General features: G+C 30.9%; 55 protein-coding genes and 3 pseudogenes (1 of these 58 running past the window's edge). 46 read left to right on the forward strand and 12 right to left on the reverse strand.

The window, feature by feature from the left end; all coding sequences use genetic code 11:
- The 4 genes in view from rfbG to rfbC are tightly spaced (at most 29 nt apart) and all read left to right on the forward strand, a layout consistent with a single transcriptional unit that may run on beyond the window.
- Positions 1-354, forward strand: partial view of a CDP-glucose 4,6-dehydratase gene (rfbG, locus tag G9F72_RS08655; protein ID WP_164957929.1) — the 3' end only. It extends 714 nt beyond the left edge of the window; only the last 354 of its 1068 coding nucleotides appear in the window; its start codon lies off the left edge, out of view; it ends in the stop codon at positions 352-354.
- Positions 355-1689, forward strand: coding sequence for a lipopolysaccharide biosynthesis protein RfbH (gene rfbH / locus G9F72_RS08660; protein WP_164957930.1), 1335 nt, complete (start codon positions 355-357; stop codon positions 1687-1689).
- Positions 1690-2610 (forward strand): NAD-dependent epimerase/dehydratase family protein, encoded by a 921-nt coding sequence (locus G9F72_RS08665; RefSeq protein ID WP_164957931.1) that lies wholly within the window; start codon positions 1690-1692, stop codon positions 2608-2610.
- Between the two features lie 29 nt (positions 2611-2639).
- Positions 2640-3206, forward strand: a complete 567-nt coding sequence (gene rfbC, locus G9F72_RS08670; protein ID WP_164957932.1) for a dTDP-4-dehydrorhamnose 3,5-epimerase — start codon at positions 2640-2642, stop codon at positions 3204-3206.
- Between the two features lie 82 nt (positions 3207-3288).
- Here the strand turns inward: rfbC and G9F72_RS08675 are convergent, their stop codons facing one another.
- A complete protein-coding gene (locus G9F72_RS08675) occupies positions 3289-5073 on the reverse strand; it encodes a glycosyltransferase (protein ID WP_164957933.1) in 1785 nt (594 codons plus the stop codon).
- 327 nt (positions 5074-5400) lie between these two features.
- Between G9F72_RS08675 and G9F72_RS08680 the strand changes: the two genes are divergently transcribed.
- The 14 genes from G9F72_RS08680 to G9F72_RS08745 all read left to right on the forward strand — a co-directional run bounded on the left by G9F72_RS08680 (position 5401) and on the right by G9F72_RS08745 (position 20751).
- Positions 5401-5715: a hypothetical protein gene (locus G9F72_RS08680; RefSeq protein ID WP_224676040.1), complete on the forward strand. Its 315-nt coding sequence runs from the start codon at positions 5401-5403 to the stop codon at positions 5713-5715.
- Positions 5716-5798: 83 nt separating this feature from the next.
- Positions 5799-6119: a hypothetical protein gene (locus tag G9F72_RS08685; protein WP_164957935.1), complete on the forward strand. Its 321-nt coding sequence runs from the start codon at positions 5799-5801 to the stop codon at positions 6117-6119.
- A gap of 143 nt (positions 6120-6262) precedes the next feature.
- On the forward strand, positions 6263-8284 hold the full coding sequence (locus G9F72_RS08690) for a glycosyltransferase (RefSeq protein WP_224676041.1): 2022 nt from the start codon (positions 6263-6265) through the stop codon (positions 8282-8284).
- A 2-nt stretch (positions 8285-8286) separates the two neighbouring features.
- Entirely contained in the window at positions 8287-9363 is a 1077-nt protein-coding gene (wecB, locus tag G9F72_RS08695) for a non-hydrolyzing UDP-N-acetylglucosamine 2-epimerase (protein WP_164957937.1), read from the forward strand.
- A gap of 12 nt (positions 9364-9375) precedes the next feature.
- Entirely contained in the window at positions 9376-10236 is an 861-nt protein-coding gene (locus G9F72_RS08700; protein WP_202054865.1) for a dTDP-4-dehydrorhamnose reductase family protein, read from the forward strand.
- Positions 10237-10258: 22 nt separating this feature from the next.
- Entirely contained in the window at positions 10259-11272 is a 1014-nt protein-coding gene (locus G9F72_RS08705) for an SDR family NAD(P)-dependent oxidoreductase (protein WP_164957938.1), read from the forward strand.
- A 31-nt stretch (positions 11273-11303) separates the two neighbouring features.
- Positions 11304-11909, forward strand: a complete 606-nt coding sequence (locus G9F72_RS08710) for a sugar O-acetyltransferase (RefSeq protein ID WP_164957939.1) — start codon at positions 11304-11306, stop codon at positions 11907-11909.
- 226 nt (positions 11910-12135) lie between these two features.
- A complete protein-coding gene (locus G9F72_RS08715) occupies positions 12136-12981 on the forward strand; it encodes an N-acetylmuramoyl-L-alanine amidase (RefSeq protein WP_164957940.1) in 846 nt (281 codons plus the stop codon).
- A gap of 289 nt (positions 12982-13270) precedes the next feature.
- On the forward strand, positions 13271-13714 hold the full coding sequence (locus G9F72_RS08720) for a tellurite resistance TerB family protein (protein WP_164957941.1): 444 nt from the start codon (positions 13271-13273) through the stop codon (positions 13712-13714).
- A 256-nt stretch (positions 13715-13970) separates the two neighbouring features.
- Entirely contained in the window at positions 13971-15236 is a 1266-nt protein-coding gene (locus G9F72_RS08725) for a TerD family protein (protein WP_164957942.1), read from the forward strand.
- Entirely contained in the window at positions 15215-16108 is an 894-nt protein-coding gene (locus G9F72_RS08730) for an ABC transporter permease (protein ID WP_164957943.1), read from the forward strand. Before G9F72_RS08725 ends, G9F72_RS08730 begins: the two co-directional genes overlap by 22 nt.
- Positions 16109-16117: 9 nt before the next feature.
- Entirely contained in the window at positions 16118-16999 is an 882-nt protein-coding gene (locus G9F72_RS08735; RefSeq protein WP_164957944.1) for a carbohydrate ABC transporter permease, read from the forward strand.
- Between the two features lie 80 nt (positions 17000-17079).
- On the forward strand, positions 17080-18537 hold the full coding sequence (locus tag G9F72_RS08740; protein WP_164957945.1) for an extracellular solute-binding protein: 1458 nt from the start codon (positions 17080-17082) through the stop codon (positions 18535-18537).
- A 111-nt stretch (positions 18538-18648) separates the two neighbouring features.
- On the forward strand, positions 18649-20751 hold the full coding sequence (locus tag G9F72_RS08745) for an ADP-ribosylglycohydrolase family protein (protein ID WP_187356072.1): 2103 nt from the start codon (positions 18649-18651) through the stop codon (positions 20749-20751).
- A gap of 164 nt (positions 20752-20915) precedes the next feature.
- Here the strand turns inward: G9F72_RS08745 and G9F72_RS08750 are convergent, their stop codons facing one another.
- The gene (locus tag G9F72_RS08750) at positions 20916-23000 is read right to left on the reverse strand and encodes a PocR ligand-binding domain-containing protein (RefSeq protein ID WP_164957946.1); all 2085 of its coding nucleotides are present in this window, start codon (positions 22998-23000) and stop codon (positions 20916-20918) included.
- A gap of 469 nt (positions 23001-23469) precedes the next feature.
- On the opposite strand from G9F72_RS08750, the gene G9F72_RS08755 reads away from it, so the two are divergent.
- From G9F72_RS08755 to G9F72_RS08790, 8 genes and pseudogenes are all read left to right on the forward strand, one after another.
- Entirely contained in the window at positions 23470-24675 is a 1206-nt protein-coding gene (locus tag G9F72_RS08755; protein ID WP_164957947.1) for an MFS transporter, read from the forward strand.
- Between the two features lie 859 nt (positions 24676-25534).
- On the forward strand, positions 25535-26104 hold the full coding sequence (locus G9F72_RS08760; RefSeq protein ID WP_224676042.1) for an AAA family ATPase: 570 nt from the start codon (positions 25535-25537) through the stop codon (positions 26102-26104).
- 238 nt (positions 26105-26342) lie between these two features.
- Positions 26343-26570 (forward strand): annotated as a pseudogene (locus G9F72_RS08765) (VOC family protein); the annotation flags it as partial.
- A 356-nt stretch (positions 26571-26926) separates the two neighbouring features.
- The gene (locus G9F72_RS08770) at positions 26927-27700 is read left to right on the forward strand and encodes a metallophosphoesterase family protein (RefSeq protein ID WP_164957948.1); all 774 of its coding nucleotides are present in this window, start codon (positions 26927-26929) and stop codon (positions 27698-27700) included.
- A gap of 69 nt (positions 27701-27769) precedes the next feature.
- Positions 27770-28408, forward strand: a complete 639-nt coding sequence (locus tag G9F72_RS08775; RefSeq protein WP_164957949.1) for a Vat family streptogramin A O-acetyltransferase — start codon at positions 27770-27772, stop codon at positions 28406-28408.
- A 187-nt stretch (positions 28409-28595) separates the two neighbouring features.
- A complete protein-coding gene (locus tag G9F72_RS08780; RefSeq protein WP_164957950.1) occupies positions 28596-28997 on the forward strand; it encodes an iron chaperone in 402 nt (133 codons plus the stop codon).
- 394 nt (positions 28998-29391) lie between these two features.
- A complete protein-coding gene (serS, locus tag G9F72_RS08785; RefSeq protein ID WP_164957951.1) occupies positions 29392-30666 on the forward strand; it encodes a serine--tRNA ligase in 1275 nt (424 codons plus the stop codon).
- 125 nt (positions 30667-30791) lie between these two features.
- Positions 30792-31757 carry a substrate-binding domain-containing protein gene (locus G9F72_RS08790; RefSeq protein WP_164957952.1) on the forward strand — a complete coding sequence of 322 codons (966 nt, stop codon included), beginning with the start codon at positions 30792-30794 and terminating at the stop codon, positions 31755-31757.
- Positions 31758-32034: 277 nt separating this feature from the next.
- On the opposite strand, the gene G9F72_RS08795 is transcribed toward G9F72_RS08790, so the two are convergent.
- On the reverse strand, positions 32035-32688 hold the full coding sequence (locus G9F72_RS08795; RefSeq protein WP_164957953.1) for a CPBP family intramembrane glutamic endopeptidase: 654 nt from the start codon (positions 32686-32688) through the stop codon (positions 32035-32037).
- 474 nt (positions 32689-33162) lie between these two features.
- Here G9F72_RS08795 and G9F72_RS08800 point away from each other — a divergent pair, with 474 nt between their 5' ends.
- The 5 genes from G9F72_RS08800 (at position 33163) to G9F72_RS08820 (ending at position 36916) form a co-directional block, all read left to right on the forward strand.
- Complete coding sequence (locus G9F72_RS08800; protein WP_224676044.1) at positions 33163-33381, forward strand: hypothetical protein; 219 nt, start codon at positions 33163-33165, stop codon at positions 33379-33381.
- Between the two features lie 91 nt (positions 33382-33472).
- Complete coding sequence (locus tag G9F72_RS08805) at positions 33473-33703, forward strand: hypothetical protein (protein WP_164957954.1); 231 nt, start codon at positions 33473-33475, stop codon at positions 33701-33703.
- Positions 33704-34332: 629 nt separating this feature from the next.
- Positions 34333-35139 carry a molybdate ABC transporter substrate-binding protein gene (modA, locus tag G9F72_RS08810; protein WP_164957955.1) on the forward strand — a complete coding sequence of 269 codons (807 nt, stop codon included), beginning with the start codon at positions 34333-34335 and terminating at the stop codon, positions 35137-35139.
- A gap of 17 nt (positions 35140-35156) precedes the next feature.
- The gene (gene modB, locus G9F72_RS08815) at positions 35157-35840 is read left to right on the forward strand and encodes a molybdate ABC transporter permease subunit (RefSeq protein ID WP_164957956.1); all 684 of its coding nucleotides are present in this window, start codon (positions 35157-35159) and stop codon (positions 35838-35840) included.
- A gap of 2 nt (positions 35841-35842) precedes the next feature.
- Complete coding sequence (locus G9F72_RS08820) at positions 35843-36916, forward strand: sulfate/molybdate ABC transporter ATP-binding protein (RefSeq protein ID WP_164957957.1); 1074 nt, start codon at positions 35843-35845, stop codon at positions 36914-36916.
- 225 nt (positions 36917-37141) lie between these two features.
- Here the strand turns inward: G9F72_RS08820 and G9F72_RS26995 are convergent, their stop codons facing one another.
- Positions 37142-37270 (reverse strand): hypothetical protein, encoded by a 129-nt coding sequence (locus tag G9F72_RS26995; RefSeq protein WP_263486832.1) that lies wholly within the window; start codon positions 37268-37270, stop codon positions 37142-37144.
- Positions 37271-37467: 197 nt separating this feature from the next.
- On the opposite strand from G9F72_RS26995, the gene G9F72_RS08825 reads away from it, so the two are divergent.
- From G9F72_RS08825 to G9F72_RS08840, 4 genes and pseudogenes are all read left to right on the forward strand, one after another.
- Positions 37468-38385 (forward strand): metal ABC transporter substrate-binding protein, encoded by a 918-nt coding sequence (locus G9F72_RS08825; RefSeq protein ID WP_164957958.1) that lies wholly within the window; start codon positions 37468-37470, stop codon positions 38383-38385.
- A 32-nt stretch (positions 38386-38417) separates the two neighbouring features.
- A complete protein-coding gene (locus G9F72_RS08830; protein WP_164957989.1) occupies positions 38418-39242 on the forward strand; it encodes a metal ABC transporter ATP-binding protein in 825 nt (274 codons plus the stop codon).
- Positions 39242-40084, forward strand: a complete 843-nt coding sequence (locus tag G9F72_RS08835; RefSeq protein WP_164957959.1) for a metal ABC transporter permease — start codon at positions 39242-39244, stop codon at positions 40082-40084. Before G9F72_RS08830 ends, G9F72_RS08835 begins: the two co-directional genes overlap by 1 nt.
- Before the next feature lie 220 nt (positions 40085-40304).
- Positions 40305-40451 (forward strand): annotated as a pseudogene (locus G9F72_RS08840) (helix-turn-helix transcriptional regulator); the annotation flags it as partial.
- Between the two features lie 37 nt (positions 40452-40488).
- Here G9F72_RS08840 and G9F72_RS08845 read toward each other — a convergent pair.
- From G9F72_RS08845 to G9F72_RS08860, 4 genes are read right to left on the reverse strand one after another with little or no spacing between them, the layout of a single operon-like run.
- Positions 40489-41109, reverse strand: a complete 621-nt coding sequence (locus G9F72_RS08845) for a hypothetical protein (protein WP_164957961.1) — start codon at positions 41107-41109, stop codon at positions 40489-40491.
- A gap of 1 nt (position 41110) precedes the next feature.
- Positions 41111-41899, reverse strand: a complete 789-nt coding sequence (locus G9F72_RS08850) for a hypothetical protein (RefSeq protein WP_164957962.1) — start codon at positions 41897-41899, stop codon at positions 41111-41113.
- Entirely contained in the window at positions 41883-42752 is an 870-nt protein-coding gene (locus G9F72_RS08855; RefSeq protein WP_164957963.1) for an ABC transporter ATP-binding protein, read from the reverse strand. Before G9F72_RS08855 ends, G9F72_RS08850 begins: the two co-directional genes overlap by 17 nt.
- Positions 42753-42754: 2 nt before the next feature.
- Positions 42755-43129, reverse strand: a complete 375-nt coding sequence (locus G9F72_RS08860; protein WP_164957964.1) for a GntR family transcriptional regulator — start codon at positions 43127-43129, stop codon at positions 42755-42757.
- 155 nt (positions 43130-43284) lie between these two features.
- Between G9F72_RS08860 and G9F72_RS08865 the strand changes: the two genes are divergently transcribed.
- Positions 43285-43875: a GDSL-type esterase/lipase family protein gene (locus G9F72_RS08865; RefSeq protein ID WP_164957965.1), complete on the forward strand. Its 591-nt coding sequence runs from the start codon at positions 43285-43287 to the stop codon at positions 43873-43875.
- A gap of 90 nt (positions 43876-43965) precedes the next feature.
- Here the strand turns inward: G9F72_RS08865 and G9F72_RS08870 are convergent, their stop codons facing one another.
- On the reverse strand, positions 43966-44811 hold the full coding sequence (locus G9F72_RS08870) for a DUF2785 domain-containing protein (protein WP_164957966.1): 846 nt from the start codon (positions 44809-44811) through the stop codon (positions 43966-43968).
- 344 nt (positions 44812-45155) lie between these two features.
- Here G9F72_RS08870 and G9F72_RS08875 point away from each other — a divergent pair, with 344 nt between their 5' ends.
- From G9F72_RS08875 to G9F72_RS08900, 6 genes are all read left to right on the forward strand, one after another.
- Positions 45156-45497: a hypothetical protein gene (locus tag G9F72_RS08875; RefSeq protein ID WP_164957967.1), complete on the forward strand. Its 342-nt coding sequence runs from the start codon at positions 45156-45158 to the stop codon at positions 45495-45497.
- A 54-nt stretch (positions 45498-45551) separates the two neighbouring features.
- The gene (locus G9F72_RS08880) at positions 45552-46145 is read left to right on the forward strand and encodes an ATP-binding cassette domain-containing protein (protein ID WP_164957968.1); all 594 of its coding nucleotides are present in this window, start codon (positions 45552-45554) and stop codon (positions 46143-46145) included.
- A gap of 170 nt (positions 46146-46315) precedes the next feature.
- Positions 46316-47002 carry an ABC transporter ATP-binding protein gene (locus G9F72_RS08885; protein WP_164957969.1) on the forward strand — a complete coding sequence of 229 codons (687 nt, stop codon included), beginning with the start codon at positions 46316-46318 and terminating at the stop codon, positions 47000-47002.
- Between the two features lie 16 nt (positions 47003-47018).
- Complete coding sequence (locus G9F72_RS08890; RefSeq protein WP_187356073.1) at positions 47019-49529, forward strand: ABC transporter permease; 2511 nt, start codon at positions 47019-47021, stop codon at positions 49527-49529.
- A gap of 112 nt (positions 49530-49641) precedes the next feature.
- A complete protein-coding gene (locus G9F72_RS08895; protein WP_164957970.1) occupies positions 49642-50352 on the forward strand; it encodes a response regulator transcription factor in 711 nt (236 codons plus the stop codon).
- Between the two features lie 26 nt (positions 50353-50378).
- On the forward strand, positions 50379-51617 hold the full coding sequence (locus tag G9F72_RS08900) for a sensor histidine kinase (RefSeq protein ID WP_164957971.1): 1239 nt from the start codon (positions 50379-50381) through the stop codon (positions 51615-51617).
- Positions 51618-51679: 62 nt separating this feature from the next.
- On the opposite strand, the gene G9F72_RS08905 is transcribed toward G9F72_RS08900, so the two are convergent.
- The gene (locus G9F72_RS08905; RefSeq protein WP_164957972.1) at positions 51680-51985 is read right to left on the reverse strand and encodes a hypothetical protein; all 306 of its coding nucleotides are present in this window, start codon (positions 51983-51985) and stop codon (positions 51680-51682) included.
- A gap of 67 nt (positions 51986-52052) precedes the next feature.
- Here G9F72_RS08905 and G9F72_RS08910 point away from each other — a divergent pair, with 67 nt between their 5' ends.
- Positions 52053-52217, forward strand: coding sequence for a hypothetical protein (locus G9F72_RS08910; protein WP_224676045.1), 165 nt, complete (start codon positions 52053-52055; stop codon positions 52215-52217).
- Positions 52218-52304: 87 nt separating this feature from the next.
- Here the strand turns inward: G9F72_RS08910 and G9F72_RS08915 are convergent, their stop codons facing one another.
- Together G9F72_RS08915 and G9F72_RS08920 are read right to left on the reverse strand one after the other, a co-directional pair.
- A complete protein-coding gene (locus tag G9F72_RS08915; protein WP_164957973.1) occupies positions 52305-53780 on the reverse strand; it encodes a 4Fe-4S dicluster domain-containing protein in 1476 nt (491 codons plus the stop codon).
- A 405-nt stretch (positions 53781-54185) separates the two neighbouring features.
- Positions 54186-54890 carry an FTR1 family protein gene (locus tag G9F72_RS08920; protein ID WP_164957974.1) on the reverse strand — a complete coding sequence of 235 codons (705 nt, stop codon included), beginning with the start codon at positions 54888-54890 and terminating at the stop codon, positions 54186-54188.
- Positions 54891-55234: 344 nt separating this feature from the next.
- Here G9F72_RS08920 and tnpA point away from each other — a divergent pair.
- From tnpA to G9F72_RS08935, 3 genes and pseudogenes are all read left to right on the forward strand, one after another.
- Positions 55235-55636, forward strand: a pseudogene (gene tnpA / locus G9F72_RS08925) (IS200/IS605 family transposase).
- A gap of 15 nt (positions 55637-55651) precedes the next feature.
- Complete coding sequence (locus G9F72_RS08930; RefSeq protein ID WP_224676046.1) at positions 55652-57112, forward strand: transposase; 1461 nt, start codon at positions 55652-55654, stop codon at positions 57110-57112.
- Positions 57113-57323: 211 nt separating this feature from the next.
- A complete protein-coding gene (locus G9F72_RS08935; protein WP_164956092.1) occupies positions 57324-57518 on the forward strand; it encodes a gamma-glutamylcyclotransferase in 195 nt (64 codons plus the stop codon).
- Positions 57519-57671: the final 153 nt, after the last annotated feature.

The following is a 57671-nucleotide window of genomic DNA, read 5'->3' on the forward strand; positions in this document are numbered from 1 at the left end:
ATTGTACAGAAGCAATATGAGGATATCAAGTATGCTGACTATTACAATGTAGGTCCAGATGAAAGCGATTGTATTACCACTGGAAGATTGGTTGATATATTTTGCAGTAAATGGGAAGTAGCAACAGGGAAGAAACAGGCATGGATAAACAAATATGATGGAGGGCCTCATGAAGCAAATTTTCTGAAATTAGATTGTTCTAAACTAAAATCAGTTTTTGGTTGGAAGCCAAAATGGGACGTTGAAACAACAATCGAAAAAACTGTTGAATGGGCAAAAGTCTACTTTGATGGTGGTAATATTGCTTTTATTATGGATAAGCAGATTGATGAATTTTTAGGAGGTACTAAATAAATGTTTGAAAATAAAACAGAAAAAGAAGCGAGAAAGCAAATCCTTGACGTGGTATCCGAATATTGCGACATCTATCATAATAAAAAAAAGTATAATGAAGGAGATCGGATTTCTTATGCTTCACGTTTTTACGGTCATGAAGAAATGGTCAATTTAGTCGATAGCTCCTTAGAATTCTGGCTGACATCCGGAAGATATACTGATCAATTTGAAAAAGAGTTTGCCAGTTATTTAGGAATCAAATATTGCTCCCTTGTTAACTCCGGTTCGTCTGCTAATTTAATTGCCTTTATGGCGCTCACATCGACCTTGCTTGGTAACAGGCAGGTAAAAAGAGGGGATGAGATTATCACTGTGGCGGCAGGATTCCCAACTACAGTAACACCTATAATCCAATATGGAGCTGTCCCAGTATTTGTTGATTTAACAATACCTCAATACAACATAGATGTAACGCAACTTGAAGCCTCAATTTCTAAAAAAACGAAAGCAGTAATGCTTGCCCACACTCTTGGTAATCCATTTGATTTGAAAACAGTAAAAGATTTTTGTAATAAAAATAATCTCTGGCTGATTGAGGATAACTGTGATGCTCTTGGTACGATATACACGATAGATGGCGAAGAAAAGTTCACAGGAACTATTGGTGATATTGGAACTTCAAGCTTCTATCCTCCACATCACATGACCATGGGCGAAGGCGGTGCTATTTATACAGATAACCTACTTCTTAATAAAATTATTCGTTCTCTTAGAGATTGGGGAAGAGATTGTATATGTCCATCAGGTGTGGATAATCTTTGTGGACATAGAGCTGACAGGCAGTATGGTGAATTGCCATTTGGGTATGATCATAAATATGTATATTCTCATTTTGGTTATAATTTGAAAGCTACTGATATGCAAGCTGCAATTGGCTGTGCTCAGTTAGTAAAGTTTCCTTCATTTGTAGAAAAGCGTAGATACAACTTTGATAGATTGAAAGCTGCATTAGAAGATGTATCTGACAAATTGATGCTACCTATGCCTTGTGAAAATTCAAAGCCAAGTTGGTTTGGTTTTCTTATCACATGCAAAGAAGGAGTTGATAAGAATAAGGTTGTCCGATATGTGGAGAGTAAGGGAGTACAGAGTAGAATGCTTTTTGCAGGTAATCTGATAAAGCAACCTTGTTTTAATGAAATGAGAAAGATAGGTAAAGGCTATCGTGTAGTTGGAAATTTAGCAGTTACAGATAGAATCATGAATGATACTTTCTGGGTTGGTGTATATCCGGGGATGACTGATGAGATGATTGATTATATGGCTAAAACAATTAAGGAAGCAGTGATGTAGATGAAGAAGGCTATTGTGACCGGAGCATCTGGCTTTGTAGGTGGCTGGTTGGTAAAAGAACTAGTTTCAAGGGGGGTAAAAGTAATAGCAGTTGTACGAAGTGAAGAATCTAACATGACGGTATTACGACAATATGACAATGTCAGCATTGTTGTATGCCCAATTGAGAAGATTACTACTCTTCCATTGCTAATTCTAGACGATGATATTGATGTGTTTTATCATTTTGCTTGGGCAGGTACATCCGGTGTGGATAGAGCTGATATAAAGTTACAGCTTAGCAACGTAAAAGCTACTTGCGATGCTGTAAAAGTTGCATCTGAAATTGGATGTATAAAATTTGTGAATGCTGGAAGTATCATGGAATATGAAGCTGTACAGTATATTCCGGCAGATGGCACAGAACCGGTGCTTAGTAATATATACAGTACAGCAAAACAGACAGCAGATTTCATGGCAAAAACTCTTGCAGTTAGTTTAAAATTGTCATATGTGAATGCTATCATATCGAATATATTTGGTACAGGTGAAAAATCAGAAAGATTTATCAACACTGCGATAAGAAATTTTTTGAATAAGGGAAAAACCACATTTACACATGGTGAGCAGTTGTATGATTTTATTTACGCATCTGATGCAGCGAGGGCATTTTATCTAGTGGGTCAAAGTGGAAAGTCGTATACAAGTTATTATATCGGAAATCCAAAACCTTATCCTTTGAAAGATTTTATTACAAGAATGAAAAATATAGTTGATGAAAATATTGAACTAAATTTTGGTGAAATACCCTATCAAGGAGCATTATTAAAATATACTGAATTTGATACAACCAAATTACACAACGAATTTGGGTTTGAAACAGAAGTAACGTTTGAACAGGGGATTGAAAAAACTGTACAATGGATTCAAAATAATAATTGAATTCTTAGGTGAGTAAAGGAGGAATACTGATGGGTGAATTTTCAATAGAAAAGACAAGTATGAAAGGAGTATTTCTTATTGATTCTTTTTCAACAGAAGATAGCAGAGGATATTTTGTTAAAGACTTTGAAAAAGAGATATTTGCCAAAAATGGTTTGGATATTGATTTGTATGAAAGTTTCGAATCTTTTTCATGGGAAAATGTTATTAGGGGCCTTCATTTTCAAACACATGAACCACAAGCAAAACTTGTACGTGCAATAACTGGAGAGATATTAGATGTAATTGTTGATTTAAGAGCTGGCTCAGAGACTTTTGGGAAATGGGAGAAGTTTTATTTAACAGAACGTAAAAGGAAGAGCCTTTTTATTACAAAAGGATTCGCACACGGTTTCTGTGTACTTTCTAAAACAGCAATTGTCTCATATAAATGTGGTGGAAAATATCACAAAGGAACTGACAGTGGCATTGTTTGGAATGATGAAGATTTATCTATTGATTGGGATGTACAAAATCCTATTATTTCCGAGCGAGATAGTGCATTAATGACGTTTAAAGACTTTATTAAAAATTTTAATGCGTTACTAAAAGAATAATAAAAGACCTCGATTAAGAGGTCTTTTATTATAATATAGACATTTAAACGGTAGTATACACAGTGGCACACAAAGCATTTGCTTAGCACAGTAATATCTCCAAACCTTCTCCATCATAAACTTCAAATTCTTTTATTGATCTCATTATTTCTTTTTTAGCAAGTTCAATATATCCATAGCTATAATATAGTTTTCCAAGATTGAGTAGTACAAATTTATTATTTATTAAATTTAGTAAGTTTACGGCTATTTCAAGTTCATTAAACTTATTATTTACGAGTAAAATTTCACAGATTTCTAAAATAATATCAAGGTATTCCTGGTCATTTTCTTCTTCAGATAAAACAGAAGTGGGCTCTTTTGTAAATAAGGTTAAGACCTGTGAGTAAACTTTATATTGTTTTTTATTATACTTAGATAAATCATCCTCTTTAAAATTACTTAATAAAGCTAGTGCATTATCATAATTATTAGTTAAGATGCTACTTATAACTTTGTACATGGAAAAATATAAATAACTAGAACTACTTTCTGCTATACTGTTCATTTTAATGCATTCATTAAAGTCGCCAGACATTACAAGACAATTAGCTTTAAGCAACATTAGGTCTTCTGGAATAATTCCAGCAAGTTCACATTTTTCTACGTATTCCAATGCTGTTTTATAAAAGCCTTCGGTGTAAAATAAATTTGCAATAATCATATTGGCTTTGGGATAATCAGAAAAAAACTCTTCTATAATTTTTTTGAAATCATCGAAAGGTGTATTCTTATTCTTTAATATATGACCAATAGAATATAGTGGATTAATGAAATCAGGATTTGATTTCATTGCTTCAATATAATAATTATATGCAGCATCATAATCCTTGAGTTTTAAATATGCATTACCTAACTCATAATATGCTTTGAAACTTCCAACTCCATATAAACACTTTAATTCAGAAGGTGCTTCTCCGAGTTCAATGCATTTTTCTAATGACCTTATCTGAAGAGTAGGCACATTCATATCTTTTAAAATAAGAGCTTTTAAAAAATATAAGTCAGTAAACTTAGGGTAGTGTTCGAGTCCAATATCTATAAATTTAAAAGCTGTATCAAAATCTTTTATATTGTAATTTAAAAATACTATTCTAAATATTAATAAAAAACTGTATCCATTATATGGTTCAAATTTTTCATAGGACTTATAATAATGTTCTAAAGCAGTTTTGTTTTCATTTAGTGCTGCGTATTCAGTTCCTAAGTTGAAGTGAGCAAAATAATCATTTGGATCTTTTTTTATTTGATCATTTAAGAGGGTTATATTTCTAGCTCTCTTATCCTTAGAATCTATACTTTTATTCATATAACCAAAATGGTGAATTTTTAAGAGTGTATAAATTGCATTATATTTATTTTCAGAATATATTAACTGATTATGAACTTCTCCCTCATAGTGGGTTCCTTGATTATTTTTATATAATCTTGGATTTAAATTTACAGTTATTGAATTATCATCAATGGTATTTCCATAATAGTTTAAGGTTTCAAAAAAATAAATTGCATTTTCATCCAACTGCCTAGTTAATAAATCTCTAAAATTTTCTTGATCCTCAGGATATAATTCATCATCTCCATCCAAAATCAATATCCAATCTTTAGTAGCATATTTTAATGATTCATTTCTAGCATCACTAAAGTTATTATTCCACTGAAAATAGTGAATCTTAGCTCCAAAGCTTTTAGCGATATCTATAGTTCTGTCCGTGGAACCTGTGTCAACTATAATAATTTCATCAACAATATCCTTGATGCTGCTAAGGCATCTAGGTAAGTAGGTTTCTTCGTTTTTAACAATCATACACAAACTTACTTCATTTTTCATTTATTATCCTCCAATTTAAAACAATCAAATACTTCCATATATATTATGTGGAATTTAATTAACAGTTCTTAATTCATTTTCAAAAGCTAGAGATATTTGAAATCACGGCTCATCTACAAATATTTTAGAAGTTACTTTGAAAAAACTATTGGATAAAATTTATGTATTATATTCTACATGGTAAGTGAGTTCTAGAGTGCAGGGATTGACAACATTGTTTACAATCTCCGCTTTTTATAAAAGCAAAGTTATATAAATAATTATTAGGTACATTTTATGAATAAATCCATATATTATAACAGGATGAAAATCCTTAAAAATAAATATATGGAGATGGTTTTTTTTATGGCTTTAACACTAAACTTTGATACTCCAAAAACTAGTTCGCCTCGTGCTGTTGCAGTTACAGGAACAGTTGCGGCATATAGTCTTGGATATTTAACAATTAGCCTTAACGTTACTAACGCTTCTACTGCAGCTAGGAACCGTTCATTTTACAGAACAATAACCTATGATAATACAGCCGGTGCTACAGCTCAAGTAGTTAGTACTTCTTATACTTTGTCAATTGTACCAAAAATTTTAGGATCAGATACTATTTTATCAGCAGCACAGGCTTGGTCATACACCCCTAACGTTTAATATTAACTTTTTTAAAGACCATGGAGCCATAACTGGCTCCATGGTCTAAGTTGAGGCTTTAGAAGGGAGGTGTTTTTAAGATAATGGATAACCGAATCCAGCAAGAATACTGTTATTTTCATATAAAAGTGGTTATGAGATGTGAGTGCGGAGGAGCTACTATAAGAAAAGTCAGAGTTATAGGAACAGTAGCAGAAGATTCGCTATATGATGCTGTAGTAAATATTGCTGTAAAAAGAGCCAGCAGCGGTCATACGGATAATTATTACGTTGTTGATGAATATAATAACTTATTAAGCGGTATCCCTCTTTATATAGATAGAATCTATAATATGGCTATTATTCCAAAGGAAACGACCGGTGATGTTGAAACTGCGAATTTTTATGGTTCTTATAAGGTATAGAGTATTATTTTTAGTAAAGTTAGTTATTTAAAACTGTATAGTACCTCAGGACAAAACATTAAATGAAATTTAATGGATACCTCGAAATGGGAATTAATACTCTTAAGTTACCCAGTGCAAACAGTGAAGAGAGGAGTAATTTAGTGGAAAATATAAGTAATATAAGTTTAGATCCTAAGGCATGCGATAAAAAAACCATTGTTTTTTTTGTGAAGCAGGGATTAGATAGTTTTTTAGAAGATATTATTAATGGATTATCAGGTGAATATTTAACTAAAAAGATAATTGTAACAGATTTCAAACAAATTGATGAAGAGATGGAATTGGCTGATATATGCTGGTTTGAATGGTGTGATGAACTAATATCCTATGGAAGTAAAATTAATCTTGCAAAGCAAAAGAAAATTATATGTAGAATACACAGTTATGAGGCCTTTACAGATTATCCAGCTAATGTTGATTGGGGAAATGTGGATAAAATCATATTTGTGGCAGAACATATTAAAAATTTTGTTATTGAAAACTTTAGCATAGATGAAGAAAAAACAATAGTAATCCCTAACGGTATTGATGACGAAAAATGGACATTTGCTGAGAGAAGACCTGGATTTAATATTGCTTATGTAGGTTATATAAATTATAAAAAAGGGCCCATGTTATTATTACATGCTTTTAAAAGTATTTATGATAAAGATAACCAATATAAATTATTTATTGCTGGTAAGTTTCAAGATCATAGAGATGTGCTGTATTTCAATCAAATGATAAAAGAATTTGGATTAGAAGATAATGTAGTTTATGAGGGCTGGCAGGATAATCTAGATAAGTGGCTAGAAGATAAAAATTATATACTATGTACAAGTATCCTAGAATCACAAAACATGAGTGTTATGCAAGCTATGGTGAAGGGAATAAAACCTATAATTCATAATTTTGTTGGTGCAAAAAACATATATACTCATTCCTTAGTTTGGAACACAATAAATGAGGCTGTTGATATGATAACTGATAATGAATATAATTCAAAAGAATATTATTCATTTGTTTTGAATGGTTTTGAACTTCATCAACAATTAGAAAAACTAAAGGTAGTATTTGCAAATCTACTCCAAACTAAAGAAACTACCATGATTGAGCAACCATTAGTTACTATAGGGATAACAAATTATAATGGCAGGGAATATTTATCTAAATGTGTAGATTCTTTTATAAATCAAACTTATAAAAACATTGAAATTTTACTTATTGATGATTGCTCAACGGATGGTTCTGAAGAAATAATCAAAGATTATGAGGAAAAATATAAAAATATACATGCAATATATCATAGCGTGAACTCAGGTGGAGCATCAAAAGGAATTCAAGAAATAATTAATAATGCAAAGGGGAAATATTTTCAGTGGATTGCTTGTGATGATTTTCCTGAAAGAGATGCTATTTATAAATTTGTAGACTATTTAGAGAAAAACCCTAGTAAGGACTATGTATATAGTAACTTTAATATAGTAAATCAAGATAATATAAAAGTTAACCAATGGAAATACCAGGTTTGCTCACAAAATAAAGTTGTTGAGCATATTTTTAAGTCGGCCTCCGGTGTAATACCTATGAATTGTCTATATAGATTGAGTTTTTTTAAAGATAATAAAATAAATTGGATAGTATATAGGGATAACGATTTTTCCGCAGATACATTAAATTCACTACAGTTTATAAAATATAATTGGAATTATGGAAAGATTGATGGCGCAGTAATAAATTATAGAATTCATTCAAATAATCTATCACATAACCTACAAAAAAGAATAGCTTCAGCCGTTTCAATTTTTGATTATATAATTAAAAATTTTAAGGATGAAGTATATGCTTCAGAAATTCAATGGAATGAATTCGAAAATAGAAATCAATTAAAAAATTATGTGATAGCACAATTTTATTATGATCAAATTGAAAATCATGTAAATATGAATGCAATACCTGAATATGTAAAAGGAAATGTAACCAAGGAGGAATTAGTGAAATATTGCTTTGTATTTGCAAAAGAGGGAATGAAGTATGTTGATGAAGGCTTAGATCAAGGAATAGATTTTTTAAGTGAACTTTTTAAACTAAAAGAATTATATGGTAAGTATATGGAAGAAATTAAAGACTTAGGAGTGATTTAGCTATGAAAGTAATGACGATTCTAGGGACTAGACCAGAAATAATAAGACTATCATTAATTATAAGAAAATTAGACAAGAACTGTGATCACGTCTTAGTTCATACAGGTCAGAACTACTCTTCACTGTTAAATGATATATTCTTTCAGGAACTTAACATTAGAAAACCTGATTACTATTTACAAGTACCAGCAGATAGTTTTGGCATGCAAGTGGGGAAATTACTACAACTTATAGAAGAAATTATATTAAGTGAAAAACCCGATAAAATACTAATACTCGGGGACACAAATAGTGGTTTATCTGCAATTATAGCTGAGAGATTGGGCATACCAGTATTTCATATGGAAGCAGGTAATAGATGTTTTGACTTAAAGGTTCCAGAGGAGAAAAATCGAAGGATAATAGATGCAGTTTCAACTTATGCGATGCCATATACTTCAGGAAGTAGAGAAAATCTTCTAAAGGATGGTATATCAAAAGACAAAATATTTGTATCAGGAAACCCAATATTTGAAGTACTGAGATATTATAATGAAAATATTGAAAAAAGTGATATTTTAAGTCACTTAAATTTAGAAAAAGGCAGATATATATTAGCCACCATTCATAGAGCGGAAAATGTGGATGTAAAAGAACGTTTAGAAATAATACTAAATGCTATTAATTCAGTGCAAAAGGAATTTAATTGTAAAATAATCTTTAGCGTTCATCCAAGAACTAAAAGCAAGATAGATGAATTCGGTTTTCTAAATAATAATAAGAATATAATTTATAGTGAACCTTTTGGATTTTTCGATTTTGTTAAACTTGAGAAGAATGGGGCATTTGTGTTAACAGATAGTGGTACGGTTCAAGAGGAATGTTGCATATTCCAAATACCTACAATTACAATTAGAGATTCAACTGAAAGACCAGAAACAGTTGAATGTGGAAGTAATGTGGTTTCAGGTGTTAATTATGAGAAAATTATTATGTGTTCAAGGCTTATGGCAAACGCAAATATCTGGTGGAGCTATCCAGAGGGTTATATTGACAATAATGTTTCCAGTAAAGTTTTAAATTTCTTATTATCAAATTAGGGGTGATGGTATGTGAAAAAAATTTTAGTTCTAGGTGCTACGGGTATGGCAGGACATATGATTAGCAACTATTTTAAAACCTTGTCAGAAAAATATGTAGTGTTTGATATATGCCATACTGTTAAGTTAGAAGAAAAGTCTATAGTCTTAGATATACATGATTTAAACTTATTAAACACAATTATTGCAGAACTTAATCCAGATATCATAATCAATTCTATTGGAATCCTTAATAGAAATGCTGAAGACGACCCATCTAACACTATATTTATTAATTCTTATTTCCCAAGATACCTAGAAAAACAATTTAAAAATACTAATACTAAGCTTATTCATCTAAGTACAGATTGTGTTTTTTCGGGTGATACAGGTAATTACAATGAAAATTCTGTGCCTGATGGGATGGATCTATATGCTAAAACTAAAGTACTGGGTGAGATAAATAATAATAAAGATTTGACAGTGCGAACTTCAATCATTGGACCAGAACTAAAGACTAATGGTACAGGACTTTTTCATTGGTTTATGAGGCAAACTGGAACAGTTACTGGCTATTCTAAAGTTATGTGGTCAGGAGTTACTACGTTGCAACTGGCTAAGTGTCTGGACCTAATGATAGAAAACAATTTAAATGGATTATACAATTTGACTTCTAAAGCTTCAATTAGTAAATATGAGTTATTAAAAATTGTTAATTCTGTATTTGAGAAATCTATACTAATTGAGAATTTTGGACAAATTAAAAATGACAAATCTCTCATTAGTATAAGGAATGATTTTCCTGTAAAAGTGCCTACTTATACTGAAATGCTAAGTGAATTAAAAAATTGGATGGTAAAAAACAGGCAGTTATATTCGCAATATTTTTTGTAATACTTATGGGGGGGGACTGTATATGTTCGAAGACAAATCTATTTTAATAACAGGAGGTACAGGTTCCTGGGGAAATGAGCTTACAACTCAACTTTTAGAAATGAATCCTAAGCAAATAATTATATATTCTAGAAGTGAATTAAACCAAGTCAATATGCAACGTAAATTTAATAATACTAAGTTAAAATTTATTATAGGGGATATAAGGGATTATGAGTCAATAAAACAAGCTACAAAAAATGTTGAGTATATATTCCATTTGGCGGCCTTAAAACATGTACCTATATGTGAGGAGCAGCCATACGAGGCAATCAAAACCAATATTACAGGTGTTAAAAACCTTATTAATGCAGCAATTGAAAATAACGTTGTCAAAGTAATTGATGTTTCTACAGATAAGGCTGTTGAGCCAATAAATGTTTATGGAATGTCAAAGGCTATTGGCGAGAAGTTAATAATTCATGCGAGCACTATAACTGACAAAACAAAATTTGTTTGTATAAGGGCGGGCAATGTACTAGGTACAAATGGAAGCGTCGTACCATATTTCATAGATCAAGTAAAAAAATGTAATGAAATTTCAATTACAGATACAGAAATGACAAGGTATTTCCTAACTTTAAAGCAGGCAATACAGTTAATATTCAAAGCAATAAAGAGTAGTATTGGTGGGGAAACCTTTGTAATGAAAATGCCTGGATATAGAATAGTAGATATCGCGAGTATTATACAAGATGAATTTGGAAATGAACATTGTAGCATTAAAGTAATAGGTAAAAGACCTGGTGAAAAGCTGCATGAAGTATTAATATCAAAGTATGAAGCTAAAAATGCATATATTTATGATAATGACTATTTTGTTATTCTACCTCAAATAAATATAGAGAATTTAAAAGAATATTATAAAAAATTGAATTTAAACCCTTTAAATAAAGTACAATATTCATCTAATGATTATGTATTAGGATATAATGAAGCTAAGGAAATGCTTATTAAAGGCGGATTTATTGAGAATAAAGAAAACAAAATAATATAAAGTTATAGAAACAGATATGGAGGCATTGTTTATGACAGAAAAAGAAAAAATGTTAAGCGGAAAACCATATAAAGCATTTGGAGAAGAATTATCATCTGAACGCCAATATGCAAAAGAAATGATTTTTGACTATAACACCCTACGCCCAAGCCAAGGTGATAAGCAAAAGGAAATTCTAAAAAAATTATTAGGTGAGGTTGATAATAATTTCTATATAGAACCACCATTCCGATGTGACTATGGGTATAATATTTCTATTGGAGAAAATTTTTATAGCAATTACAATTGCACTATTTTAGATTGTGCTAAGGTTACAATTGGTAATAATGTTATGTTTGCACCAAACGTAAGCCTTTTTACAGCAGGTCATCCTGTTCATTATGAAGCAAGAAATGCATTCATTGAATATGCTTTTCCCATTAATATAGGGGATAATGTTTGGATAGGAGGCGGGGTTATAGTAAATCCAGGAATTACTATTGGTGATAATGTAGTGATTGGATCTGGTAGCGTTGTAACTAAAGACATTGCATCTAATTCTATAGCTGTAGGTAATCCTTGTAAAATAATACGAGGAATTACGGATGAAGATAAGAAATATTATTTTAAAAAGTTAAAATTGAATGATAAATTTTGATATGCGGTATTTATATTACAATTGAGTATAATCTAAATGGATTATACTCAATATTTTCGAAGGTGCTAGCGGAGATAATTTAGTGCCAATGTTCAACAATAGGAAAGTTAGTAAAATGAAGTAGGTTACCAAAAGCATATATGGAACATATATAGATATAGAGATAAATAGAAAAACTATATGAAGAAATCATAAAAAAAATAGATAGTTAGGGAGATGTTTATATATGAAAATTTCAATAGATGCTGGGCATAATTGTACGCCAGATGGGGGGGCAATTGGAATCAAAAGGGAAGATCCTTTAACAAAAGAAGTTGTAGGGAAAATAATTAACAAACTACAAAATACGACTACTAAAATAATAGATTGCACACCTTATGGACAGGCATTTTCAAATGTAGGTCAATCTTTACAGTATAGATGTAGCAAGGCAAATCAATCAAATTCAGATTTGCATTTATGCATTCATTTTAATGCAGGAGGTGGTGAAGGTGTGGAATGCTATGTTACATCTCAAACTGCTAAAAATTATGCCATAAAAATTTGCAATGAAATAGCTTTGCTTGGATATGGGAATAGAGGTGTAAAAGACGGATCACATTTATTTGTTGTAAAGAACACTAATATGCCTTGTGTGCTTGTAGAATGTGCTTTTATAGATAGTACAAAAGATATGAGTATGTACAATGCAGATTTAATAGCAAATGCAATAATAAAAGCAGTTACCGGCAATCTAATACCTGGGAATTCTGTAATAGCGGCCTTTCAAGCAGCGTGTAACTTATCGGGCATTACAGATAAATATGGGAATAAGTTAGTTGTAGATGGGGTCAGAAGTGATTTGACGAGTAGCGCCTTAGCCAAAGTAATTCTTAAAAAAGGTACAAGTAGCAATTTAGTTAAATGGTTACAAACTAGACTTATTACTTTAGGATTCCCATGTGGTAGTGGTGGAGCAGATGGTATTTTTGGCGCTTCTACTCTTGTGGCAGTTAAAAATTTTCAAGCGAAAAATAAACTTGTAGTTGATGGCACTGTTGGAACTAATACTTTAAATAAATTATTAGATTAGTAATGTATATAATCATTTAAATTAATTGAATTGTTACTCCTTAGTATTATAAATAAGATAATTGTAATACTAAGGAGTGTAAAGCATAAAAAAATGTTTTGGAAAGCCCTTAATTGTAAAATTGCAGTAGGGTTGAATTTGTGAAGAATTTATTAAATCTTTTAAATTTACAGGATATATCTAACAAATGGAGAATGTAATAAGTATATGTGAATTATATTCAAGACACTTTTAAAATAAGGTTGAGTAAAATTTATTAATATAATAAAAGATTAAAGGAGTGTTTATTATGGGAATTGGTGATTGGTTAAAAGATCAAAAATCTAAAGCTGAAGCTGGAATTAAGCAATTTGCTAACAAGGATTTTATGGAAGCTGTAGCTGCAGGTTGTGCACTTATTGCAAGTGCTGATGGAGAAATAAGCTCAGAGGAAAAACAAAAGATGGTAGGGTATATTAATCTTAATGATTCATTAAAGGTTTTCAAATTAAACGATGTGCTAACAAGATTTAATCACTATGCAGATATGTTTGCATTTGATTATAATGTTGGAAAGGCAGAAGCCATGAAGGCAATTACTAAGATGAAAAGCAAACCAGATGCTGCAAAGACATTAATAGCAGTATGCTGTTCAATAGGCGCTGCAGATGGAACTTTTGACAAAGATGAAATTGCACTAGTTAAAGAAATGTGCTCAAACCTTGGTGTGAATCCAGCAGATTTTAAACTTTAATAATAGATACATAAAGAAACTGTGGGACAATAAAATGTTCTACAGTTTTTTTTAATGTATTTGTGAAGCATTTATAAAAAAAGGTTGATAATATAGTGAAGTGAATGATAAGATATGGTCATATATGTTAAATTGTTCATAAAATTGTAAAGATATATAAATGCAACTATTAAACCAGAATGTAGGTATATAATAGAATTATATTATACTGAATTGAATAAAAATTATATGAAGTAAAACTAAGGAGGGAATTAAAATGACTGTTATTGCTGAAAAGGGTAAAAAAATTGATCTGTTAGCACAAGATGCAGTGGGAAAGAAAATTATGATTTGTTTGGGATGGGAAATGCCAAATGAAAAGGACTATAGCATAGATAGTGCAGCTTTTTTACTGCAGGTAAATGGTAAGGTGATAGATGATAATGACTTTATTTTTTATAACAATCCTAAAAGCTCAAATGGAGCTATAGTACATAAGGCAAATAAAGAGAAGACCATGTTAATGGGCAAAGAGCAGATTACAATTGATGTGAGTATGGTTGATAAAAATATAGATAAAATATCATTTACAATAACAATACATGAAGCTGATATAAAAAAGCAGAATTTCAAGGAGTTCACTAATGTTTTTGTTAAAGTAATTGATGCAGAAACAAAAGAAGAATATTGTACATACAATATATGCGAAGATTTAAAGCTGGAAACTGCTATTGTTGCATGCGAAATTTATAGAAAAGGATCTAACTGGAAATTCGCGGCAATTGGTTCTGGATTTGTTGGTGGACTAAACGATTTATGCACAAAGTATGGTATAGATGTTGTGGATGAACCAATTACAGAGGTTAGAAAAGAGACCCCTATAATATTGGTTCCAAAAGAAACACCAATAGTATCGACTACTCCAAAAGGAACAAGCAAAGTTAATTTATCTAAGATTGAGCTAAAGAAAAAGGGGGATACAATTAGCCTTGAGAAAAAAAATGACGGTAAACTGGGTGACATAGTTGTAAATCTCAATTGGAGTCAAAAGAAGAAAACTGGTTTTTGGGGTGCAGCTAAAGGGACTGATCTTGACTTAGGGTGTCTTTATGAACTAAATGATGGCACAAAACGTTTGGTACAAGCACTTGGAAAGGCTTTTGGAGACTATACAAAACCACCATATATTAGTTTAGATAATGATGATAGAAGTGGAACTGTAACTACTGGTGAAAATTTAAGAATCAATGGTAATTATTTGAAAAATATAAAAAGAATTTTGGTATATGCTTTTATATATGAAGGTTTATCAAACTGGTCCCAGGCGGATGGATGCGTTACAATAAAGCAAGATAATGGACCTGATATTGTTATAAATCTTGATGAGCACAGCAGCAATAAAACTATGTGCGCAGTTGCATTAATAACAAACGAAAATAATCAGACCTTTAAAATTGAAAGATTGGTACAATACTTTTCAGGTCATATCGAAATGGATAAAGCCTTTGGATGGGGATTAAAATGGACAACTGGAAAAAAATAAAAGAAGATAGAGTACTATATCTAATGCTTTTACTACCCCTTATATATTTTATAATATTTCATTTAATACCTTTAGCTGGTATGTCACTTGCATTTCAAGACTATAGAATCATAGGAGATAATGTTTTTGTAGGACTAAAGCATTTTAAAACCCTATTCAGCTCTGCTAGTTTTTTTCATGTACTTAAAAATACTATAATAATAAGTACTATGAAAATAGTATTCTTCTTTCCTATACCAATAATTTTCTCTTTACTTATAAGTGAAGTAAGATCATTGAAGTTTAGAAAATATGTACAATCAGTAGTATATTTACCACACTTTCTTTCCTGGGTGGTTATCACAGGTATATGGATTAAGCTATTATCGCCTACAACTGGAGGAGTAAATAATATCCTAAATGTATTTAATATACCCTCTATTGATTTTATGACAAGCAAAGGCTATATAAGATGGGTATTAGTTTTTTCAGAAACCTGGAGAAGTGCCGGGTGGGATTCAATAATATATTTAGCAGCTATAATGAGAATAAGTCCTGCACTATATGAATCCGCGAGAATAGATGGTGCATCTAGGTTTGATGAGATGATACATATTACAATACCAGAACTTGTAACCACTATAGTTACAGTATTTATTTTAAATTTAGGCTTTTTTATGAATGCAGGCTTTGATCAAGTATTTAACTTTATGAATGATTCGGTTATAAGTGTAATTGATATACTTGACACCTATGTGTATAGGATAGGATTAATAAATGGTCAGTATGCTTTCGCTACAGCAGCAAGCTTATTTAAAGGTGTAATTGGAATTATATTGATCTTTACCACACACTTTTTAGCGAAAAAAATATCTGGGAAAGGTTTATGGTAGGGTGAAAATATGAAAAATAAAGAAAATTTAGTTCACTTTCTGTTTTATACATTACTGTTTATTGTTACTTTAACTATGCTTGTACCAATTGTTAATTTACTAGCACTGTCACTAACTGACCCCGCTCGTGTAAAAGAAGTGACAGGACTTACTATTCTACCTAAAGGATTTTCTCTTGATAATTACCGAGTTTTATTTTCTAATCCTCAGATTATGAAAAGCCTTTTTAACTCAGTATTTGTAACTGTAATAGGCACTATATTAAATTTAGGTTTAACAATAATGGCGGCTTATGCACTTACAAGGCCAGGACTTGTGGGGAAAAAAGTTTTTATGGTAATTTTAATAATTGTTATGGTGTTTGAACCAGGATTAATTCCAGAATATTTACTAGTTAAAAGCATAGGACTTTTAGATACCTATTCTTCTGTAATTTTGTATAAGGCACTAAACGTATATTATTTAATTATACTTATGAGATTTTTTGAAGAGGTGCCAGAAGCACTTATTGATGCAGCAAGGGTAGATGGCGCAGGTCACTTAACTATTCTCTTTAAAATATTAATTCCACTTTCAAAGTCTTCCATTGCAACTATAGGACTATTTTATGGGGTTTTTCATTGGAATGAATATTTTAGAGCATCAATATACTTAAATGATTCGGCTAAATGGCCATTACAACTAGTGCTTAGACAGTTTGTAGTGTTAAATGATACCACATCAATGCTCGGCGCTAATAGTCTTCTATCTTTTGATAAGGCCTCTCAGCTAAGTTATAAAGCATTACAAGCAGGAACTATAATGATTGCAGTGGTTCCTATACTTCTAATATATCCGTTTATACTTAAAAATTACACAAAAGGAACAATGGAAGGGGGAATTAAAGAATAGCAGTTTTAATAAAGAAGAGCGTTAATAAAGAGTAGTTTTAATAAATAGTAATCTTAAAAGATAATCTTAAGGGGGATATTATGAAAAAAACAATAGCTTTAATTCTTGTAATTATAAGCACGCTAAGTTTAGGTGCATGTAAATCAAAAACTAGTGGCACAGCAGAAAAAAATAACTCAACAGAGCCAGCAGCAGTAAGAATGGTGATGAAAGATGTAAGTCCAAAAGATCCTATAGCTCAAAAGTATATAGGTCTTATCGAAAAGGCCATGGCTGAGGATGGAACAAAAGTTAAGATTGAACTTGTGGAAATGCCTTCAGGTAACTATGCTGAAAAGTTAAACTTAATGTTACTTGGTAAAGATATTCCGGATATTATATATTTCCAGGGTGGAGACCAGCAAATATCTCAGCAAGGATTATTAGAGAACTTAATACCATATATAGAAAAATCTAAGTATATAAAACCTAATTTAGAACCACAAAATAAAAAGAGATTAGAGAACTATCCTTACTTATTATGGATTAAACCTCTTGCATCAAAGGTGCCGGTAATGAGAAGTGATTGGTTTGATAAATTAAGTACATCTAAAAAACTGATGGAAGACCCTACTATAGATAATTATTATGCATTTTTAAAACAATTAAAAGCATCTAATTTAGGCGGACAAGGATCACCAGCCTATGCATTAACAGCCGCTGGTAGTACTTTAGAAATTGATGAAATATTTGACCAAGCTTTTGGAAATAAATCTACTTGGATAAAAGATGAAAATGGCAAGTATATTTTTAATAAAGTTTCTAACAATGAAAAAGAAAAGTTAACTTTTTATAATAAACTTTATAAAGAAGGGATATTAGATCCAGAATTCTTAACTAAGAAATGGGACACAAAGGAAAAGTCTTTTTATGATAATCAAGCTGCTATAATAGCTGGAACAGCAGGAAAAGTTATAGATATTTATGAAGGTAAAGTAAAAAAGGCTAATGCGGTAGGACTTACAGTTTTACCGGCAGCAAAAGGAAAAGCACAAGGATATTTACCAATAGATGTTTCTAAAGAGAGTAGAGGCATAGCCATTTCTTCTACATCTAAAAATAAAGAGATTTCTTTTAAGATTTTAGATTTTATGGCTAGTGAAAAAGGCCAAATGATAGATCGTTTAGGTTTTGAAGGTGAGCATTATTTAATTAAAGATAATAAAATCCAGTTAACTGAAAAATCACAAGAATGGTATGCGAAATTTTGGGAGCCATCAAAAGTTGCATTTGGAAAAGAACTCGCGAAACCACTGCTAGGAACTGCAGGAACTAAATCACTAGAAGATGTTAATAAGCTTTATACTGAAGATATTAATTTTATAATGCCAGAGGAATTTTCTGTTAAATGGGATTCTGTAAATAACCTATATAAAGAATATTCAGCAGATATAATAACAGGAAAGCGCCCTATTAGTGATTTTGATATATTTGTAACGCAGTGGTATAAAAATGGTGGAGAAGATATTACTAAACATGCTAATGAAGTATTAAAGTAAAAGGGGGCATAGCATGAATTTGCCCTTTGAAGAGTAAAAAGTAATTAGTGGATTTTCTCCTATGAGTAACATATAAATATAAAGAAGCATTTATTATAAAGGGGGTTATCGTTGATTCCCAATAATTATTTAGAGAAGGTCTATGCGGGATTTTTAGGAATGAATATGGGGATAAGGCTGGGGGCACCTGTTGAGCCATCATTCTGGACTTATGAAAAGATCAAAGCAGTATATGGAAATATTACAGGCTATGTTAAAGACTATAAAAACTTTGCTGCGGATGATGATGTAAATGGACCGGTTTTCTTTTTAAGAGCCTTATATGATGATGCAAAAGATAGAGAGTTAGAAGCAGAAGATGTGGGGAGAGCTTGGCTTAATTATTCTAGAGAAGGAATAGGGATGTTTTGGTGGGGTGGATATGGAGTAAGTACCGAACATACAGTGTATCTTAATCTGAAAAATGGATTTAAAGTACCCCTTTCTGGATCAGAAAGATTAAATGGCAAGATATTATCGCAGCAAATTGGGGGGCAAATATTTATAGATACTTGGGGTCTTGTTTGGCCCAGCAATATAGAAAAGGCTGCAGAATATGCTGGAAAGGCAGCTAGCGTATCTCATGATGGTAATGGTATATTTGGTGCAAGATTTATTGCAAGCTGTATTTCTAAAGCATTTTCTACAGAAAATGTTATGGAAATAATTGAGGCTGGGCTTTCTAAAATACCTGTTGACTCTGAGTATTCTAGAGTAACAAGAGATGTAATCCAGTTTTATAATCAGAATCCACTAGATTTTACACTTTGTCAAAAATACCTTGAGAAAAACTGGGGATATGATAAATATTTAGGATCCTGCCACATTATTCCTAATGCAGGAGTGTGTATACTGTCGCTATTATATGGTGAAGGTGATTTATCTAGGACCATAGAGATAGCTACTATGTGTGGGTGGGATACAGATTGTAATGCAGGGAATGTGGGAACTATTATGGGAGTGGCTCAAGGTATGAAGGGTTTAGCGGATAAATATAGAAAGCCTATAAATGATTTTATAGTTACTTCTAGTATATCTGGATATTTAAATATACTTGATGTGCCTACCTATGCAAAGGAATTAGCACTTTTAGGATATAGACTAGCAAAAGAAGAGGCTCCAAAGAAATTAAAAGACTCAATTAAACTAGGAGAAATATATTTTGATTTTGAAGTTGCTGGTTCAACTCATGGGTTTAGGCTATCAGATAATAATAAATTCATGTTAAAGCATAGCAATGAAATTGGGTATGAAAGTGAAGGTTCACTAGAGGTTATATTTGATAGCATTGCTTATGGACAGGGTTCTAAGGTGTATTATAAGCCTTTTTATAGAAGAGCTGATTTTGATGATGAAAGATATAAACCTACTTTTACGCCCCAGGTATATCCAGGGCAAGGAGTTAGCATGAGTGTATACCTTAATCAGTGGCAAGGAAGGGATATAGCAATTACGCCTTATGTGAGAAATACCTTTACAAAAGAGGATATAAAGCTGGCCGTGGAAGTATTAAAAAATAAACAGTGGCAAAAGATAGAATTTATTGTACCAGACACAGATGGGTCAATGATAGATGAAGTAGGAATAATGGTAGAATCTTTTTCACCAGGAACGGACAGCGCTTTAGGAAGTATATTTATAGACGAATTTAATGTACATGGGAAATCCAAGTATACCATTGACTTTGCTAAACAGTTTTTTGAGTTCCAATGTGTAACTCCTTTTGCTCATAATCATGGAGCTTGGGGTATAGAAGATGGGTGTATGAGTTGTATGAGTATAAGTCAGTGTGAGGCCTATACTGGAAATTATTATACTAAAGATATAAGTGTAAAAGCCACAGTAAAACCTATAAATGGATTATCTCATAATATCGCCTTTAGAGTTCAAGGAGCAGAAAGAGGATATCATGCAGGGTTTAATGGAGAAAACAAAGTAGCTCTTATTATAAATGACTTTGGATTTATTCCGCTAGCAACTGTGGAATATAAATGGGAATATAATGTGGATTATGAATTTAAAGTTTTAGCTAAAGAGGAAAGAATATATTTTTATATAAATGGGGAAGAGTTAATTTGTCATGCTCACGATAAATTTGAGTACGGAATGTTTGGATTTAGTAGACTAGATGCAGGAAGAGCTTACTTTAAAGATGTAGAGGTAGAAGAGTTATAGAGTAGAAATTTATCCTATAGGAATAGCTATAACCTAGTTATAGTACTAGAAAAAATAGCATGAAGAAAACCCCTACATTATTTATTGATGTAGGGGTTATACTATAAGTAAATTGATTTCTCGCAATAAAGTAGTAATAGTGAGAAAGCATATTATCTTGAATATTAATTAAAATATATATCCGAAAATTCTATATTATAGTGCTGTTTATTACATAATGCGTTAGAAGAATTATGAGTTGTTTTATGAATTGGTTCATTTATGGGAATTTCGATTATAAACTCGCTTCCGCTTCCATAAATGCTTTTTACTTCAATAGAACCATTATGCATAATAACGAGAGCTTTTACAAGAGAGAGCCCAATGCCACTACCTTCCTGCTCCCTTGTGAATGACTTATTTACTTGTTTAAATCTTTCAAAAATCATATCTAGTTTATCATTTTCAATTCCTATACCTGTATCTTTAACTGAAATAAGAATGCTTTGTTCCTTATTATATAAAGTTACAAATATACTTCCGAAAGGTTTAGTAAATTTAACTGCATTAGAAAGTAAATTTAAAATAATCCTTTCGATTTTATCAGGATCACACCATAGAATTTTTTCTTCTACGTCTGTATCAAAAATAAGGTTTAAACTTTTATTTTCCATATATTCTGAAACTGAGAGGGTGATATCTTCTATTAAACTTACGATATCGCATTCTTGCAAATCTAGTTCTAAAAATCTTGCATCGATTTTAGTAATATCAATCAGATTATTAACTAATCTCATTAACCTATAACAGTTTTGTTTCATACTTTCTTTATGCTTTATTAATTTGCAAATATTTTCAGAAGTTAAATTTTTACTATCATACAAATCAATTAATTGTAAAGTACTAAATATTATGTTTAGTGGGGTTCTTAATTCATGAGAAATATTTGCAAAAAACTCTGTCAATCTTTTTTCTTCATTCTTTCTTTGTGTTATATCTAACCCCATACCAATAACATTTTTTATAGATTCGTCTTCATTATAAATTATTTGATAGCTCCAAAGAATGGTTAGTAAAAGTCCATTTTTATTAACTATAGGACTTTCAAATTGGGTAGTAGTAATGCTTGGTTTAAAAGAACGAATAGTTGATAAAGCTTTTTCTCTGATTTCCGTTGGACATATGGTATTAACCCATTTATAACCTAAAACGGATTCTTCGGAATATCCAGAAATATCCTCACCGTACTTATTTAATTTAACTAAAGAGCCATCTGGATTAAACATACATATAATAACATTTGCATTATCTATAATAGTTTTAGAAAAGTCCTGTTCTTTCTTTAGCAGTTTTTCTGACGATTTTTGATTAGATAAATCCGTTAAAGAACCAGCCATTCTTATAGCGATGTTTTCATCATTCCAAATAGCAGCTCCACGAACTAAAACCCATTTATAATCACCGTTTTTTATTTTAATACGGGTCTCTTGGTGAAAATGAGATGTTTTATCGTGCATATGGTGATTAATTTCTTTTGTGAAACAATCCTTATCATCTGGATGAAGAAGTTCTTTAAAGAATGGGAAAAGAGAGTTTGCTTCCTGTTCTGTATAACCTAAAATTTGTAAAAATCTACGGGAAGGGTGGAGGTTGTTATCTTCAAAAGTCCAATCCCACATTCCGTCATTAGAACCATATAGAGCAAGTTTATACTGTTCTTCAGAAAGTATAAGTTTTTTTTGAGATTCTAAAAGTTTTAATTGTTTTAATCCCATTACGCTAATCATTTCAGAAAAATCTTTAAGAAACTGAAGAATTTTTTCTTGCCCCTCTCTGTTAACAATTGGGATTTCTTTTAAAGCTTTTAAATATGCGTCTTCATCAAATCCAAATTCTTTGGCCTGTCTTTTAAAATATTCAATGTCTGGTTCTTCAAATAAAACTTGTCCTGCAAAAATGGTAGCAAGAAAAACACCTTCTACTATAATAGGAACACCAAGATCTGTTAATCCATTTTTACACTTAAAGTTTAAAAATTTATCTCCATTTTCTAATTGCTTTAATATTTGTGCATCACTTTCAACACAACGCAATTGACTTTTAGGATTTATTCTATGGAATTTTGTGCACAGATCTTTCCAGGCGGTGGCGGTGAGAATGGTCCCATCTCTTGCAACAATTCCTGTAGAAATCCCCGTTGCGTTATAAAAACTATTTAGTAAGTTTTGAAGTTGACATATATCTATAAGATTTGATAACTCATAGTTCATTTTATAACCTCCGCTATTATCTTAGTAAGGTGTATATTCAACTGATATTATATGTATAAATTCTACAAATTGAGTGGATTTCCTCCTGCAATAATAAGAAATTATGAAAAATATTAGTCGAACCATACTTAATTAGTAATTTTTTGCGGAAATTAGATTAATGCCAGTCTATAGACTTCCATCGTTGTCTTAATTAGCAGAAGCTAACTCTGATATCATTATAGATAGTCATAATGATATCTAGAATAAAAAATAATTTCATTATATGTCTATGCAAACAGATCCTAATATGGTAAAATATTTCAAATGGTGAGTGTGTCTATGTATATCTAGCGGCACAGGGAAATTTTATCTTACACGTATAGCTATTTAAGCCTTGCGGAGTCACTTCTAAGTGATTTTCTGCGGGGCTTTTTTTATATTAAGTAAGATAGTGATTACACTATTTAAAGAATAAGGGGGTAGAAAAATGGATTTTTCTAAAAATATAAAAACTTACTATTTTTATTCAACTTTTGCGGAATTGTTAATATTAGGTCCTATACTAGTGCTATTTTTAATTGCAAAGGGGCTATCCTTTACTGAAATAATGGTACTTCAATCTATCTCCGCCATAGCCGTAGTTTTATTTGAAGTGCCAACAGGAGCCGTGGCAGATAAAATTGGTAGAAAAGAAAGTATTCTTATAGGAGCGCTTCTATGGGCTATAAGTCTTGGCTTTTATGTATTGGGAAAGAGCTTTCCCATGTTTATATTAGCAGAAGTTATTTTTAGTTTAGGTGCAACTTTTAAATCAGGTGCAGACAATGCACTAATATATGATTCTCTAAAAGTGATGGGAAGAGAAAAGGAATTTCAAAGTATAGAAGGAAAAGCCAGATCCTTCGCACTATATGCACAGGCAGTAGGTTCAATAATTGCCGGATTTGTGTATGAGGTTAATAAAAATCTCCCATTTTTAATTTCAGTAGTCTTTATGCTAGTAACCATAATTATAACCCTAAGATTTAAAGAACCTCCAATTGAAGGTAAGGTGGGTAAATACGGCATAAATTATTTGCAACAAATAAAAGAAAGTGGCAAGTTTATAATATCCCATGAGAAAATTAAAGCTATAATAATTTTTACTATGATGTTTTTTATTTTTTATAGAACCGCATTTTTCTATTATCAACCCTACATGGAAGCAGTAAAAATACCTGTAAGATACTTTGGAATAATATTTTTTGTTTTTAATATAACCGCAGCCTTTGCTTCAAAGCGCAGTCACTGGATTATGGATAAAACTAAACCTAAAACCTTAACTTTTATGGCTCTTCTAATGATAGTATCCTTTGTACTTATGGGCACAGTAAAAGTTTGGTTTGGCGTTTTTGCAATATTATTTCAACAGGTGGCAAGGGGAATATATAGGCCAGTTACCACTAAATATTTAAATAAACACATACCATCTGACAAAAGAGCAACGGTGCTTTCCTTCCAAAGTTTAGCCTGTAATTTGTCAGTAGCCATTGCCTTTCCTCTAATGGGGGTGTTAAAGGATCATGAGAATATATTTACTACTCATATGGTACTGGGATTAGCAATGGTTATATTAACAGTGATGACTATGAGATATATGAAGGCAAGGCTTGGGCTTAAGAGTAATGTGGAGGTAGATATTGAAGCTCATTAATGTTTCTTGCTTATTTTGAGGACCTTGACAGGATGAAAGATATGCAATATGTTGTTCCCAGAGCATGCGCATAATATTTCTTAAATCTACTTTTGCTTAGTTAATTCCCATAGGAACAGATCTGTACCTTGAAAGTCTTTTTTATTTACACTATCTAATTATAATGGGAGGTAATTAAATAGCATTACTCAATAAAATATTATTACTTGTAGTTGTATCAGAGATGGGGGATAAAACTCAACTACTATATAAGAATCTTTACTATTCATTGTGAAAAAATATCAAATCAGTTAATAAATTAAATTCTTCAAATATAGAACTTAATTTATTAATGAATAATGGTATCGTCAGATGTGGATTTATTATTTCCTTGTTGTGAATATATATATTGTTGTTGAGCTGCAATAGTTAGCATTAAGCGGCCTATACCTACAATAAAATTTCCAAGCACGTTTATTTCATCAGCGCTTCTATCTTCTGAAAGTGAAATAGCGATTGCATTCGTTAGAATTAGTAAATCTTCAGGACTTAAATTATCTATAATATCACTGTTACACCACCTAATTGCAAATAATAATACTTAATATATAGTATGGTTATCACATAAATATTATGAGTGCATATATAGAATATGCACCTTGATACACCATACATGCCAATACTATGCCCAGAATATCTAGCTTACGCTATATTTATTTGGATAGATAATTATTTATAAACTCTTCTTAATTCGTCCGCAACAAGTAAAGTTGCAGATGAGATATTACAGGTAAAATAATGATATAATTCTAAAATTTGTAGTATAATAAAGGTGACGAGCATGGAATGTGTAGGGGCAATAACATAAATTGAAAGTTAGGTGAATAAAATAAAACTTGTTATAATATTTGGGCCGCATGCAGTTGGTAAAATGACTGTTGGACAAGAACTTGCAAAAATTACTGAGTTAGGATTATTTCATAATCATATGACAATAGACATTGTTTCTGATTTGTTTAAAAATATGCCTCAAGAGAGATCAAGATTAACAAATCTATTTAGAAAAGAGATTTTTGAAGCATATTCCGATAGTGAAGAATATGGAATGGTTTTTACTTTTATGTGGGCACTGGACTGCAAAGAGGACTGGGATTATGTATATATGGTTGAAGAGATGTTCAAAGAAAAAGGTGGAACTATATACTATGTAGAGTTAGAAGCAGATTATGATGTACGCATCGAGAGAAACAAGACTGAAAATAGACTACTGAATAAACCTACGAAAAGAGATATTACGCGTTCAGAGGAACTTTTTAGGTGGCTTGAAGAGAAATATCGTCTTAATTCATTTGAGGATGAAATTAAGAAAAGTAATTATATGAAAGTTAATAACACGGACATTCCACCAGATGTTGTTGCTCATATGATTAGGGATAAATTTAGATTATGAGCATTGACGACGACTTAAAGGTATTATATATAAATCTAGTCTTACAGGTATTATATTTAAATCTAATGTTACCCAGATAGTCGGTGGTGTATATGAAAACAATCAAAATACTTCAGCTGGTTTCAGTTTATGATGATGATTTAGGTTCTATTGAACTAACGATTGCTGCAAAGAATGATGTATGAAAATGCAGCTAGAATAATCAAGTCTAAAATTATAAGGAGTTGGGAATATGATTCAAGAGCCATTTATAGGTAACCAGTCAGGCGGTAGAGTTTTTCTGTTTTTAAACACTGATAATTTTTGGAGAGACTATAATGAAATGATCTCAAGGGGAATAGAATTTGTGAGAGAGGCCAAAGATCAATCCTATGGAATGGTTGCGGCGTTTAAGGATTTATATGGGAACCTATGGGATTTGCTAGAGCTGAAAGAAGATCATCCAATTTTGAAACGAATTAAGTAGCTAGTTGAATTCAGCAGAGCATTATATTATGATTACTCATGATGTAGACGAATCTTTGAACTGTTTTGATGAAATAATTAAAGCGAATAATGGGTGTATAGTTAAATGTGAATAGAAGGGGGAGTTAATATGTATCCAAGACCCCGACTAAGTCTGATACTTATGGTAAAATTAAAGAATTCGATTTGGTTTTTGAAAAAGAAAAATAAATCATAACTTTTATAAGGAAATTAGATAAACTGTACAAGTTATGTTTAAAATTTGAAGTTAAAAAAACTACACTTAATTGATGAGCTTTGGGAATATTGTAGTTAGACGAAATATTAAGCTTTTCAATGAGAGGAGATAAGTATTTTATGAGAATTGCCATAGTTGCTGATATACATAGTAATCATATTGCTTTTGAAGCAGTATTGAAGGATATAAATATTAGAGATACAGATATGACCTTTTTTCTAGGTGATTATATTTTTGGAGGTTATGGATCAAATGAAACTGTTGATTTGTTAATGCGTTACCAAAAACAAAGCCAAAAGCATTTAATTATATCGGGCAATATTGAGGAATTAATAACTCCAATAGAAGAAAATGCTGATTGGATATATCCAGTAAATAAGCAAATATACAACGAACTAGGTATAGAACGTGTATCATTTTTGAAGTCTCTTCCAACGAATATTTTAATAGAAGAGGAAGGAATCTCTATGTATTTGTGCCATAATCCATCAGAGATTGAAGCCTTTACAGTAGTTGATAGTTTAAAAAGAGAAAATAATATTCCTAATATGAGAGGGCTTGCTAAGATTGCAAGTGGTATGGAAAGTGATGTTTGTATTTTTGGGCATTATCATTTGTTCATGGATGAAGAAGTAAATGGGAAAAGGTTTATATGTCCTAGTTCTGTAGGAATGCCATTTAATGGAGACCCAAGAGCGCAATATATTCTATTAGATATTTTTGAAGGCAACATTACAACATCAAGGCAGTATGTAGAATATGACAGATTAAAACTAGTAGAAGGTTTTGATAGAAAGGGATATTTTGAGAAATACGGCAATTGGTCGATGAATATGGTTACTACTATTTTAACAGCACATAATCAGGTTGGTTCACAAGAGCTTAGAAAATAATGTAACATATTTTCATTATAGTAAGTTAAAATGGGAATAAATGAATTAATTATATAGGTGGTAAAGTGTATGAAGAAAATTGGACCCAATCCAAATAGTATTTATCCAAATGAAAATATAAAACAAGTTTGTTTTATTAAAAATGTTATAAAAAATCCAAATATTCAAGTTGGTGATTACACTTACTATGATGATGTAAATGGGGCAGAAGAATTTGAAAAACACGTTACACATCATTATGATTTTCTAGGAGATAAACTGATTATAGGGAAATTTTGTGCAATTGCTCATGGAATCGAATTTGTAATGAATGGTGCTAATCATCGAATGTGTTCTGTAACAACATATCCTTTTAATATTATGGGAAATGGTTGGGAAAAAGCTACACCCACTATTGATGACTTATCAGTAAAAGGAGACACCATTATCGGTAATGATGTTTGGATAGGACAAAATGTAGTTGTAATGCCAGGCATACATATTGGTGACGGTGCAATTATTGCTACCAACTCTGTTGTTACAAAAGACGTTCCTGATTACCATATAGCTGGTGGAAACCCTGCTAAAATCATAAGAAAACGCTTTGATGATGAATTAATCCAATATCTGTTAGTCTTAAAATGGTGGAATTGGTCAGCAGAAAAAATATTTGATAATCTTGAAATCCTTTGTAGTTCAGATATTGATAAAATAAAAAATATAGAGTAATCTACTTCAAAAAAAATCGAAGTTTGGAAAGCTAACTGAGTTACTGTGTAATATAGTTTCTTTTAAAAATATAGGAAGATTTTCAAGATGGTTGGCTTATAGAATAAAGTGGTGTTGGGATTTCGGATGTAAATAAATTTCCAAAGATAGAGCAAATTAATATAAAAGGCTTGTGAAAGGAGAAATCATGAAAGAAAACAAAATTTCATTTGAGTCAATTGATGAATATATTTTAAAATTTCCTGCTGATATTCAGGAAACACTTAAAATGTTAAGAAAAGTTATTAGAGAGTCTGCACCAGATGCAGAAGAAAAGATAAGTTATCAAATGCCTACCTTTGTGTTGAATGGAAATCTGGTACATTTTGCTGCATTTAAGAATCATATTGGGTTTTATCCAACTCCTAGTGGAATTAATGAATTTAAACATGAATTATCAGAATATAAAGGGGCAAAAGGATCAATACAATTTCCAATAGAAAAGCCACTGCCTTATGAATTAATAAGCAAGATAGTTAAATTTAGAGTTGCTGAGAATATAAAAAAAGCGAGTGGCAAATTGAAAAAGAAGAAGGCATCAGTAGAATAATTGTAAGAAGATATATAAATTCTTTACTTTATTACCATTTAGTGATATTATCTTTTAAAGAATAGCTTTAAAGAATAGCTTTAAAGAATAAAAATATATAGCAATTATGGAAATTAAGATTATTATAGTACTGAAGAGAGCTGATGGCTAGTGAAAATCAGTGTGCAATATAATCCCTCCGCTTCCATAGCAAAAGCTAAAAATTGAAAGGGTTGTGTCCTTTATAGCACAATAAAGTGGTCATATTTACTTATGACAAATTGAGTGGCACCGCGAGAGTTTGACTCCCGTCTCTATAGTTTTATAGAGATGGGAGTTTTTTGTTTTAAAAAATATTTACTACAATGTATAGTCTATTACAAACTGAAAATATAAATTGAGGAGGTACTGTATTATGTTAGATTTAAATTTAATTAGAGAAAATACGCAAATGGTTAAAGAGGCACTTTCTAAGCGCATGGATAAGGTTGATTTTGATGAGCTGCTTGAGTGGGACGCAGAAAGAAGAAAATTAATATTTGACCTTGATGTGTTGAAAAGTAAAAAAAATAAAGTGTCTAAAGAAATACCGGAACTTAAAAGAAAAGGTGAAAATGTTGAAAGTTATTATTTAGAAATGAAAGAGGTTTCAAGTAATATAAAGCTGCTTGAGGAGAGATTAACTCCACTTGGAGAAAAAATAACCACCTTTTTAGAAGGCTTGCCTAATTTACCTGATGAGGATGTATTAGCTGGAGGAAAAGAAAATAATAAGGTGATAAGAGAGTGGGGCAAAAAACCGGATTTTAAATTTGTGCCTAAGGATCATGTGGAGCTTGTAACAACACATAATTTAGTAGATTATGAAAGAGGAGTAAAGCTTTCTGGAAATGGGTTTTGGATTTATAAAGGTGATGGCGCTATGCTTGAATGGGCACTACTTAACTATTTTATAGAAGAACATAGAAAAGATGGGTATGAATTTATTCTACCTCCACATATTTTAGATTACCAGTGTGGGTTAACAGCAGGCCAGTTTCCTAAATTTCAGGATGAAGTTTTTAAGGTTACAGATAATAAAAACAATGAAAATAATCAATTTTTACTTCCTACATCAGAAACTGCATTAATTAATTTGCATAGAGATGAAATTCTAAAGGAAGATGAATTACCAAAAAAATATTTTTCATATACTCCTTGTTACAGAGTTGAAGCAGGAAGCTATAGAGCATCAGAGCGTGGAATGATTAGAGGTCATCAATTTAATAAAGTTGAAATGTTCCAATATACAAAACCAGAAGATTCAGATGCTGCATTTGAAGAACTTTTGGGTAAGGCAGAAAAGCTTGTTCAAGGACTCGGACTTCATTATCGCGTGAGCAAATTAGCTGCTAAAGATTGTAGCGCATCAATGGCAAGAACTTATGATATTGAAATATGGATTCCTAGCATGAATGAGTATAAAGAAGTAAGCTCAGCCTCAAATGCTCGTGATTATCAAGCAAGACGTGGAATGATTCGGTTTAAGAGAAATGGAAGTAAAAACACTGAGTACGTTCATACATTAAATGCATCAGGACTAGCTACAAGCAGATTACTTCCAGCTATTGTAGAACAAATGCAGCAAGAGGATGGAAGTATTATTGTTCCTGAGGTATTAAGAAAATGGGTTGGGAAAGAAAAATTATAGTAAGTTTAAGTTATCTCTAAAGGTGTTGAGTATAAAGATTATGATTTTTGATTTTAATATGCAATTATTAAGTCTAAATGATATAATAATTTTTAAGGTTAGTTGCATGTAGGGAGGTTAAAAAAGTGGATAAAAATTTTGCATTAACACCTATAGAGGTTGCGGAGATGCTTAAAATAACAAAGAATACTGTTTATGAATTGGTAAAAAGGGGAGAACTTAATTCTTACAGGGTTGGTAACAAGGTAAGAATAGAAATGAAGGATATTGAGGATTATAAGAATAAATCTAAGAAACTTCAAAACACCAAACAAATTAATACTGACTCACTTAGTTCTAATATGACCTTAGTGAGTACAAATCAATTAGAAGAAAGTCAGGAAAATCATGATTTCGTCATTTGTGGCCAAGATATTATGCTGGATATACTATCTAGATATTTACAACATAATGTTAAAGGTATTCAGGCACTTAGATCCTATACTGGAAGCTATAATGGGTTATATGCTCTTTATCATGGTAAGGTTCAGATTACTGCAACTCATTTATGGGATGGTGATACAGGACAGTATAATATACCTTATGTAAAAAGAATGCTTCCAGGAATCCCTGCAATTATTGTGCATCTTGCCAATAGAATGCAAGGGATTTATGTTGCAAAGGGTAATCCTAAAGGAATAAAAGGTTTAGAAGATCTAAAACAACCTGGAATTAAGATGATAAATCGAGAAAGAGGAAGTGGTACAAGAATCTTACTTGATGAGCATTTAAAAAAGCTTGGTATAAGTGCCCATAGTGTACCTGGGTATGAAAAAGAATGTTTTTCACATCTTGCAATGGCTAGTACTGTTGCGAGAGGTGAAGCAGATTTTGCTATTGGAAATGAAAAGACTAGTCAACAGGTAGAGGGAATTGATTTTATCCCACTGCAAACAGAAAGCTATGAGCTTGTAATTAAGAAAGAGGATATTCAAAAACCATATTTTCAGTCTGTGCTTCAAATTATTAGATCAGAGGAGTTCAAGTTAGAACTGCAGGGTATTGGCGGATATGATTTAAAAGATTTAGGCGAAATAACTGCAGAAACTTAGAAAAAGTGATCTAGTTTTTAAACTAACGGGTTCCGTTTTGAAGTTCTTTTGAATAAATATCATTAATATTCACTTAGATAAACGCTATAATTTAATCATAGCGTTTATTGTTGATATAACTATATTAAGAGTAGTTTTATTATATTATATATGTATATTACCATATGTTTTAACATAAAGAATCACACTGTTAATAAATTTATTAACAGTGTGATTCTTTATGTGATTATTGTCTTATATTTCACCTTACTACGGAGTTTTCTCATACTCCTTATGTTTAATTAAATAAGTAAAAGAAGAAAATAAATGTCTCAATGACATTTGCTAAAAAATGTGAAATAGTGCACGAGTAAATATTCTTAGTTCTTTGATAAATCACACCGTAAATAATATTATCTATAAAAATAAAAAACGAGATATAAATAAGACCTGTAATGGAGACAGCAGAAAAACTTCCTATGGCAAAAAATAATGAAGTAATGATGATAGCCCAAATTGGTTTTGTAATATCGCAAAGCTTAGTCTGGAAAAACCCTCTAAATGCTATTTCCTCAGCAAATGCTAAAATCAATAATTGAGGTATCTGTAAAAACAATTTACCAAATGATAACATCGGTTTTGTGTCTGAAGCATACAAGTAGACCTCTGGTAGGACAAATTTAAACAAACTAATTGATACAATACCCGAAACAACAGGAATCAAAATTAACCACCAATATTTTTTTATATCAGATAAAATGTTTTTTGGAATAAAACCGATGTCTTCCATTTTCCCTTTGTTCCTTTTGTTTTCAATAAATAAATACAATATTGAAAAAAGAATAGTTAAGCTTAAGCCAACAACATTAGTCAAACCTACACTTGTTAAGCATAGAAATCCAAAAATTGCAATTGGAATATAAGTTTTCAATAATTCATTTCTATTTTTCATTCAAATACTCCTTTTCACATTATTTATAATCTTTACTTGTCCATATTTTACAATTATGTAGTGATTATAACATAATTTTTAAAAATTAGGAATTATAACATAATCTATTATATACTGTAATAATCCGTTGATGGTTATAACCAACTGAAAATAAAGGGTTAATAATTTTATTTATTGTCAATATGGCATTTTCTCATTAAAAATTCACCTTAAAAATAATATGATGAAAGGGTGAAAACGTAATGTATCACTAAATCAAATCGAATGGGGCTGTAGTATGGCTACCCGAAATTTCATGTTAAATATTTGAAATTCATATTAATATTCTATATAATTGAATAAGGACATACTTGTAAAAAAGTATAAAGTAAATTAAAAGGGGGTCTTCTTGTTATAAAAAAAATATATAAAACTGTAGTTATTTCAATTGTTTCGTTTTCAATTGTGCTAATATTCCTGAATCCTGATAGAGAAATGTTTAATGATGTTGTTTTTCAAGGTGCCCCAATAACAAAAAATATAGAAATCATGGGAAACATTCGTAATATAAACGCAAAAGATTTCTTTATGGATAACCATTCTTTAATAAAAAGAAGAAATTACTTATTATTTTCAATATATGATGTACATGTAAGTGATACTAAGATATATCATATATTAGGATTTTTAGAAATATTTAAATTAATAAATTAATATTGAGAACAATAGATGTTTTTGTTTAAATCTTTCATATTGTATCGTACTTTTCATTAAGTTAGTCATAAACAAAGGGAGAATGGATAACTTGAAAATTAGTAAATACTCTATTATATCTTTTCCTATAACTTACATTATTCTTTGCTATACTACTATGTTTGCTATAAAATATACTTCACCTGTAGAGACACCGCAACAAGAGGCTTTTATAGACTATTTTATAAACTCAATTATTCACCTTTGGCATGTTAAATTAATAATTTCTTTAGTTATAGCGATAATAGCTAATATAATAGTTAAGAGAAGTAAATTGAGATAAAGGTTGCTTCGAAATTTTCTTTTAATGCGAATGAATTAATAAAAATATATGTTATTCCAGGTGATAATTATTATGTAGATTATTGAATAAAAAACACTTTTATTTCTATGCGAGACAACGCAGATAAAAAGGCTTATTTAAGAAAAACTCTTAGATATGCCTTTATTTATGGGAGTTACTATCATCAACGGTTATCTACAGTATATAAATAATCTATTAAATTCATTTACAATATAATTACTTACACCTAACATCGGCTCATATTAAATTAAACTCAAAGAAAACACAGGTTTTTAGCATGTGTTTTCTTGTTTAAATAGTAGATTAATAGCTTATTATATTAGCGTGATTTCATATGATAATGTTAATTATATTTCAGTAAAAGCACTTCAAAATGGAACCCGTTAGTCTTTAAACTAAATCACTTTTTTATTATCATAAATGATAAATTTGCTATAAGTACATTTGTTGTATAAAATAAAAATAAACTCCTTATTGAATTATTTGTAAAATGAATATATAATAAAACTTAGCGTAACATAACAAAACATGTATAACGTCATTATGTTGTACTGTTTTGTTATGTATTAATTGAAAACGTTTAAAATGTATTATAGGGGGAAGAAAAAATGAAAAAAGGAGTACGTTCTTTATTAGTTATGTCTTTAGTTACAGTTATTTTGGCAATGACGGGTTGTAGTCAGAAGACTAAAACTTCTGAAACGCCAGCAAAAGCAGTTACATTAACTATTTCTGCTGCAGCAAGCTTAACAGTGGCTATGGGGGAAATAAAAACACTCTATGCAAAAGAAAGACCAAATGTTACAATAAATTATAACTTTGGTGCTTCAGGTGCATTACAGCAGCAAATAGAACAAGGTGCCAGTACTGATTTGTTTTTTTCAGCGGCTACAAAACAGATGGATATATTACAGAAAAAAGGTTTAATTTTAGATGATACAAAGGTTAATTTATTAGGAAACACTGTAGTGCTTGTAGTTAAGAATGATTCAACATTAGCTATTAGTGATTTCAAGGACTTGGCAAATACTGAAATTAAAAAAGTAGCTTTAGGCGAACCAAAAACAGTTCCTGTAGGTCAATACGCTGAGGAAATATTTACATCCTTAAACATACTTGATAAAATTAAAGCAAAGGCTGTTTATGGAAAAGATGTTAAGGAAGTTTTAACTTGGGTTGAAACAGGGAATGTAGATGCAGGAGTTGTATATGGTACTGATGCTAAAACTTCTAAAAAAGTAAAGGTTGTAGCATACGCTGGCATGAATCTATACAAAACTCCAGTGGTTTATCCAGTAGCAGTAATTAAAGGTAGTAAAAATATAGATGATACTAAAGCTTTTCTGAAATTTTTATCTAGTTCTAAGGCAAAAGAAGTTTTTGCATCATATGGTTTTAATTTTCTTTTAAAATAAGTTAGGAGTTGGAGCGTATGTCAGAATTTTCACCATTATGGATTTCCATAAAAACATCTATTACAGCTACTTTTATAGTATTTTTTATTGGCATTGCAGTAGCATGGTTTATGTCTAACTATAAAGGAAAAGCTAGAGGACTTCTAGATGGAATTCTGACATTACCAATGGTACTACCTCCAACCGTTGTAGGTTTTATATTACTTATGATTATTGGAAAGAATTTTCCACTGGGAAAACTATTAAATGGATTTGGAATTACATTGATATTCACATGGGTTGCTACAGTTATAGCTGCAACTGTAGTTGCCTTTCCTCTAATGTATAGGACATGTGTAGGTGCTTTCAGTCAGATTGATGTTAATGTTATTAATGCTGCTAGAACCTTGGGAATGTCCGAGTGGAGAATATTTTGGAAGGTAGTGGTACCACTAGCTTGGCCGGGAATTGCGGCAGGTACAGTCCTAGCCTTTGCAAGGGCGCTAGGGGAATTTGGAGCAACTATAATGATTGCTGGAAGCATCCCTGGTAAAACGCAAACAATACCTATTGCAATATATTTTGCTGTGGCAAACGGAGAAACTGGTAATGCAATTAAATGGGTTATATTAATTTTTATAATATCTTTAACAGTCATGGTGGCTACTGATAAATGGTCTGAAAAGCAAGGGTTTTTAGTATCCTCTGCAAGGAGGAAATAATTATGGGGTTACAAGTAAATATTATAAAAAAGCTACCAGGCTTTGAGCTTAGAGTTGATTTTAAAGCAGATAATGATATTTTAGGATTTTTAGGAGCGTCTGGATCAGGGAAAAGCATGACACTAAGTTGTATAGCTGGAATTGTTACCCCGGACAGTGGTAAAATAATATTAAATGGCCGCGTGTTATTTGATTCGGAAAATAAAATAAATATACCCGTTAGGGAGAGAAAAGTAGGATTCCTTTTTCAAAATTATGCCCTATTTCCTAATATGACTGTAGAGCAAAATATTGGATTTGGTCTTCTTAAAAGTATTAGTAAAGTTGAAAGAATAGATAAAATTAAAAAGAAAATTCTAGATTTACAACTTAATGGAATGGAAAAAAGATATCCTTATCAATTATCTGGAGGGCAACAACAGAGAGTTGCACTTGCTAGAGCTCTTGTTGTGGATCCTGAAATATTGCTCCTTGATGAGCCTTTTTCGGCATTGGACGAGCATCTTAGGAATAGCATGATCCTGCAGCTTAAGGACGATCTTATGGGGTTTAAGGGAACTTCAATTTTTGTCACACATAACATGGAAGAAGCATATCAATTATGCAATAACATAATAATAATAGCAGGGGGAAGTATTGATGCTATTGGATTTAAGGATGCTATATTTAATAGTCCACCAACACTTTGTGCTGCAAAACTAACAGGTTGTAAAAATATTTCAAAGGCTAAAAAAATAGAAAGTAATATTATAGAAGCTATAGACTGGGGATGTAAAATTACTTTTAATTATGAAGTAGAGGATAGTATAGCAGATATTGGAATTAGGGCTCATTATTTAGAAATTATGGTGGATGATGAAGATGTAAATACTTTCAACTGCTGGGTTGTCTTTACTAGTGAGACTTTATTTAGAACAAAAGTATATCTTAAATTTAGTGAACCTATAGGAGATGAAAAAGATTTTGATATACTTTGGGATACTTCTAAGGAAGAGTGGGATTTAGTTAAAGACAAACCTCTTCCCTTAAAAATAAGAATTAACCCAGAGAAGGTTATTCAAATCAACAGAAATTGAAAAAGGTATAAAATAAAATGAGCAATAGAAATTGAAAATTCGTTTCCAATTTCTGTTGCTCCTTTTATATTAATCAGTAGGCTGTAAAATAACCAGGTCATTCCCTAGTTTTAGATTTTTCGAATTAAACACCATACATGAATCTAATTTAGGGTCATACATATTAACTCCATAATTCCCTATCTGACTACCTTTAATATGCCTACTCTATTAGCACTTCCATATTCAACCATATATAACTCCGGCTGCAGACCGTCCACTTTTAAATTTTTTTAATACTTGAAAAGGAGCAATTTTATCTTTTATATCGTAACCTATCTTATTTATTTGATTTATTACATCTGCAATATCCATAGTTAACCCTCCCTAGGACCATTTATAAAAATTGTGCTCTTTTTAAAATAAGCTCAACTTCATATAGTATAATATAATCACTAAGAATACACAAATTATTGTGATAAATTAGGGTTGCTATTTTTAAAAAATCATATTATAATGTAAAAGAAATGTAAATGCAAACCATTTGCATTAGTCGAAAGGGTGAACATATAATGAAAAATATAGTTGCTAAAATAGCATCCCTAATTCTTGTATCTGTAGTAGTTTTTACTGGATGTACAACGCAAAAAAACAATGCACCATCACCTGATGCTGGTGTTAATAATAAAAAAACAGTAACAGTTGCAGCATCCTTCTATCCTATGTACATATTCGCATTAAATGTAGCAAAGGATATTCCAAATGTAAAAGTAATTGATATGACAAAACCAACGGCAGGTTGTCTTCATGATTATTCCATTACTACGGATAATATGAAAACACTAGATGCTGCACAGATATTTGTAACTAATGGTGCAGGTATGGAATCCTTTATGGATAAGGTAACAGAACAAATGCCTAACCTTAAAGTCATTGACTCAAGCAAAGACATACAACTTATTAAAAATAAAGGCGATGAGGTATACAACCAACATATATGGGTAAGTATTTCTAATGCTATAACACAAGTTAAAAATATCGGAGAACAGTTAGCTACTTTAGACCCTAATAATGCACAAAAGTATAAAGCAAATACCGCTGCATACGTAGTGAAACTTGAGGCTCAAAGAGATAAAATGCACAAGGCATTAGATAATGTTAAAAATCGTGATATAGTTACTTTTCACGAGGCTTTTCCGTATTTTGCCAAGGAATTTAATCTCAACATAGTAGGAGTTATTGAACGTGAACCTGGTTCTGAGCCAAGTGCAAAAGATTTGCAAAAAACTATTGAGCAGGTTAAGAAATTAAAAGTAAAAGCATTGTTTGCAGAACCACAGTATCCTGTTAAAGCTATTGAAACTATTGCAAGGGAAACAGGCTCAAAAGTTTATAGTCTTGATCCAATTGTTACAGGACCTATGAATGCAGACGCGTATATTAATATAATGGACAGTAATTTAAAAATATTGGAAGAGGCATTAAAATGATTAATAATAATAAGCTAATAAGTGGTAATAAAATGACAAATAGTAATAGGATAATAAATAGTGAAAAAATTAAAAATATAAATTGTAAAAAATGTAGCTGTGGATTATGTTGCACAAAAATAAAAGATTTTGGTGTCACTATTGGAAAAACAGAAATATTAAAAGATGTCAATCTCCACATTCATTGTGGAGATTTGACTGCTATAATAGGAGCAAATGGTGCAGGAAAGAGTACACTCATAAAAGCTTTATTGGGAGGAATACAACATTCAGGGCATATTACTTTTGCTGGCGGAAACAAAAAGGTTATAAGTAACCCTAAAATGGGATATGTACCTCAAAAACTTGATTTTGATAATAGCTCACCTGTAAGTGTTATGGATATTTTTGCGGCTACATTAAGCAGCAGACCGATTTGGTTTTCTATTTCCAAAGATATAAGACAAAAGGCTCTGAAAAGCTTATCCTTGGTTGATGGAGAATATCTTATAGATAAGCGTTTAGGGGTACTATCCGGTGGAGAATTACAAAGGGTACTTTTAGCCTTAGCACTAGAGCCTATACCAGATATATTATTATTAGATGAGCCAGTATCAGGAATTGATCAAAATGGGCTAAAACTATTTTATAAAACTGTATCAAATCTAAGAAAAGAATACGATTTATCTATTATTTTAGTTTCTCATGATCTACATTTAGTATCAAAGTATGCGGATCGCATTGCATTTATCAATAATAAAACCATTGAATGCTGTGGTACGGCAGAGGAAGTATTTAGCAATGAAAAAGTAATTGATGTGTTTGGTGTAGATTGGAATAAGGTTTTGGTAGACAGAAACGATAGGGAGGATGACTAATGTCTTTATGGTATAACATCGTAAATTTTTTACTTCCCTTTGATTGGGCTCATTATACATTTATGAAAAATGCATTATTAGGGGTTTTATTGGTTACGCCTATGTTTGGTTTACTTGGTACCATGGTTGTAAATAATAAAATGGCTTTTTTTTCAGACGCACTGGGACATTCAGCTCTCACGGGAATAGCAATTGGGGTAATTTTAGGTATAAAAAATCCAATATGGTCTATGCTAGTATTTTCACTTATGCTTGCTGTAGTAATAACTAAAGTTAAGAATGTAAATACTTCTTCAACGGATACTATAATAGGTGTTTTTTCATCTACAGCAGTTGCGCTTGGAGTTGTAATGTTATCATATGGAGGCGGTTTTACAAAGTATTCAGTTTATCTTATAGGTGATTTATTAAGCATTAGTCAAATTGATTTGTTAATACTTCCAATTATATTTGTAATTGTGGTTATTATTTGGGTAATTGCCTTTAATAAGCTTCTCTTAGTAAGTGTAAATCCGTTATTGGCAAGAAGCAGAGGTATTAACGTTAATTTTTATGAATATCTATTTACAATTACTGTTGCAATTATTGTAACAATATCCATCCAATGGGTAGGAGTTCTAATTATAAGTTCGATGCTCGTGCTGCCTGCTGCCGCTGCAAGAAATATTTCTAGCAATATGAGGCAGTACCATATATATTCTATTGCAATTGCACTTATTTCAGGGGTAACGGGACTTATTTTATCTTATTTTTTAGGTTCTGCATCTGGTGCTACTATGGTGCTCATTGCTTCAATGTTTTTTGGGATTACATTTTTCATGAAATTAAAATTATATTCGTAGAAATGGAAAGAGGAGCTAGATTAGCTCCTTTTTTAATTTCCATTTATTCTGTTACATTAAATAAATTACAAAGTTTATTCTTATTTAAGTTTCCACAGATTATACACAATCTCCCTGTATAATCTGGGCTTATATTTTTAACTTCAAATTCACCAGGCACATAATCAAATTGTAACCATTTATTTTTATCACTTTGTATAATGCCTTTTCCTCTTAAAATGAGGATATGGCAACTAAACTGGGAGTTACAAGGCAAACCATCAATGCTATTGAAAATGAAAAGTATAACCCTACACTGGAATTAGCCATGAAACTTGCTAAACTACTGAACACTACAGTAGATGAATTATTTATACTTGACTGTTAGAATGAAAGGCGACCTAATAATTAGGTCGCCTTAAGGTTTAAAATCCCATTACTTTCTTTAATGTTGCTTTATAAGATTTCTTAAGTGTAAATGCTGCCAGGAAACTAACAATTACAATTGCTAGGATGCCCCAATCTAAAATGGTATTAGGTCCAACAATCCAGAAACATAAGGCAATAAAACTCATACCCACGAGAACTATAGTAGTGCAGGTATATGACCCTGGATCATTGATTAGCTTCAATTCACAGGAAGCTAAAGCTGGATAAAGCAAATTTGTACATAAAAGATAAAGCACAATAAATAATAAGTACAACCTATGCAATTCCTGATGACTAAAAATTGATACAAAAAGAGTGCCAATGAAACCTATAATATAGATTACATAAGTGTGAAGGTAAGCAATCTTTATAATATCTTTAGTTCTCATAGGAAGAGTTAAACAGAAAATATATCTCTTTTCAGATATTTCATTCATGCCCATGGATACAATGAAAAAGCCTACTATAACTACGAAAAATAGTTCGTAAAAGTCACTTTGTACATTAAATAAAGCATTTACTACTGAAGGAATAATCAAAAGTATTGCATATAAAAAGGTTTTATAAAAGAATCCAGCTTTAAGCATTTTAACATAGTTTAATAATAGTTCCTTCATTTCAATTAACCACCTTCTCCGAGATTTTCAAAGGTAACTTGCAACCTAAAAGATAACTGATTATAGTTGAAATAAGCATAATTATTAACCCTGAAAGCCCGCCGATATGTCTGCAGGCTTTTAAGATAGGAATGAACCTTGTCCCTAAACCACTGAACATATTTTGTTCGTTTATTAAAGTACCTGGTTGCAACTCGGGAATAGATATCAAATAAAATATAAATACAAGTGATAATAACAAGAGTGTAGGAAACAAGTACCTAAAAGCCTTATATTTTTTAGATGATAAAGATGAAAATCCTATTGATATATTTACAGTCATAGTCCATATACAATAGATCAATACAAGGAATCCTGAATATGCTGATATAAGCTCACTTGTGCTAACAAAAACATTTAATCCTATAAGATATATTACTACAATAAAATATGGAATACCTACCATTTGAAAAATTCCGAATTTCACATTATATATATCTTTTTTTAATACTGGTGCCTGTATTAGAAAATTATTTAGATTACCAGTAACTTTTCCTTTCACCCTAGTAATACCTTGAGTGTTAAAAATAAATACATAAGATAAGTTAATTAAATTAAGTAGCTGAAGAACTACACGGCTAAACTGTACTGTTGGTCCTCTATTTGCATAATTAAGTACCATATCTGTTGTAGTAGAACATATCATTATTGACATTAGTCCTGTACAAATTATAGAGAATGGTAATAACCAGTCATAATCGCTTGGATATATAAACCAAAAGGCTTTAAATATCTTAATAGTTCTTTTCATAATTATCACACCCCCAAATATTAAAGGTTAATAGATTTTCAACACTAGGGTTAGTGCCTTTGATGTCTTTAAAATATTCATGTGCTTTTTCTCTTAAGATCAAACCCTCAAAAGCAATTTCACCTTTTCTAATTCCAATAAACTGATGCTCAAGCCCCTTTAGGTCTTCAATGCCTCCAGTTAACACAATATATTTTTCTTCAAGTTTATCAATTGAAAGGCTTTCTATTATTGTACCACCATGAATTAAGGTTATATAATCGGCTATTTTATCTAAATCTGAGGTAATATGTGTTGAAAAGAATACTGATTTCTCTCCATCAGACACAAATTCACGAAGTATATCTAAAATCTCAATTCTTGCAACGGGATCAAGTCCTCCGGTAGGTTCATCAAGAATTAAAAGGTTTGGCTGGTGTGCAAAGGCAAGAGCGAACATTGCTTTTGTTTTCATACCCTTAGAAAATTCACCTATTTTTTGCTTTAAGGGAATTCTCCATTTGGAAACATAGTTATTGAAAATATCCTCACTCCAATTATCATAAAATAAGCTAAGGGCTTTTGCATGATTGTGCACAGTAGAGGTGCTTATAAAATAATCTTCATCTGGTACATAGCCAATATGTGACTTTACGTATATCTCTTCTTTAACATTATCTTTCCCCAAAATTTTAATTTGTCCTGAGGTTTTTCCTATTGCATTTAATATTAACTTAATAGTAGTAGTTTTACCTGCTCCATTTTGTCCTATAAATCCCATAATGCATCCTTTTTCAAGGGTAAAAGTTACATTATCCAACTTAAAATCCATAAACTCTTTATTTAAATTTAAAACTTCTAATATATTCTCCATTTTTATTCCCCCCTATATATGTTTTCAATTATATTTATAATATTTTCTTTGGTTACCCCAGCTTCCATTATTTTAAGGGTCATATTCTCATATTCCTTAATTAATTGATTGTTTCTTTCTAATAACAATTTTGACACATCCACAGTATTTACAAAAGTACCCTTGCCAGACACTGTATATATAAGGCCTTCATGTTCTAAATCTGTATATGACCTTTTTGTGGTAATAGTGCTCACATTTAATTCCTTGGCTAGCTGCCTAACTGACGGGAGAGTGTCGTTGAATTGAAGTTTTCCACAAAGTATATTTGATTTAATAGAAGCTTTTATTTGTTCATACATAGGTAAGTCACTTGTATAATCTATAGTAATATTCATAAATTCACCTCTCTCCAACTAGCTTATATAATATGTAATAGTGTGTATACCATATATATACGATATCGCACATTGAACTTATTGTCAATAAATTTAATGTTATACTTGTAATTTAGTAACTTTAAATATGCTTTAGAAAGGACTGAACAAAATTCATGAAATTGGTATGTTTTGGAGATAGCTTAACCTATGGATATGGGATTACAAGAGGGAAATGTTGGGTAGATTTAATTAGAAAAAAATTAGATGTAGAAGTTATAAACCAAGGTTTTAATGGCGAAACAGCTGCTGGTATGATTTCTAGGTCTTATACTGACATAGTAGAAAACACTCCAAGTTATGTAATTATAATGGGTGGTAGTAATGATTTTTTAATGGGGTATACGGTTAATAGCGTTGAAATGAAAATAAGCCTCCTAATTAAGGAAGCAAAAGAACATGGAATAATACCTATTATAGGTATACAAACTCCAATAGACAAAGATTTAGCTTTCGAAGGCTGGAGTGCTGATGTTGACTATTTAAAAGTAAATGAAAAGATCAAAATGTACAGGCAGTGGGTATTAAACTATTGCAATGAAGAACATGTATTGTTTATAGACTTTTATAGTGCGTTAGAAACTGCTAAAAAAACTTTATATCCTAAACAACTGTACATTGATGGGATTCATCTAACAGAAAAAGGTCATGAAATTATGAGTGAATGTGCATTATTAGCGATTTCAGAAGGAGAGCTTTACCATTGATACTAGCATGGTGGATGTAACTTAGAAAAATAGTGCCTTTAGGGCACTATTTTATTGCCACTTGCCACGTGGGTGGCACCTTAAGTTCAACTATTTAAAATGATTTGGAGTTGTATTATTTAGTACTTGCTCTATTGTATCTATAAATGATTTTTTATCATTTCTTCTTTTAAGTCTAAAATATAGTGCTGATAAAAAGTTTTTGCGATTACTTGTTAGATTGTGATCTTCTGGGTATTTGCCAGTCATTTTAATATTCTCAAAGCTTTTTATCCAATTTATGAACTCTTCATCATTAAGAATTTCTCTCTCAATTATTTTGATAACTGCACCTATGAGCCTTTCGTCCTCGCAATTTATATAGGCATAATGATTTATACATACCTTCTCTTCTATTGCTTCTAATATATCTATTAATTCTGGCTTCTTAATTTCTTTGCAGTTTGCAATTTGACTAAACACATCACCTGTATGAGCAGTTGAATGTGCCCAGCCCTTGATTTCTACATACCCTCTTGTATCTTTTTCTTGTCTTGTATATCTTATTATCTCTGTACAAATCCTTTTTATTTCTTCTTCCGTTAAAAGGGGGTCCTCACTTTGGTTATGACGATATAGTATTGCTTGTATAATTAATAAAGTAAAGGCTCTATTAAAAACAGAATCATCTATATTTTTGCCAATATTATAAAATAGATGATTCTCACTTAATGATAATTTCAATAAATTTTTTACCTCTTCATCTGTTAAATGAATTTGAAAAATCATGTCAGAAAGAAGCTCTAAAATAAGTCCATCTCTAAGTTCAGAATCTATTGAACCTATATTTTCTAGCAGCTGTAGGGCTAGTTCATACTTATCTGTACCACTTGGAAGACTCCAGTTATTGTCTTTAATATCCATTAACTGCTGTTTTAATTGATTTATGTTTTTCATTTACTTATCTCCCTTGATATTGATTTGTAAAGATATTCAAAAATAACATTGCTATTTTCCTATAAGACATATTTCATAATTATACCATGTAATTTAATTACAATGAAAGTTAAAAATATATTCTTAGAGAATTATTTACATATAATTACGCCTATATAAATTCTAATACACTAAGAAATATTGATAATTGTGCAAATTAATGCTAAATTCTAGATATAAACAATAAATTCTAACTTATAGAAATATATATTTACGCATATTTATGAGCTGTAGATGGACATTAGTTCATTTACAGCTTATTTTTGTTAGTGTTTTTATGTACCTATAAAAAGAGAGGTATTAAAATGATTGAATTATCATTAAGAAATATAGAAAAATATAAAGTTTTTGAGATTTTGCGCTCAGCCTTTGAGGAGGTATTAGATGTTCGGGGTAAGATAGTGCAGCTTGAAAATAAAATGCAAATCCTTCAAGGGAAAAGCTTAGAAAATGCTATAAGTAAATATGGTGAACTTCAAGGAAAGTTTGAGCATATGGGTGGATATGATATTGATACAAATATAAAATATATTTGTATGGGATTAAAGATTGATGAGGATATGAAGGAAAGAACCTTCAGCACTTTAAGTGGAGGAGAAAAAACTATAATTCTACTTGGGTCATTAAAAATTCTATTGATAGATTAAGAAGATGGGAAATGAAAGGGGGGTAGCGGTAAGTTCTATATCAAAGCTGCAAGTATGCAGAAAAGGTTAGATAAGATTGTTAAAATAGAAAAGCCGGCTTTGGAAAATAAGAAGATTAATATAGATTTTGCTTTAAGGGATAAAGAGGTTAATGAGGTATTAGAAATCAAAGGACTTTCTAAATCCTTCCATAATAAGATGCTCTTTAAAAATTTAGATTTAAAGGTTGAGTATGGGGACAAGCTTGCCATTGTTGGGGGAAATGGAACAGGAAAAAGTACACTAGCCAAAATGCTTGTAAAAGAATGTGGCGCTGATGAAGGAATTATAAGATATGGTGAAGAGGTTAAAATAGGATATCTGGCACAAAATGTTACATTTACAAGCAATGAACAAACAGTGTTAGAAGCATTTAGAGACGATTTAACCATTTCACAGCAGAAAGTAAGGAGTGCCTTGGCAAAATTTCTATTTACTAAGGAGGATGTATTTAAAACCATAGGAACCTTGTCTGGTGGAGAAAGAGGTAGGCTTAGGCTTTGTAAACTCATGCAGCAAGACATCAATTTGTTAATTTTAGATGAGCCTACCAACCACTTTGATATTAACTCAAGAGAAATGATAGAAAAATCTTTACTGGGGGAGTAATATTGCCACTTGCCACTTGCCACGTGGGTGGCACCTTAGGCTATCTTACAAAACTGTAAGATAGCCTTTTGTATTTGTAAGCGGGGCGACATGGAGTGTGAAGGATCTGTGAAGTATAATATGTATATAGTAATGAAAAAACGAGATATAAGAAAAGGGGAGAGATATAAATGGAAGTTTTAAAGGTTGAAAATTTAACTAAAACTTATGGCGCAGGCGAAAATAAGGTAGAGGCACTTAAAAATATAAATTTATCAGTTTCTAAGGGAGAGTTTGTGGCAATTGTTGGAGCATCAGGTTCTGGCAAGAGTACACTTCTTCATTTATTGGGAGGGCTCGATAGGCCTACAGCTGGGAATGTGGTTATTGATGGAGAAAGTATTTATGATTATAAGGAAGAAAAACTAGCTGTATTTAGAAGAAGAAAGATAGGCTTTGTATTTCAGTTTTATAACCTATTACCTATTTTAGATGTAGAAGAGAATATAGCACTTCCAGCACTACTTGATAATGATAAAGTTGATAAAATTTATCTAGAAGAACTTATTAAGGTATTAGGACTAAGTGCGCGGAAAAATCATCTTCCCTCAGAGTTATCAGGGGGACAGCAGCAAAGAGTTTCAATAGGCAGAGCAGTATTTAATAAGCCATCAATAATACTTGCCGATGAGCCTACAGGGAATCTTGACACTAAGAATTCAAAGGATGTTATAGAATTATTAAAGTTTACGGCTAAAAAATATAATCAGACATTAATACTTATTACCCATGATGTTAATATTGCAGCCATGGCTGATAGGGTTATAACAATAGAAGATGGTGAAATAATTTCTGATAAGCACCTGAAAGTAAGTTAGGGGGGAGGGATAAAAGATGATAACAAGTTATAAACAACTTACCGGGAAATATTTAAAGAGAAACAAGAAAAGAACCACACTTACTATTATAGGAATAATGTTATCCGTTGCACTTATATCAACAATAGGACTTTTCTTTAATGGAATTCAGGATGCACAGATACAGGATGCTAAAAACAGTGGAGGTTCATTCCATTTAGCATTTCAAAAAATAGATGAAAAATTAAGCTCTAAAATTATTAATAATCCAAAAGTATCTAGGAGTGGATTTTATACAATAAGTGATGAAATAAAGATAGGTGATAAATTAGTTGTTAACATAATAACGGCAACAGATAAGGCCTTAGAGCTTTTTCCTTATAATGCTAAGAGTGGGAGATTACCAGAAAAGGAAAATGAAGTAGCAATGGAGAAGTGGGTCTTATCATATATTGATAAGGATGTTAAAGTAGGAGATAAAATTAAAGTTGTGGGTAAGGAATATACTCTTGTAGGAATACTAGAGGATAATGTACAAAATCAGATAGATGGTAATGGACTAATTTTATCTAAAAATAACGATATTAACAAACAAAATTCATCCTTACTGGTAGAAATAAGTTCAAAAACAAACTTGAAATCTGCGGTAAGCGAATTAAAGCAATTAGTTGATAAGGATTCTGTTATGGAAAACAGCTATTTGTTACAAATGCAGGGAGCAGGGGATGCTGGTTCTGGCTTTGGAGGCTTATATGTAGCCATAGCAATAATAATTGGGATAGTTGTAATTTCAACTATAGCAGTAATATATAACTCATTTCAAATAAGCGTTGTGGAAAGAATTAAGCAGTTTGGACTTTTAAGAGCAGTAGGAACAACACCAAGACAAATTAGAAAGATTGTCCTAAGGGAGGCAACAATACTAGCCGCAATTGCGATTCCACTAGGACTAATATGTGGCATTATAGCTATCATTGGAATAAGTATTGCATTTAAATTAATTGGTGTAGATTCGGTTATGCCTATGAAAATTTCAGTATCACCTATGGTGTTATGTATCAGTGCAGCAGTAGGGCTAGTCTCAATATACCTATCTGCATTAGTTCCAGCGTTCTTCGCAGGCAAGATTTCACCACTGAATGCTATAAGTGGTAGAAACTCCATAACAAAGGAGAAAATAAAGAGGCGAAAGAATGTACTTATTCAAAGAATATTTGGCTTTGAAGGAGCGTTGGCCGCAAAAAATATTAAGAGAAATAGAAAAAGATATAGAATAACTGTTTTTTCAATTGTGATAAGTGTGGTATTATTTGTTACTTTTAAATCATTTATGGATATGTCATTGAATATATCCTCAGAAATTAATGAATCAAAAGGTATTCACTTCTCAGTTGTAAGAGATAATAAAGGTACAACAGAAAAATCAACTATAGATAATAAAATACAAGATAATATAAAAGCATTGAAGTTAGTGGATAAGGTATACAGAGTATACGATTCATATTCTTTCGATATGGCAATCAGTAAAAATAGTGGGATTAAAGAAATTCAGGATATGAAGAATATATACAAAAAAACGACTTTAGATGGAGTGGAAAAAATTCTTATGGAAAGTTCCATTGCAATATATGATGCGGATTCACTAGAAGTTTCTAAAAAATATCTAAAGTCAGGGAATATTGATATAGAAAAACTAAACAGTGAAAATGGAGTAATTTTAATCGATAAAAATAGAGTGTATGATCAAAATACTAAGAAAGAATATTTTGGTCCAATAGCAGATATAAAAGTAGGAGATGAAATAGATCTACAATTTAATGCCTTAGGTCAGGGTGAATCTAATAAAGCAAAAGTGGAATTTGCTAAAGGCAAGGTTCAAAAGGTAAAAGTTATGGCAATCCTTGAAAATGAACCATTTAACTATTGGGGATCTTCCAATGGATTAAAGATAGTCACAACAGAGGAAATGGCAAAAAAAATAGTTAAGGGCAAGAACATTGTGCCTGCAAACTTAAACATATCTCTTAAGGATGTAAAGAATGAAGATGCAGCAAAAATAGCAATAGAGGCTGCCATAAAATCAAACCCTTCACTACAAGTAATAAATAATATAGATAGTAATAGAAAATCAAAGTCTGCAATATTAATGGTTCAAATATTATTGTATGGATTTGTATTGGTAGTTTCCTTAATAGGTAGTGTTAATATTGTAAATACATTAACAACAAACATTATACTGAGAAAAAGAGAATTTGCTACATTAAAATCCATAGGTCTAACTCAAAAGGGCTTAAAGAAGATGATTGTGCTAGAAGGACTTCTCTATGGCATCGTCGGCGCTATATATGGTTCCATAATAGGTTGCATAATATCATTTCTACTGTTCAAATCAATGGGTGGATTTAGAGAGTTTGGATGGATGGTACCATGGCAGGCAATAACTATTGCAGCAGTTGCAGCTATAGTAATAGGTTATATTTCAGTACTATCGCCACTTTCAAGAATTAAAAAAGAAAATTTAATACAAGCAGTTAGAGAAGATTATTAATAATAATCTTCTCTTTTCTTATTTACATCTGTAGGTTTGCTTTAACTTAACCAATAATTGAGGTATTATTAAGGTGTTAATACTTTGAAATACTTAGAATGAGGTGAACGACATGGATAGATTATTATTAGTAGAAGATGATGAATCATTGGCCCTTGGCATAGAGTTTTCCCTAAAAGATGGTGGATATGAGGTATCTAGAGTTTCAACTGTAGAAGGTGGAAAAAAACTATTCCATCTAGAGCAGTTTGATTTGATTTTACTAGACGTAAACTTGCCTGATGGTAATGGATATGAATTATGTAAGTACATAAGAAACAAAAGTGATGTGCCCATAATATTTTTAACGGCTTGTGACGATGAGGTTAATATCGTTCAGGGGCTTGAAATAGGTGGGGATGATTATATAACAAAGCCTTTTCGCGTTAGAGAACTTTTATCAAGAATAAAGGCATCTATAAGGCGCAATTCTAAAAATGTAACGAGCTCTAAAGATATGTCAGTAGAAAGTATATTGAAAAGTGAAAATATATTAGTTGATAATATAAAAGGAACAGTTAGAAAAAATGGTGAAATCATAAATCTTACAGCACAAGAATATAAGCTTTTATTGATATTTATGAATAAACCTAATGCTTTAATGAAGAGAGATGAGATATTGTGTGAATTATTAGAAGGGGAAGACCCTTTCTTTGATGAAAACACATTATCAGTTTATATTAAGAGGATAAGAGAGAAAATAGAAGACAATCCAAGAGACCCTCAGTATATAATTAATAAACGTGGACTAGGGTATAAGTGGAATAAGGATATACAGCACTGAAGGTGCTAACTAAGGAGTAGAATAATATGAAGAGATATTTTATTAATTCTGAATTGAAAATAAGCAGCAGCGTTCTTTTGTTATTAATGACAATATTTTTACTTATTACTTCTTTAGCTTTAAAAATTAGCCATGATAACTTAAAGGCTGATTATATAAAAAGCTTGGGAGCAATTGCTGAAAGGGTAGCTTTGAAAAATCCGGAAATGGAGAAGGAAATTATACCTCTTATTACAAAAGAGGTTTCTAGGGATGAAGCTGCACGTGGAAGTGCTTTTTTAAAACAGTATGGGGTAACAAAGGATTTAGAGGATGCACTTTTCCCATATGTAAGTGGGGCAATTATAAAGAACAACTATTCCATTATTTTAATTTTTATTCTTATGACGACTATATTATTTACCCTAAATTATTTTCAACATAGTTTTTTTTATAAAAGGATAAGAAGATTAACGGACGCTGCAAAAAAGGTAGTGGAGGGAGATTATGACATAGCAATCAATGAAAGTAGAGAAGGGGATTTTTCAAAGCTGGCAATTTCTTTTAATTCTATGAGGGATATCATTAGAAGTAATTTAAGTGATCTAAGGCGTGAAAAACAATTTCTGGTGGAGTTATTATCAGATATATCTCATCAGCTAAAAACTCCACTCTCATCTGTAATTTTATATAATGATATTATGGTTACAAAGGAATTACCTCAAAAGCAAAGGTCCATGTTTTTGTTAAATAATCAAAACCAATTAGAAAAGATGAACTGGCTCATTAAAAATATACTAAAGCTAGCTAAATTAGATGCTAAAGCCATAGAAATTGTGAAAGAGGAGCAAAGCTTAAATGAAACGGTGCAAGATGTAATAGATGCACTAGAAAGCAAAGCATCTGAGGCTAAGGTCGTTATTACGTTTAAAGAAAAAGAAGAGATAGTTTTTAAGCATGATAGATTGTGGCTTGAAGAGGCACTTATTAATATTATTAAAAATGGCATAGAACATACTCCTGTGGGCGGAACTATAAATTTAGAGCTAATGGAAAACCCTTTGTATATAAGAATTATAATAGAAGATACAGGAGAAGGTATAAGTGAGTCTGATTTGCCCAATATATTTAAGCGGTTTTATAAAGCAAAAACCTCAAAGAAAAGTGAATCTATTGGAATAGGATTGGCCCTTTCAAAATCAATAGTTGAAGCGCATAATGGAATGATTGAAGTTCGAAGTAAGGTAGACATAGGAACTAGATTTATTATTACATTTATAGTATAGGGAAATACATTTAAATAGGGTGTCTTTAGTAACTGCCACCTTATCTAAATGTATCAAGAATCTTATTTGCCTTTTTTTCTTCTTATTTTCTTCTGTATATTTGAGAATAATCCCAAAAGCAGTCCCATTAGAATAGATTGAAGCCCATAGGTAAAGGCATTAGATATATGTAAAACTATTGATATTGTTGCAACTACTATTGCACTAAGTACTAAAGATATAGTTATAAAAGCAAATAATCCTAAAAAGTTAGTTATCTTAAACTTTGCTTGTACTTTATTGCTAATTAATAGTTTTTCATCAAAGTATAGGAATAGGCCAGCTGGTACTAAAAGTAGTAGTAGTTTTATTATTATATTTGTATCCATGGTTTATCATCTCCTGTATAATTTTAAATATATTAAAATTATAACACAGTTTAAGTTAGTTCAGATTATGGATTTTGATTTCTTGAAATTAAAAGAAATTCTTAATGTTTGGCAGGTTGCAATGGAGAAAAGTAATGCTACTATCTTGATTTCAAATTATAAAGATACAATAAATAATATTGAAAAACTAACTTTAAGGGCATACGAAGCTATTGTTTTTCATATAAAATAGAATGCATAAAAGAGCATCAACTTATTTAGTTGATGCTCTTTTATGTTGAATATTTAATAATTCACATGCTATATTAATTTTCAAACATTATTTAGACATAAAGTTTTTACCTCGATGGAGGTCAATTTCTTCTAATTTCATAACTCTTAGTGAATCATTAACATTTTGTTCTATGGCTAACTTTCCATAATTATCTACTTCTTTTTTATCTTTTGGACCATGATTAAGGGAGGCTGCGCCACCTATACATCCACCACTACAAGCCATTCCCTCAATGAAATTACCGTTTGATCTATTGAATTTTAATAATTTCAAGGCTTTATCACATTCAATAAGACCGTCGCAAGTTATAGGCTTAAATTCAACTGAAATATTTTCAATTTCAACTAAGTGTTTTACGGCTTCTGTAAGACCACCTGATCTAGCAAAAATTCTACCATAAAAAGAAGCATTATTTAAGGGAAGTTCCTCGCATTCTTCAAGATTGATTTCGAAAGCATCAAACATTGCCTGTAGTTCTTCAAAAGTCATTACGTAATCAGTAATACCTTTTATATCGTCCTCTTTTATTTCCATTTTTTTAGCTGTACAAGGTCCAATAAACACAATTTTAGCTAGTGGATCTGTATTTTTAATGAGTTTTGAAATTGCTATCATTGGGGAAACTGTGCTTGAAACATGTTTACCGAGTTCAGGGAAATTCTTCTTGATGTAAGAGACAAAAGCTGGGCAACATGAACTTGTCATAGTTTTGAGTTCTTCAATGGTTTCTGCAAATTCTTTTGTTTCATTTTGTGCTACCATATCTGCACCAAGGGCTACTTCTATTACATCTTTAAAACCCATTTTTTTTATACCTGATACCACTTGACCCAGTTTAGCGAAAGTAAATTGACTAGAAATTGCGGGCGCAACCACAGCATATACATGTACATCTTTATCTTCTTTTGATGCTAGTAATATATTAGTAATATCTACAACTGAGGATTTATCCATAATAGCACCGAAAGGACATTGATAAACACAAGCACCGCATTGGATACATTTCTTATTATCGATTACTGCTTTTTTATCTTCATCAATACTTAAGGCTCCCGCGTCACAAGCTCTAATACAAGGTCTCTTAACGTCAGAGATTGCGTTGTATGGGCAAGCAGTTCTGCATTTACCACATTCAATGCATTTATTTGGGTCAATGTAAGAGTGTCGATTTATTGATTGAATTGCACCCACGGGGCATACTTGAATACATTTGTGAGTTAAGCAACCTCTACATGCTTCAGTAACAGAAAAGCGCTGTATGGGACATTCATCACAAGCAATATTAATTACCTCAATAACATTTTTATTTTTTTTGTTTCCACCCATTACAAGTTTTATTCTTTCACCAATAATTGCTCTTTCCTTATGAATGCAACAACGGGTTCTTGCTTTAGGGCCTGGAACAAGAACCTTAAATAGATTTTTACCTTCTTTTTTTAGGGTTCCTTTAATAGCAAGTTTAACTACTTCTCTTATTACCTCGTATTTTATAAGTTGTATATCATTATCGAAAGTTTTCATATTTATCGCCTCTCCTATTTTTGTGATATTGTGATATAAATATCAAATTCTAAAATTCAAACAAGGAGTAAAGGATATTTACTACCTATCATTGAGAATGTATTAATCAAATCTTTATTTTCTTCAATTAACTTCTGAAGCCCATTAAGTACATCAAAGAATCTTTAAATGACAGTTACTACCAATACATATGTTTACTTTTTCATATATATATTACTGCCAGTAAATAGTTTTAAATACATAATAATATTATCACTATGTTGACAAATGAGCAAGTGGGCCAATTTGGTACCCGCAAAAATTAAAGGAATGATAATGTTTTCATAAAGATAAAAGGTAGAAAAATTAAAAAACCAAGCAAACAAATATGAATTTGTTTGTTTGGAATTTTTACTTAAAACAGTGTTATTTTATTTTATTAGAGTTAATATATCTTTTTAAATCATATTTTATTAATATAAAGTAACTAGGAATTGCGTATACTAACACGCCCAGTTTAAAAACATCAGGAACATAACTACCAAATAATACATCTAAGCCATCACCCAAGTAGTACGCTCCAAGCCCTACTAAAAATAGATTTAGCATATAAAATACTAGGCCTATATTAAAATTAGAAATCCCCCTAGAAACTATATAAACAATTAAAGCTGCAACTGCTAAACCTAATACAGATGAGCCTGCCACCAGTAGCGGAGAACCAGTTGAACTAGTTAAGATAAATAATGTTACTTCTAATAATTCTCTAAAGAATGTTATAGCTGCTAAAATAAATACTCCCTTTTGACTTAATGAAACAAATTGTTCATTTGGAGTAGTGTTAAAAGATTTATTTTTCCTTAAAAGTACTATACTGTATAATATTAATACAGCTAATACTAAACCTAGCAATCCATCAAATAATTCTCCAGTAGGACCGTTTAATAATGCAACTTGTGAGAATATTATTGACCCAGTTATAGCTGCAATAAACGTTCCTAAAGCCCCACCTAGTAAAGCGCTCTTAGTCATCTTATATAGTTTATTTTTGTTAAAATAAACTACTAGAGGAATAATAACTAAGAAAATCTCTATACCTTCTCTTATGCATATTATAAAAGGAGCAAGCATCGTTAATCACCTCCTACTCGACACTTGTAGACTTGTCTACACTATATAATATGCATAATTAAAGTTATGGAACACTTAGATGTATGACATTTAATAATAAATATTAATAAGTTTTAGGAAGTAATTTAGTTTAAGCATGTAGGATATTACCAGTTAAAAGAAGATTATCACGGAGAAGAGGTAAATCTAATTATTAAATCAGTTTTTTATATAAACTGGCTATTACAATGAATTTGTGCGGAAAGCCAACTCCTTGAGGTGTGGGATGGATAGCATAAGAAATTAATTTTTTTATTTGTGTACAATGTTGTTTACACATACACATTTTGCGATATACTTTAATTATGAAAAATAAATATAGAACAACTAAAACTACAGTAAGTTTAATTAATTATCATTTTATATTTTGCCCAAGATATAGAAAAAAATATTTTTAATACCTAATATGGAAGAAAAGATTTAAGTATGTGGTCAAATTTATATGTGACGAGTTGGAAATTGAAATCATTGCAATAGAATGTGATAAAGACCATACTCATATGTTTTTGAATTGCATTTCAACATTAAGTCCCTCTGATATTATGCAAAAAATAAAGGGTGTAACAAGTAGGGTTTTGAGAGACGAGTTTAACGAATTAAAGAAAATGCCTAGCTTATGGACTAGAAGTTATTTTATATCAACTGCGGGAAATGTGAGTAGTGAAACGGTAAAAAAATATGTGGAAAATCAAAAAACAAGATATTAAAAGGAGGTGAATATTGTGTCAAATTATATATTAACATTAAAACTAGATACAGAAAAATATCAAGAAGATATTTTAGATAAGAGATTAGAAATAAGTAGGAATATATATAATAGCTGTTTAGGAGAATTATATAAAAGATATAATTATATGAGACAGTCTAAGGAATATAAGAAAGTTGTTAAAATTGCTAAAGGAAAAGAACGTAATAAACAATTTAATGAATTAAATAAAAAATATAGTTTGACGGAGTATTCACTTCATAAGTTTGTAAAACCTATTCAAAAACATTTTAAAAATAACGTAGATAGCTTCAGCACTCAAAAGATAGCTTCAAGGTGTTTTAGTGCATTTCAAGGATTAATGTTCCATACTGCAAATAAGGTTTGTTTTAAGAAATATGGAGAAATGAACAGTGTTGAAGGGAAGTCCAATGGAACGGGGATTAGATTTAAAGATAATCAATTAATTTGGAATGGGCTTAAAATCAACCTTATTGTTAAAAACAACGATGAATATGCAGAAATTTCGCTATTAAACGAAGTTAAATATTGTAGAATAGTTAGAAAATTTATTCGTGGAAAATATAAATATTATATTCAATTAGTTTTAGATGGTATCCCTCCTATTAAATATAATAAAGAAACTGGGGAAGTTAAAAATAGTATTGGAAAGGGTAATGTTGGAATAGATATTGGTACTCAAACTATAGGGATTGCCTCAAAACATGAGGTTAAATTATTAGAATTAGCACCCAAGGTTAATAATATTGAAACAATTAAAAGAAGATTATTAAGAAAACTAGATAGACAAAGAAGAATTAATAATCCTAATAATTTTAATGAAAATGGAACAATCAAACATGGTGTAAAATTAATATGGGTTAAATCAAATAAATATATTAAAACTCAAAATGAATTAAGAGATATTCAAAGGAAACAAGCTGATATAAGAAAGCAAAGTCATAATATTTTAGCTAATAAAATAGTGAGTTTAGGGGATAGGATATTAGTAGAAACAATGAACTATAAAGGATTGCAGAAACGTTCCCAAAATACTACCGTTAACGAGAAAATAGGAAAATTTAACAAGAAAAAAAGATTTGGAAAGTCTTTAGCAAATAAAGCCCCAAGTATGCTTTTAACTATATTAGACAATAAATTAAAGTGGAATAATACTGAATTATATAAAGTTAATACTTATAAAATAAAAGCATCACAGTATAACCATTTTGATGAGAAGTATAATAAAAAAGAATTAAGTGAACGTTGGAATATATTCAATGTCGATAATAAAGAAATTAAAATTCAAAGAGACTTATATAGTAGTTTTTTAATAATGAATGTAAAAGAAAATTTAGAAGAAATAGATAGGGATTTATGTTTTGGAACTTATGATAATTTTAAGCATTTGCATGATAAAGAAATTAATAGATTATTAAGCAGTAATAATAAAAAAATATCAAGTATGGGAATATAAAAACAAATTAATAAAAAATTTAATAGGTTTTGATATGAGCCTTATACTATCGTTAATTTATCCATTAGGATAATTGGTAGTGAAAGTCTTAGAGAGGTTGTTTAGTTCTTATATGTTGTAATTTATAGTTTTTATATAAATGAGAGTATAGGAGAAGATAATGTATTTAAGAACCCCATACCTTTAGGCGTGGGAGTATCAGGGTACTCTTATGAGTGGAAATAGTAATCATGAAAGATTTCTCTCAGAGGCCAAATTTGCAGGGGATTTTATAGCAGAGGGTTTTGAACTTTATGATTTAGGTAGTTACCCTGGTATAATTCACAGTGAGAATGGTAAGGTTAAAGGTCAGCTTTATATTATTGATAGTAATATATTAAGAAAACTAGATATACTTGAAGAATAAGGAAACTTATACATAAGAAAATCAATTAAGGTAATCAATTATAAGGATGAGACTCAAGAGGCTTATATCTATATGTATAACCGTGATGTTTCAGGAAAAGTTAAAGTTGGTTATGATATTCAACCTTGGGGAATCTAAAGTAAACACATACTA

This window comes from Clostridium estertheticum (assembly GCF_011065935.2).
In the GTDB taxonomy this organism is placed as follows: domain Bacteria; phylum Bacillota; class Clostridia; order Clostridiales; family Clostridiaceae; genus Clostridium_AD; species Clostridium_AD estertheticum_A.

Excerpts from the sequence above, each read along its gene's own strand:
- rfbH (WP_164957930.1), top strand. The coding sequence starts at position 355 with ATGTTTGAAAATAAAACAGAAAAAGAAGCGAGAAAGCAAATCCTTGAC.
- G9F72_RS08665 (WP_164957931.1), top strand. The coding sequence starts at position 1,690 with ATGAAGAAGGCTATTGTGACCGGAGCATCTGGCTTTGTAGGTGGCTGG.
- rfbC (WP_164957932.1), top strand. The coding sequence starts at position 2,640 with ATGGGTGAATTTTCAATAGAAAAGACAAGTATGAAAGGAGTATTTCTT.
- G9F72_RS08675 (WP_164957933.1), bottom strand. The coding sequence starts at position 5,073 with ATGAAAAATGAAGTAAGTTTGTGTATGATTGTTAAAAACGAAGAAACC.
- G9F72_RS08680 (WP_224676040.1), top strand. The coding sequence starts at position 5,401 with ATGGAGATGGTTTTTTTTATGGCTTTAACACTAAACTTTGATACTCCA.
- G9F72_RS08685 (WP_164957935.1), top strand. The coding sequence starts at position 5,799 with ATGGATAACCGAATCCAGCAAGAATACTGTTATTTTCATATAAAAGTG.
- wecB (WP_164957937.1), top strand. The coding sequence starts at position 8,287 with ATGAAAGTAATGACGATTCTAGGGACTAGACCAGAAATAATAAGACTA.
- G9F72_RS08705 (WP_164957938.1), top strand. The coding sequence starts at position 10,259 with ATGTTCGAAGACAAATCTATTTTAATAACAGGAGGTACAGGTTCCTGG.
- G9F72_RS08710 (WP_164957939.1), top strand. The coding sequence starts at position 11,304 with ATGACAGAAAAAGAAAAAATGTTAAGCGGAAAACCATATAAAGCATTT.
- G9F72_RS08715 (WP_164957940.1), top strand. The coding sequence starts at position 12,136 with ATGAAAATTTCAATAGATGCTGGGCATAATTGTACGCCAGATGGGGGG.
- G9F72_RS08720 (WP_164957941.1), top strand. The coding sequence starts at position 13,271 with ATGGGAATTGGTGATTGGTTAAAAGATCAAAAATCTAAAGCTGAAGCT.
- G9F72_RS08725 (WP_164957942.1), top strand. The coding sequence starts at position 13,971 with ATGACTGTTATTGCTGAAAAGGGTAAAAAAATTGATCTGTTAGCACAA.
- G9F72_RS08730 (WP_164957943.1), top strand. The coding sequence starts at position 15,215 with ATGGACAACTGGAAAAAAATAAAAGAAGATAGAGTACTATATCTAATG.
- G9F72_RS08735 (WP_164957944.1), top strand. The coding sequence starts at position 16,118 with ATGAAAAATAAAGAAAATTTAGTTCACTTTCTGTTTTATACATTACTG.
- G9F72_RS08740 (WP_164957945.1), top strand. The coding sequence starts at position 17,080 with ATGAAAAAAACAATAGCTTTAATTCTTGTAATTATAAGCACGCTAAGT.
- G9F72_RS08750 (WP_164957946.1), bottom strand. The coding sequence starts at position 23,000 with ATGAACTATGAGTTATCAAATCTTATAGATATATGTCAACTTCAAAAC.
- G9F72_RS08755 (WP_164957947.1), top strand. The coding sequence starts at position 23,470 with ATGGATTTTTCTAAAAATATAAAAACTTACTATTTTTATTCAACTTTT.
- G9F72_RS08770 (WP_164957948.1), top strand. The coding sequence starts at position 26,927 with ATGAGAATTGCCATAGTTGCTGATATACATAGTAATCATATTGCTTTT.
- G9F72_RS08775 (WP_164957949.1), top strand. The coding sequence starts at position 27,770 with ATGAAGAAAATTGGACCCAATCCAAATAGTATTTATCCAAATGAAAAT.
- G9F72_RS08780 (WP_164957950.1), top strand. The coding sequence starts at position 28,596 with ATGAAAGAAAACAAAATTTCATTTGAGTCAATTGATGAATATATTTTA.
- serS (WP_164957951.1), top strand. The coding sequence starts at position 29,392 with ATGTTAGATTTAAATTTAATTAGAGAAAATACGCAAATGGTTAAAGAG.
- G9F72_RS08795 (WP_164957953.1), bottom strand. The coding sequence starts at position 32,688 with ATGAAAAATAGAAATGAATTATTGAAAACTTATATTCCAATTGCAATT.
- G9F72_RS08800 (WP_224676044.1), top strand. The coding sequence starts at position 33,163 with ATGTTTAATGATGTTGTTTTTCAAGGTGCCCCAATAACAAAAAATATA.
- modA (WP_164957955.1), top strand. The coding sequence starts at position 34,333 with ATGAAAAAAGGAGTACGTTCTTTATTAGTTATGTCTTTAGTTACAGTT.
- modB (WP_164957956.1), top strand. The coding sequence starts at position 35,157 with ATGTCAGAATTTTCACCATTATGGATTTCCATAAAAACATCTATTACA.
- G9F72_RS08820 (WP_164957957.1), top strand. The coding sequence starts at position 35,843 with ATGGGGTTACAAGTAAATATTATAAAAAAGCTACCAGGCTTTGAGCTT.
- G9F72_RS26995 (WP_263486832.1), bottom strand. The coding sequence starts at position 37,270 with ATGGATATTGCAGATGTAATAAATCAAATAAATAAGATAGGTTACGAT.
- G9F72_RS08825 (WP_164957958.1), top strand. The coding sequence starts at position 37,468 with ATGAAAAATATAGTTGCTAAAATAGCATCCCTAATTCTTGTATCTGTA.
- G9F72_RS08830 (WP_164957989.1), top strand. The coding sequence starts at position 38,418 with ATGACAAATAGTAATAGGATAATAAATAGTGAAAAAATTAAAAATATA.
- G9F72_RS08835 (WP_164957959.1), top strand. The coding sequence starts at position 39,242 with ATGTCTTTATGGTATAACATCGTAAATTTTTTACTTCCCTTTGATTGG.
- G9F72_RS08845 (WP_164957961.1), bottom strand. The coding sequence starts at position 41,109 with ATGAAGGAACTATTATTAAACTATGTTAAAATGCTTAAAGCTGGATTC.
- G9F72_RS08850 (WP_164957962.1), bottom strand. The coding sequence starts at position 41,899 with ATGAAAAGAACTATTAAGATATTTAAAGCCTTTTGGTTTATATATCCA.
- G9F72_RS08855 (WP_164957963.1), bottom strand. The coding sequence starts at position 42,752 with ATGGAGAATATATTAGAAGTTTTAAATTTAAATAAAGAGTTTATGGAT.
- G9F72_RS08860 (WP_164957964.1), bottom strand. The coding sequence starts at position 43,129 with ATGAATATTACTATAGATTATACAAGTGACTTACCTATGTATGAACAA.
- G9F72_RS08865 (WP_164957965.1), top strand. The coding sequence starts at position 43,285 with ATGAAATTGGTATGTTTTGGAGATAGCTTAACCTATGGATATGGGATT.
- G9F72_RS08870 (WP_164957966.1), bottom strand. The coding sequence starts at position 44,811 with ATGAAAAACATAAATCAATTAAAACAGCAGTTAATGGATATTAAAGAC.
- G9F72_RS08875 (WP_164957967.1), top strand. The coding sequence starts at position 45,156 with ATGATTGAATTATCATTAAGAAATATAGAAAAATATAAAGTTTTTGAG.
- G9F72_RS08880 (WP_164957968.1), top strand. The coding sequence starts at position 45,552 with ATGCAGAAAAGGTTAGATAAGATTGTTAAAATAGAAAAGCCGGCTTTG.
- G9F72_RS08885 (WP_164957969.1), top strand. The coding sequence starts at position 46,316 with ATGGAAGTTTTAAAGGTTGAAAATTTAACTAAAACTTATGGCGCAGGC.
- G9F72_RS08890 (WP_187356073.1), top strand. The coding sequence starts at position 47,019 with ATGATAACAAGTTATAAACAACTTACCGGGAAATATTTAAAGAGAAAC.
- G9F72_RS08895 (WP_164957970.1), top strand. The coding sequence starts at position 49,642 with ATGGATAGATTATTATTAGTAGAAGATGATGAATCATTGGCCCTTGGC.
- G9F72_RS08900 (WP_164957971.1), top strand. The coding sequence starts at position 50,379 with ATGAAGAGATATTTTATTAATTCTGAATTGAAAATAAGCAGCAGCGTT.
- G9F72_RS08905 (WP_164957972.1), bottom strand. The coding sequence starts at position 51,985 with ATGGATACAAATATAATAATAAAACTACTACTACTTTTAGTACCAGCT.
- G9F72_RS08910 (WP_224676045.1), top strand. The coding sequence starts at position 52,053 with ATGGATTTTGATTTCTTGAAATTAAAAGAAATTCTTAATGTTTGGCAG.
- G9F72_RS08915 (WP_164957973.1), bottom strand. The coding sequence starts at position 53,780 with ATGAAAACTTTCGATAATGATATACAACTTATAAAATACGAGGTAATA.
- G9F72_RS08920 (WP_164957974.1), bottom strand. The coding sequence starts at position 54,890 with ATGCTTGCTCCTTTTATAATATGCATAAGAGAAGGTATAGAGATTTTC.
- G9F72_RS08935 (WP_164956092.1), top strand. The coding sequence starts at position 57,324 with ATGAGTGGAAATAGTAATCATGAAAGATTTCTCTCAGAGGCCAAATTT.